This window comes from Streptomyces sp. SID5643, assembly GCF_009872555.1.
GTDB classification, from domain to species: Bacteria; Actinomycetota; Actinomycetes; order Streptomycetales; family Streptomycetaceae; genus Streptomyces; species Streptomyces iakyrus.
The window spans coordinates 1-56,417 of record NZ_WWIC01000002.1; the positions used below are offsets into that span (position 1 = coordinate 1).

Here is a 56,417-nt window from a genome sequence, read left to right on the forward strand (position 1 = left end):
AGGTCATCGAGGAGATCGTCGACGACGGCGAGTACCTGGAGGTCCACGAGCGCTGGGCGCGCAACATCATCTGCGCGCTCGCCCGGCTCGGCGGGCAGGTGGTGGGCGTCGTCGCCAACCAGCCCCGGGTGCTCGCCGGTGTCCTGGACATCGAGGCCAGCGAGAAGGCCGCCCGCTTCGTGCAGATGTGCGACGCCTTCAGCATCCCGATCGTCACCCTCCTGGACGTCCCCGGGTTCCTGCCCGGCGTCGACCAGGAGCACGGCGGCATCATCCGCCACGGCGCCAAACTGCTGTACGCGTACTGCAACGCCACGGTGCCGCGGATCTCCCTGATCCTGCGCAAGGCCTACGGCGGCGCCTACATCGTCATGGACAGCCAGTCCATCGGCGCCGACCTCACCTACGCCTGGCCCACCAACGAGATCGCGGTCATGGGCGCGGAGGGTGCGGCCAACGTCATCTTCCGCCGCCGGATCGCCGAGGCCGAGGACCCCGAGGCCATGCGGGCCGAGCTGGTCAAGGAGTACAAGGCGGAACTGATGCACCCCTACTACGCGGCCGAGCGGGGCCTGGTCGACGACGTCATCGACCCGGCCGACACCCGCGAGGTCCTCATCCGCTCACTGGCGATGCTGCGCACCAAGCACGCCGACCACCCCGCCCGCAAGCACGGCAACCCCCCTCAGTGACGGCACGGCCGCCCCACAGCGACGGAGGTCCCATGCTCACTCCCCCGCCCCCCATCCGCATCGAGAAGGGCCAAGCCACGGACGAGGAACTGGCCGCCCTCGCAGCCCTGCTGCTCAGCCGTGCCGCCCGGGCCGGCGTCGACGCGCAGGCGTCCACCCCCGGCACCACCTCCTGGCGCCCCCACCCCTTCCACGCCCCGCACAGCTGGCAGACGCCCTGAGCGGTGACGCGCCGAAGCGCCGGACCGGCCCTCTCCCCCCGAGGGGCCCGGTCCGGCGCTTCGGCGCACCCGGCTCCCGCCGGGACACAGGCGCCCCCGTTCATCCGGTTGGCCATCCGCGCGCCCGGCATGGCGGAACTCCGCGGAACCGCTACACGGAGGGAAAACAGGTCGAGCAACCCACCCGGACGACAAAAGCGCAGGTCAGGGCCTCTTGCCCGCAGGTTCGAGGATCGCGACGCACTCCACGTGCGACGTCATCGGAAACAGATCGAACGCCCGAAGCGTCCGCACCCGGTACCCCCCGTCCCGGAAATACCCCAAGTCCCGCGCCAGCGCAGCCGGATCGCACGCCACGTACGCGATCCGCCGCGCGCCCAGCGAGGCCAGGTGGTGGACCGTCTTCCGGCCCGCCCCCGCCCGCGGGGGGTCCAGGACGATCAGGTCGACCTCCGAGATGCCCGTGCGCGGCAGCACGCTCTCGACCTTGCCCTGCTCGATCCGTACGCGCTCGAAGTCCGCGAGGTTGTGCCGTGCGTCCTCCACGGCGCGCTTGCCCGACTCGATGCCGAGGACCGCGCCCTGGTCGCCGACGCGGTCGGCGAGGGCGCCGGCGAAGAGGCCGACGCCGCAGTAGAGGTCGAGGGCCATGTCGCCCTTGCGCGGGAGCAGGCCCTGCATCACGGCCGTGACCAGCGTGTCGGCAGCCTTCGGGTGGACCTGCCAGAAGCCGCCGTTGCCGACGCGGTGCGTGCGGCCGTCGGCGCGTTCGCGGACGAAGGGGCGGCCGTGGACGCGGTGCACGCCGCCGGATCGCTCGTCCACGCGCAGGACGGAGACCGGGCGGTCGAGTTCGACCAGCGGCAGGCGCGCGCCCGGCTTCGGGGTGAGGATCACCTGGCGGTCCTGGGAGCCCGTCGCCGCGATCGCCTCGACGGAGTCCATGCCCGTCCAGACCCGCTTCTCGATGCCCAGCTCGCTGACGCCTTCCGCGGCGATCATGCAGTGGTCGATGGGCTCGACCTCGTGCGAGCGGTGCCGGCGCAGGCCCGCCCGGCCGTCGGCGGTGACGGCGTACTGGACGCGGGTGCGCCACGCCGGGACCTGGCCGGCCGGCACCTTGTCGCCCTCGGCGGGCAGCACCGTGCCGTCCCAGCCCGCCTCCTCCGGGGTGAGCCCGGCGAGGTGCTGGAGCTGTTCGGCGATGACGTCGGCCTTCAGGCGCCGCTGCGCGCCGGGCTTGGCGTGCTGCCAGTCGCAGCCGCCGCAACGGCCGGGGCCGGCGAACGGGCAGGGCTCGTCGATGCGGTCCTTCGAGGCGTCCAGCACCGTCACCGCGTCGGCGCGCAGGAACCGCGCGCCCTCCTCGCCCTCCGTCACCCGCGCCACGACCCGCTCACCGGGCAGTGCGTGCCGGACGAACAGCACCTGGCCCTCGGACGTGCGGGCGATGCAGTGACCGCCGTGGGCGACGGGGCCGACCTCGACCTCGTACTCCTCCCCCACCAGCGACTTCCTCGGTTCTGCCTGCATGGCGGGGTGACTCCATAACGCGTGAGGGGAAGGGCCGAACGGAAGCGGCCGGACAACAGCCCACCAGTCTACGTGGCTGCCGCCCGGCCGCTTCACACGAGCCGTCGCCCCGGGAAATCGTCAGGACTTGGGCTCGGAGGACTCCTTCGACCGCACCTGCGCGGGACCCCGGCGCACCGAGCCCGGCGCGTTCCAGTCCTGCTGCCTGCGGGCCCGCCGCTTGGCCGCCTCGGACGACTGGAGCTGGTAGGGCACGGACGTCACCATGATGCCGGGCGTGAACAGCAGCCGGCCCTTCAGCCGCAGGGCGCTCTGGTTGTGCAGCAGGTGCTCGTACCAGTGGCCGACGACGTACTCGGGGATGATCACGGACACCGCGTCGCGCGGCGACTCCTTGCGCAGGCTCTTGACGTACTCGATGATCGGCCGCGTGATCTCGCGGTAGGGAGAGTCCAGGACCTTCAGCGGTACGTCGATGCCGCGCCGCTCCCACTCCTCGCGCAGGGCCTTGGTCTCCGCCGGGTCGACGTTGACGCTGAGGGCCTCCAGCGTGTCCGAGCGCATCAGCTTGGCGTAGGCCAGGGCGCGCAGCGCGGGGCGGTGGATCTTGGAGATCAGCACGACCGAGTGGACGCGGGAGGGCCGGACGCTGTCGTCGCTCGGGCCCTCGGGGGCGGCGATCTCGGCGGCGACCCGGTCGTAGTGCTTACGGATGGCGGTCATCGTCGCGTAGAAGATCACCATGCCGAGCAGGGCGACCCAGGCGCCGTGCGTGAACTTGGTGACGAGGACGACGACCAGCACGAGGCCGGTGAAGAACGCGCCGAACGTGTTGATCGCGCGGGAACGGATCATGTGGCGGCGCTTGGCCTGGTCCTTCTCGGTGGCCAGGTGGCGGTTCCAGTGCCGGACCATGCCGGTCTGGCTGAGCGTGAAGGACACGAACACACCGACGATGTACAGCTGGATCAGCCGGGTGGAGTCGGCGCCGTAGATCCCCACCAGCAAGGCGGCCGCGCCGGCGAGGAGCACGATGCCGTTGGAGAAGGCCAGCCGGTCGCCGCGGGTGTGCAGCTGGCGGGGCAGGTAGCGGTCCTGCGCGAGGATCGAGCCGAGCAGCGGGAAACCGTTGTAGGCGGTGTTCGCGGCGAGGAACAGCACCAGCGCGGTGGCGGCGGCCAGGACGATGAACAGGATGCTGTCCGCGCCGAAGACGGCCTCGGCGACCTGAGCGATCACCGGGTGCTGCACATAGTCCGGGCCGAGCGGAACACCGTTGTGGACAAGGTCCTTGGCCGGGTTCTCGGCCATGCGGACGTCGGTCGCGGCGGCCAGCGCGATGATGCCGCAGAACATGGTGACGGCCAGCAGGCCCATCATGGCGAGGGTGGTCGCGGCGTTCTTCGACTTGGGCTTGCGGAAAGCCGGGACGCCGTTGGAGATCGCCTCGACGCCGGTGAGGGCGGCGCAGCCGGAGGAGAAGGCGCGCAGCAGCAGGAAGACCAGGGCGAATCCGGCCAGCCCCTGGTGCTCGGGCTTGATGACGTAGTCCGCGGTCGGTGCCCGCATGGTGTCGTCCAGGACCAGTCCGCGGAAGGCGCCCCACGCGATCATGGTGAAGACGCCGGCGACGAAGACGTACGTCGGGATCGCGAACAGCGAGCCGGACTCCTTGACCCCGCGCAGGTTCATCAGGGTCAGCAGCACGATCACGCCGATCGCGCAGAGCACCTTGTGCTCGACGACGAACGGGATGGCGGAGCCGAGGTTCTCGATGCCGGAGGAGATCGACACGGCTACGGTGAGGACGTAGTCGACGAGCAGCGCGCTCGCGACCGTCAGGCCGGCCTTGGGGCCGAGGTTGGTGGTCGCCACCTCGTAGTCGCCGCCGCCGCTGGGGTAGGCGTGCACGTTCTGCCGGTACGACGCCACCACGGTGAACATCAGCACGACGACCGCGACGGCGATCCAGGGGCTGAAGTGGTACGCCGTCACGCCCGCGATCGACAGGACCAGCAGGACCTCGCCGGGCGCGTACGCCACGGAGGAGAGCGGGTCGGAGGCGAAGACGGGGAGTGCGATGCGCTTCGGCAGGAGCGTTTCGCCCAGCCGATCGCTGCGCAGTGCGCGCCCGATCAGGATCCGTTTGGGCACGTCGGTCAGTTTGGACACAACAGAGGATCGTAGGCGTTCGATTGCGGGGGTGCCCACCCGCCACCCCCCATCGGCGTTCCCTCTGCTCTCCGAGTGAATTCAGAGGGCTGTGCGGCTGGGGATTCCGCAGGTCACCCGTTTCCCATGCCTATATGACTGAGCCCCGTCCGTCTCCCGGCCGTTGCCGCCCCTGGAGGTCCCATGCACACGCCCGCCCAGCTGATCGGCGCCGCGGCCACCCTCGTCGCCCTCGGGATCCTGACGGTGGCGAGTGTCCGCAGCATCAGCCGCCGCAAGGACGTCTCGCCCGGGGCTCGGCCCTAGAGGATGCCCGGCCGTTCCAGCCGCGTCACCCCCGCGCTCAGTTCCTCCCGTCCGATGGCGGCGGCCCGGGTCGAGGGGATCGTGCAGGCGTAGGCGCCGGCCACCGCGCCGTGCAGGGCGCTGCGGTGGGGCGGGGTGCCGTCGAGCCAGGCGTGGAGGAACGCGGCGGCGAAGGCGTCACCCGCGCCGTTGGAGTCGACGACCGGGGCCGGGGGCGGGGCGGCGGGTACGTGGGTGAGCTCACCGTCGGCCAGCAGGTACGCCCCGTCCGCGCCTGCCGTGGCGACGACGATCCGGGCCCTGCCCCGCTCGGTGATCCGCCGCATGGTCCGCTCCGGGTCGGACAGGGCCGTGCTGGACAGGAAGACCAGGTCGGCCTGGTGGGCGAAGGGCTCGTGGTAGGGGTTGGAGCCGTCCCAGTCGTGCAGGTCGGTGGAGATCGTCACGCCGGTCTCGCGCAGGGCGGGCAGTGCCTGGGCGCACGGCTGGGTGATGACGACGTGGGCGTGCCGGCTGACGGCGGCGAGGGTGCGCACGGTGTCCTCGGGCAGCCGGTCCGTGTCGGCGGCGCGGGTGGCGTCGTAGAGGGACGACCGCCTGCCGTCGGGGCCGACGAGGTTCACCGCGCGTTTGGTGCCGAGCGGCTGCGGGACGGCCGTGAGCCCGATGCCGTGCTCCCGGTGCAGCGCGCGGACGAGGTCGCCCTCGGGGTCGTCGCCGAGCAGGTCGAGGTGGTGGGTGCGCAGGCCCAGCGCGGTCGTGCCGAGCGCCACGAAGTCGCCGCTCTGTCCCGCCCGCGTGACGATTCCGGGGCGGATCATGTGGCTGTCCGCGAACGGCACGGGCAGTTCGGGCACGTGCACGATCGTGTCAACGCCCGCGCCGCCCAGGACGAGGACGTCGATCTCATGACTCATGCCGGTCCGTTCTCTCGCACGTCGTAGGCCGCGAGGCCTGGAAGCCTCCCGGTCCGGTTCGACCGGGGCGCCCGGCCCCAGCTCCCGGTCTGCGCGTCGAAGCCGTCGAGCAGCAGTTCCAGCCCGACGGTGAAGCCGGTGTCCCAGTCGATGTCGGCAATGTAGTTGTTCGCCGCGACGGTCGGGTACTGCTCGCGCCGGTTCTCCAGGTACTCCTGAACCCCGCGCTGCTCGACTCCCTCGCGACGGGTGTCACCACGTCGTGTCTCAGGGACCACCGCAGCGGCACGGACGCGGTCAACACCGCGGCGGTGCAGGGCGCCCGGTGAGCCGGCAGGCCTCAGCCCCCCTGGCCGCAACGAGGGTCCTGGCGGGCTGCCCCGGCCTTGCCGATACGTTGGATACGGGCGATCGGCCGGGTGGGCGGGCTCCGAAGGGGATCACACCCGGCGTTCCCCGGCATGATGGTGCCTGGCGGCCCGCACAGAAGGCCGCGAAGTGCTGCCCGGCGAGCCGAGAGAGAGACATGAGCAGAACACTGACGCAGGCCGGAAGGTCTGCGGGAAGCGTGGTGTGAGGCCATGCACATCGTCATCATGGGTTGCGGAAGGGTGGGTTCCGCTCTGGCCCAGAACCTGGAGCAACAGGGGCACACGGTCGCCGTGGTCGACCAGGACCCCACTGCCTTCCGCCGGCTGGGCTCAGGGTTCGGCGGCCGCCGCGTCACGGGCGTCGGCTTCGACCAGGACACCCTGCGCGAGGCGGGCATCGAGGAGGCCGGCGCCTTCGCCGCCGTCTCCAGCGGTGACAACTCCAACATCATCGCCGCGCGCGTGGCCCGCGAGATGTTCGGCATCGAGAACGTCGCCGCCCGCATCTACGACCCCCGCCGCGCGGAGGTCTACCAGCGCCTGGGCATCCCCACCGTCGCGACCGTCCGCTGGACGGCCGACCAGATGCTGCGCCGTCTGCTCCCCTCCGGCGCGGAGCCGCTGTGGCGCGACCCCACCGGCGGGGTCCAGCTCGCCGAGGTGCACACCTCCACCGCCTGGGTCGGCCACAAGATCAGCCGCATCCAGGAGGAGACGGGCGTACGCGTGGCGTTCCTGACGCGGCTCGGCGAGGCGGTCCTGCCCACCTCGCAGACGGTGTTGCAGGAGGGCGACCTGGTGCACGTGATGATGCGCACCGACGAGGTCGACAAGGTCGAGGCGGCGTTCGCCAAGGGTCCCGAAGAGGAGGGCGGTCACTGATGAGGGTCGCCATTGCCGGAGCCGGCGCCGTCGGCCGCTCGATCGCGGGCGAACTGCTGGAGAACGGCCACGAGGTCCTGTTGATCGACAAGGCGCCGACCGCCATCTCGGTCGAGCGCGTCCCGCAGGCCGAGTGGCTGCTCGCCGACGCCTGCGAGATCACGTCCCTGGACGAGGCGGCGCTCCAGCGCTGCAACGTCGTGATCGCCGCGACCGGCGACGACAAGGTGAACCTGGTCGTCTCGCTCCTCGCCAAGACGGAGTACGGCGTCCCGCGCGTCGTCGCCCGCGTGAACAACCCCAAGAACGAGTGGTTGTTCAACGAGTCCTGGGGCGTGGACGTGGCCGTCTCCACCCCGCGTCTGATGTCGGCCCTGGTCGAGGAGGCGGTGAGCGTGGGCGACCTGGTCCGCCTGCTCCGCTTCAGCCACGGCGACGCCAACCTGGTCGAACTGACCCTGCCGGAGGAGTCGGCCCTGGCCGGCACGCAGGTCGGCGACGTCGAGTGGCCGCAGGACACGTCCCTGGTGACGATCATCCGCGGCAACCGCGTGCTGACGCCCTCGCGGGAGGACTCCCTGGAGGCCGGCGACGAGCTCCTCTTCGTGGCGGCGCAGGCCCGTGAGGAGCAGCTGGAGGACCTGCTGTCGGTGCGGCGGACAGCGGCGAGCTGAGCCGTCTCCCGAACGAGCGGAAGGGGCGTCCCGAGTGCTCGGGACGCCCCTTCCGTTTCCGTCAGCGCGGGGGGGGGCTCACTGCTCCGCGGACCGGGCGGCAGCCTGCCGCTCGCGTTCCTCGGCCGCCTTCTCCTCGGCCTCCATCTCGGCGAACACGTCGATCGGCGCGGGCGCCTTCGCGAGGAACACCCACGTCAGATACACCGCGAGCAGGAACGGCGGGATCTTCAGGGCGACCAGGACCCAGCCCAGCTGGGTGGTGTCGGCCCACCAGTACAGCGGGAAGAGGATCGCGCACTTGGCGAGCAGGATCGCTCCCCACGCGTAGCTGGCCTTCGCGTAGGCCTTCTTGCGGCCGGGGTTGCGCGTGCGCCAGGAGAGGTTCTCCTTGAAGACCGGGCCGAGGATCAGCCCGATCAGCGGCACCCCGCACAGGGTGGTGATGATGTAGGCGAGGCCCAGGCCCAGCGTGTAGAGCATGCCGGGCAGGTAGAAGTCCTTGGCGTTGCCGGTCATCATCGCGAAGACGACACCGAAGGCCACGCCGAAGACCCCGCTGAAGGCGTGCTTGACGGTGTCCTTCATCACCAGCCGGACCACGACCAGCACCAGCGACACGGCCAGCGCCGCGATCGCCGAGAGGTGCAGGTCCTTGTTGATCGTGTAGATGGTGACGAAGAGGAGGCCGGGCAGCACCGTCTCCACCATGCCCCGCACGCCGCCGAACGCCTCGAACAGGGCGGCCTCGGTCACCGCCCGGGCGTCGTCCGCAGATGTCTCTTCGGTCGGCTTGTCGAGCGACGTCACCGGCTACTCCCGTCCGAGGGGTCTCAGTTCGTACTTGGGATTGAACAGCACCCGGCGGCCCCGGCTCATCGAGATGCGGCCCGACGCGATCAGTCTGCGCCCCGGCTCTATCCCCACGATGGAGCGCCTGCCGAGCCAGACCACGTCCAGTGCGGCGGAGCCGTCGAACAGCTCGGCCTCCAGGGCCGGGACTCCCGCACGCGGCCGAAGGGTGACCGTGCGCAAGGTACCAGTAACCGTCACTATCTGGCGGTCCTGGCAGTCTCCGATCCGGATACAGCCGGCCGTCTCGCTGTCTTCGCGCAGTTCCTCGGACTCCAGGTCCTCCTGCGACGAGGAGAGCCGGTCGAGCATGCGCCGGAAACGGCCCGCCGGCTTTTCGGAACGAGGGACAGCACTCATATCTGAAGCGTACCGGGGCCTGCTGACGAAGGGCGAGGAGCCTGTTCTCCCGGCGCGACACCCCTCACTTCTCGAAGCGGTACCCCATGCCCGGCTCGGTGACGAAGTGCCTCGGGTGCGAGGGGTCCGCTTCCAGCTTCCGCCGCAACTGCGCCATGTACACGCGCAGATAGTTCGTCTCCGTCCCGTACGAGGGCCCCCACACCTCCTGGAGCAGCTGCTTCTGCCCGACCAGGCGTCCGCTGTTGCGCACGAGGACCTCCAGCAGGTGCCACTCCGTGGGGGTGAGCCGTACGTCCTTGCCGGACCGGTTGACCTTCTTCGCCGCCAGGTCGACGGTGAACTCGCCGGTGTCGACGATCACGTCGCCCGGGGCGTCGCCGGCCGGTTCGGCCCGGCGCACGGCGGCCCGCAGCCGGGCCAGCAGCTCGTCCATGCCGAAGGGCTTGGTGACGTAGTCGTCGGCGCCCGCGTCCAGCGCCTCGACCTTCTCGTCGGAGGTGTGCCGGGCGGACAGCACCAGGATCGGCACCCGGGTCCAGCCGCGCAGTCCCCTGATCACCTCGACGCCGTCCATGTCGGGCAGCCCGAGGTCGAGGACGACCACGTGGGGGTGGTGGGCGGCGGCGAGCCGCAGGGCGGTGGCACCGTCGTGGGCCGCGTCGACGTCGTACGCGCGCGCCTTCAGGTTGATCACGAGGGCGCGCACGATCTGCGGCTCGTCGTCGACCACGAGGACGCGGGTCATGAGGCCTGCCTTTCCGGTTCTGCCGCGGGACGGTGCGCCGGGCGGGCTTCCGCCGCGCGGAGGGTGAGGACCATGGTGAGCCCGCCACCGGGGGTGTCCTCGGCGTCCAGGGTGCCGCCCATGGCCTCGGCGAAGCCGCGTGCCACCGCCAGGCCCAGACCCACGCCCGCACCGCGCGGGGCGTCGCCGTGGCGCTGGAAGGGCTCGAAGATGCGCTCCTTGGCCTCGTCGGGCACGCCCGGCCCCCGGTCGACGATCCGCACCTCCACCCGGTCGGCGAGCGCGCTGCCGGCGACCAGCACGGGTGCGCCGGGCGGACTGTACGTGACGGCGTTCTCCACGAGGTTGGCGATCGCCCGCTCCAGCAGCCCGGGATCGACGGCGACCATGGGCAGCGTCTCGGGCACGTCCAGGCAGGCACTGCCCTCGGGCACGCCGCCGAGCGCCGCCGGCACCACCTCGTCGAGGTCGATCTCGCGGATCAGCGGGGTGACGGTGCCCGTCCTGAGCCGGGACATGTCGAGCAGGTTGCCGACGAGGTGGTCGAGCCGGTCGGCGCCCTCCTCGATGCCCGCCAGCAGCTCGGCCCGGTCCTCCTCGGACCACTCGACGTCCTCGGAGCGCAGGGAGGTCACCGCGGCCTTGATCCCGGCGAGGGGGGTGCGCAGATCGTGGCTGACGGCGGCCAGCAGGGCCGTACGGATGCGGTTGCCCTCGGCGAGCGTGCGGGCCCGGTCGGCCTCCTCCCGAAGCCGGCGGCGGTCCAGGACGACGGCGGCCTGGGCGGCGAAGGCGGCCAGCACCCGGCGGTCCTCGGCGGGCAGCACGCGGCCGGTGAGGGCCAGGGCCATGTGGTCGCCGACGGGCATGTCCACGTCCGCCTGATCGGGCCGGCCGACCGGACGTCCCCGGCCGACGCGGCCGGCGCAGGTCCAGGGCTCGACGTCGCTCGCTCGTTCCAGCAGGGCCGCCGACTCCATGCCGAAGGTCTCCCGGACCCGTTCCAGCAGATCCTCCAGGCCCGTCTCGCCGCGCAGCACGTTGCCGGCGAGGAAGGACAGGATCTCGGACTCGGCCCGCAGCCGGGCCGCCTGCTGCGTGCGGCGGGCGGCGAGGTCGACCACGGAGGCCACGGCCACACCGACCGCGACGAAGATCACGAGGGCGACGATGTTCTCCGGGTCCGCGACGGCCCAGCGGTGCAGGGGCGGTGTGTAGAAGTAGTTCAGCAGCAGGGAGCCCACCGCCGCCGAGGCCAGGGCGGGCAGCAGACCGCCGAGCAGGGCCGCCGCAACCGTCAGCGCCAGGAACAGCAGCATGTCGTTGGCGAGGCCGAGGTCGACGGCGTTGAGCAGTGCGGCGAGCAGCGGTGGTCCGGCGACACCGGTGATCCAGCCGCACACCCGCCGGGAGCGTCCGAGCCGCGCGCCCCGGGCGACCGGCAGCCCCCGGCCCCGGGCGACCTCGTCGTGGGTGACGATGTGCACGTCGAGGTCGGGTCCGGACTCCCGGGCGACCGTCGCTCCGACGCCGGGCCCGAAGACGTACTGCCAGGTCTTGCGGCGCGAGGAGCCGAGCACGATCTGGGTGGCGTTGACACCGCGGGCGAAGTCGAGCAGCGCGGCCGGTATGTCGTCGCCGACGACATGATGGAACGTTCCGCCCAGGTCTTCGACCAGGGTCCGCTGCAACGCCAGTTCCTCGGGCGAAGCCGAGGTCAGCCCGTCGCTGCGGGCTATGTAGACGGCCAGCACCTCGCCACCGGCGCCCTTCTCGGCCAGCCGGGCGCCCCGGCGGACGAGCGTGCGGCCCTCGGGGCCACCGGTCAGACCGACCACGATCCGCTCGCGCGAGCCCCAGATCTTCGAGACCCGGTGCTCCCTGCGGTACCGGGTGAGGCAGGCGTCGGCCCGGTCGGCCACCCACAGCAGTGCGAGCTCACGCAGGGCGGTCAGGTTGCCGGGCCGGAATTGGTTCGACAGGGCGGCGTCGATCTCCTCGGGCCGGTGGATGTTGCCGTGCGCCATCCGCCGCCGCAGCGCCTGGGGCGTCATGTCGACGAGCTCGACCTGATCGGCCCGGCGGACCACCTCGTCCGGCACGGTTTCCTGCTGCCGCACCCCGGTGATCGACTCGACGACGTCGCCGAGGGACTCCAGGTGCTGGATGTCGACGGTGGAGATCACGTCGATCCCGGCGGCGAGCAGTTCCTCCACGTCCTGCCAGCGCTCGGCGTTGCGGGAGCCGGGGATGTTGGTGTGGGCGAGATCGTCCACCAGCGCGACCTGGGGGCGGCGGGCGAGGACGGCGTCGAGGTCCATCTCGGGGAAGACGCCGCCGCGGTACGCCAGTTCCCGGCGCGGCACCTGCTCCAGGCCGTGCAACAGCACTTCGGTGCGGGGCCGTCCGTGGTGCTCGACGAAGGCCACCACACAGTCGGTGCCCCGCTCGACGCGACGGTGCGCCTCGGCCAGCATCGCGTACGTCTTGCCGACGCCCGGTGCCGCACCGAGGTGGATCCGAAGCTTGCCGCGTGCCATGGCCTCTTTGTCTTCCGGTCGTCTGCCGACTGCGCAGCGTCGACCCTACGGCCGGAAGGCGCGGCAGCCGGACGCCGGGCACCCTCCGGGGCGCACTTTGACGGAACTCTTACGCGGCCGGCCCGCCGGTGGGGCCGGGGCGCCGGGGCCCCACCCGACGCCCCGGCCGGTCAGGAGGTCAGGCGGGGTTGTCGCCGTGGGTGAGGGTCTCCCAGGCGACGAAGAGGTTGTTGCTCCCGGCGGGGCGGCTGCGCAGGGTGAGTGTCCCGGTGTTGGTCATGGCGTGTCCGAGCCGGTTGGCCAGGGCGTTGTGCCCGACTTCGGAGACCGGCCCGAGCCCGGGTTCCAGTGAGCCGCCGCATAGCCAGTCCTCGGCACCGGCGCCGAGCTGGTACCTGGCGTGGAAGCCCAGCCCGTGCCGCAGCCGGTCGCCCACGTCGGTGCCGTAGAGGTCCTGCCCCTGGATGCGGCTGGTCTCGGCGACGTGCGAGATGGCCGAGAGGCCGTAGCCGGTGTGCGTGAAGTCGCGGCAGGTCTCCTGGCTCAGTCCGTTGACGAAGGTCGTCTGCCCCTGCCAGTACTTGACGATCTTCTCCCGGGTGTTCAGGTTCTGGCTCGGCACGGTCTTCGGCAGGGCCCCGTCGGACTCCAGGTAGACGTAGGCGGCCGTGCGGGTGCGGAACTTCGCCATGGCCTTGTCGTACGACGCCTTGTCCTCCAGGAAGACGGAGATGCCGAGGGCGGCCTCCATCATCGACAGCTCCCAGTTGCCGTTGGAGTTGGAGCCGTTGATGATCTCGGGCAGGTAGACGGTGCGGAGCATCGTGGCGAAGCGGCCGGAGTTCGCCCAGTTCCCCGTGTAGGTGTGCTTGATGATCTCGGCGGCCCGGGGCCAGGAGGAGCCGGCCCAGCCGGTTTGCAGGGGCGCGTTGCTGTTGGTGTGGTCGCGGATCACGGCGGACCAGGCGTCCATCAGCTCGATGGCCTTGCGTGCGTGCCGTTCGTCGCGGGTGATGTACCAGGCGAGGGCGTGGGTGTACGCGGCGATCGCGTCCTCGCGTTCGTCGGTGCAGCCGTGGTTGGGGTTGGAGTACGAGCCGCACTCGACGACCGCCCGGGGCTTGGGCGTGCGGTTCAGGTCGGCGTACCCGCTCGCCATCATCTGGTCGAAGGCGCCCTTCCAGGGCTGGGCGCCGGCATTGACCTTGGACCGGGTGAAGTCCAACTGCCCCTTCGAGACGGTGACTCCGGGGTGGACGAAGGCGGTGGGGGCGCTGGGAGCGGCGCCGGCGGGCCGGGCGAGCACACCGGCGACGAGGGCGGCCGAGGCCGCGAGGAGAGCGGTTCTGCGCATGCGTGGGGGGCCTTCCGTTCTCGTATGTGAACGTGAAGCGCCTTTATGAACTGACGCGTTGGACGGAGACGGTAGGTACAGACCAATGCGTCGTCAAGGTTCCGCGCACGAGAAAGGGCCGTACCCCGGTGGGGTACGGCCCTGGTGACTCTGCGGGTCAGCGGACCTCGGTGATCTCCGGTCCGCGCTGGAGCTGGCCCATTCCGCCGGCGAAACGGGAGCCCTCTTCCTGCTGGACGCCCTCGGGGACCATCTGGGCGTCGTTCGGCAGCTTCAGGACGATCGGGTCGCGGGGCGCCATCGGGCCCTCTCCGCGGACCACGACCGTGTCCCGGAAGATCTGCTCCAGCAGCCCGGCGGCCTGCGGCTGCACCGCGCCCTGGCCCGAGATGACCCCGCGCAGGAACCAGCGGGGGCCGTCCACACCGACGAACCGCACGACCTGGAAGCCGCCGGTGCCGTCCGGCAGCTGGACGGGCACCTGGGCGCGCAGCTCCCAGCCCAGCGGCCCCTCGACCTCGTCGACGATGCCGCCCTGCTGGGTGATGCCGGTGCCGATCTCCTCGCGCACCTCGCCCCAGATGCCCTCGCGCTTGGGCGCGGCGAAGCCCTGGAGCTGGATGGCGCTGTCGCGCAGCACGACCGTCGCCGCCACGATCGCGTCGCCCGCGACCTCGACCCTGAGCTCCATGCCGTCGACGCCCGGCACGAACAGGCCGCCCAGGTCGACCCGGCCTTCGCTCGGGTCCCGCACCTCGGAGCTGTCCCAGGGCCCGTCGGGGCGCGGCGCCGGTTCGAGCCTCAGGCGCTCGCGCTCTTCGTCCGCATCGGTGTCGACACCGTCGACGACCTGCTCGGCCTCGCCGGCCGCGTCCTCTGCGGCATCCCTCTTCTTGCGACGTCCGAACACGTCACTGTCCTTCCCGGTCGGATACGACCGAAGCGTATCGATTCCCACCCGCCTGACCGCCGACGGCGGCCTGACCGCTTGTGCCGCTCGTCCCGTCCACCGCCGCATGGCCTCCGGTGGACCCGAAGCCCCCCTCGGCCCGCGCGGAGCCGGGAAGCTCCGCCACCTCCTGGAAGCGGACCCTCTCGACCTGCTGGACTACCAGTTGGGCAATCCGGTCGAAGCGCTCGAACCGCACGGCCTCGCGCGGGTCGAGATTCACCACGATCACCTTGATCTCCCCACGGTACCCGGCATCAACCGTCCCCGGGGCATTCACCAGGGCGACGCCGCAGCGGGCGGCCAGACCGGATCGCGGGTGCACGAAGGCCGCGTACCCGTCCGGCAGCGCCACAGACACCCCGGTGGGCAGCACGGCCCGCTCGCCCGGCTCCAGTTCGCACGCCTCGGTGGTGCGCAGATCGGCTCCGGCGTCACCGGGCTGCGCGTACGACGGAAGCGGCACGTCGGGGTCGACCCGCCGGATCAGCACGTCCAGCGGCTGCCGGCTCGCGGGGCTCGTGGGAGTCATGGGGCTTTCCGGGCTGACGGGACTGGTGGGGCTTGGGGAAGGCAGGGAGCGGTCCGTGCTCACGGGTTCACCTCGAAGGCGCGGGCGCGCCGGACCTGGTCCGGGTCGTTCATGGCGGCCTGGATCTCCTCCTGGCGGCCGTGGTCGACGAAGTGATCGACCTTCACCTCGATGAAGAGCGCGTCCGCCCGCACGGCGACGGGCCCCTCGGGGCCGCCGACGCGTCCGGTCGCGGTGGAGTAGATCTTCCGCCCGGCGACCGCCGTCACCTGCGCCTCCAGGTACAGCGTGGTACCGACGGGCACGGGCCGCACGAAGTCGGTCTCCAGCCGCCCGGTGACCGCGATCGTGCGCAGCAGCCAGTTCAGCGAACCGAGGGTCTCGTCCAGGGCGGAGGTGAGCACGCCACCGTGCGCGAGGCCCGGAGCGCCCTGGTGGGCGGGCTGGACGGTGAACTCAGCGGTGAGCGACACGCCCTCGCCGGCCCGCGCCTGGAGGTGCAGCCCGTGCGGCTGGTCGTCGCCACAGCCGAAACACGCGCCGTAGTGCGCGCCGAGGAGCTCACCGGGCGCGGGCGCGTCCGGGTGCCGCACCGGCTGCACGGCGTCGGCCGGAGGCTGAAGAGCTGCGGAAGTACGACTCACAGCCGGAGACCTTACCCGCGCGTCGGGCCCCTCCGGACACCGTGTCAAGCTTGACCTCATGCAGCTCTCCGCCGCCCCGTACGAAGAACGCCTCACCGCCCCGCGGACCTGGTGGCTGATCTCGTTCCTCGTGGGCGTCTCCATGGCCCTGATCCTGCTCCCGTTCGGCACGCTGCCGATGCTCGGCGGCCTGGCCGGGGGCACCGCGGTCGCGGCGGTCGCCGCGAGTTCGTACGGCTCGGTCCGCATCCGTGTGGTCGGCGACTCCCTGATCGCGGGAGAGGCGAAGATCCCGCTGGCGGCACTGGGCGAGGCGGAGGTGCTGGACGCGGAGGAGGCCCGCGCCTGGCGCACCTACAAGGCCGATCCGCGCGCCTTCCTCCTGCTGCGGGCGTACATCCCCACGGCCCTGCGGGTGGAGGTCACGGACCCGCAGGACCCGACTCCGTACCTGTACCTGTCGACGCGTGAGCCGGAGCGCCTGGCGGAGGCGCTGCGGACGGCGAAGCCGGCGTAGCACACCTGAGCGGGACGTCACCCGGGTGCCGGCCGGCGCCCGGTGTCAGCGCCCGTCGCCGCCGGGCCGGTCGTCGCCGCGGTGACCTTCGTGACGCCCCAGCGGGTCATGGGTGATCTCGCCCATCTCCAGGGCGTCCGCCGGACGTTCCAGACCGGGGAGCGCCTCCAGAGCCTCCCAGGGCACCTGGATCGTGCGCAGGTCCCGGCGGATCCGGCCGGCGAGCTTTCTCGTCTCTCCGCGGTTCATGACCGCGCCCACGGCGGCGCCCACCAGGAACGGCATCAGGTTCGGCATGCTGCGGACCATGCGCTTCATGATCCGCTGCCGCAGTTCTCGCTTCATGCGGCTGTTCAGCGCCGCACTGAGGGTCGACGGCTTGGACGCGTCGATGCCGCGCTCCCCCGACCACGAGTCGAGGTACGCGGTGCTGCGCTGCTTGAGGTTGCCGGGCGGCCGGACGCCATAGACCTCGTGGAGTTCGGCGATCAGCTTCAGCTCGATCACCGCGACGCCGGTGATCTCGGCGGCCAGTTCCGTCGGCATCGCCGGGGGCACGGGGAGCATCGCGGCCGCGCCGACCCCCGCTCCGACCGTCGCCGTCGCTTTGGCGGCGCCCGCCACGAGCTTGTCGGCGAGCTCCTCGGGCCCGAGGCCGGGGAATTGCCTGCGCAGCGTCGCCAGGTCCCGTACGGGCACGCGCGGGGCCAGTTCGATGATGCGGTCGGCCAGGTAGGCCAGTCCGGCCCGGGCCCGGTCGCCGCCCTTGCGGGCGCCTTCCCTGGCCCGCTGCCGGAACGCCCCCGCCCGCCGTCTCGCGACGGGTGCGGGGACGTCCACGGACGCCGGGAGGTCACTCCGGTCCGCTGCCGGTTCGAGCGAGGCCGCCCCCGTGCCGGATGAGCCTCGCTCGTCTTCACGCGCGCCGTACCGCGGGCCGTCCGTCGGCCCTTCGTCCGCTTTCCGCTTGGAGAAGCGGCGCTTCCAGGGAGGGGTCGAGCCAGTCACGGCCGACCCGCCCTCAGTCGCAGTCGCGGCAGATCGGCTGACCGTTCTTCTCCCGGGCCAGCTGGCTGCGGTGGTGCACCAGGAAGCAGCTCATGCACGTGAACTCGTCCTGCTGCTTCGGGAGCACCCGGACGGCCAGTTCCTCGTTCGAGAGGTCGGCTCCGGGCAGTTCGAGGCCTTCTGCTGCCTCGAACTCGTCGACGTCCACGGCGGAGGCCGACTTGTCGTTCCTCCGAGCCTTCAGCTCTTCGAGGCTGTCCGAGTCGACGTCGTCGTCGGTCTTGCGTGGAGTGTCGTAATCGGTTGCCATGGTCGCTCTCCCCCTCTGGGTGTCTGCGGTGTCTCCAGCGCACGTAACGCGTGAGAGGCCGGACTTGTGCCCGACCTGAGGCGGAGATTTTGCCTCACATCAAGGTCTGTTACTCAATCGACACCCAACCGGACCCCTCATGAGTGATCGGCTTGGATGGCGATGGGGACCGTACACGGTCCGAATGCTGCACGCCAAAGGCGTCTCACCGTGTACTTCCCGTGATCAAGACCCCCGAAAACCGGGATTATCCCGGCTTTCCGACTACGGGCATGATCACGGAGAGTAGATGGCCGGAAAGGCGTCCCTGTGATCGATCACACACGGTGCACGCGCGGCGAAGTATAAAAAATTCCGCGCAAAGCGAACATCCTCGTGCGCCGCCGAGTGGATCGGCGACATGATCTCAGATCGGCAGCGTGACACGCATGACGAGTCCACCCCCCTCACGCGGCTGGGCGTAGATGTGCCCGCCGTGCGCCCGGGCCACGGACCGGACGATGGACAGTCCGAGCCCCACGCCCTTGTCGCTGCCCGTCCGCTCCGTGCGCAGCCGCCGGAACGGCTCGAAGAGGTTGTCGATCTCGTACGCCGGCACCACCGGGCCCGTGTTGGCGACGACCAGGACCGCCTGGCCGTGCTGGACGTCGGTGGTCACCTCGACCCAGCCGTCCTCCGCCACGTTGTAGCGCACGGCGTTCTGCACGAGGTTGAGCGCGATCCGCTCCAGCAGCACGCCGTTGCCCTGGACGACCGCGGGCTTCTGCTCGCCGCGGATGCTCACGCCCTTGCCGGCGGCCTCCCCGCGGACCTGGTCGATGGCCTGCTCGGCGACCTCGGCGAGATCCACGGGACCCCGCTCGACGATCTGGTTGTCGCTACGGGCGAGCAGCAGCAGACCCTCCACCAGCTGCTCGCTGCGCTCGTTGGTCGCCAGCAGCGTCTTGCCGAGCTGCTGGAGTTCGGTGGGGGCGCCCGGGTCGGACAAGTGCACCTCGAGGAGCGTGCGGTTGATCGCCAGCGGCGTTCTCAGTTCGTGCGAGGCGTTGCCGACGAAGCGCTGCTGGGCGGTGAAAGCACGCTGGAGGCGCTCCAGCATGTCGTCGAAGGTGTCCGCCAGCTCTTTCAGCTCGTCGTCCGGGCCGTCCAGCTCGATCCGCCGCGAGAGGTCGGAGCCCGCCACCGCGCGGGCGGTGCGGGTGATCCGGCCCAGCGGGGACAGGACTCGGCCGGCCATGGCGTAGCCGAAGGCGAACGCGATGACCGCCAGGCCCAGCAGGGCCAGGAGCGAGCGGCTGAGGAGGTTGTCCAGGGCGTTCTGGCGCTGCTCGTTGACGCAGTGGTTCATCGCGTTGTTGAACTCGCTGGGCGAGGCCTGGTCGGGCAGGTTGCAGATGTCGCTGGTGACCTTGCCCTCGACGATCTTGAACGGCAGCTCGCTGCCCACGTTCAGGGCCTGCGCGGCCAGCAGGTAGATGATCGACAGCAGCAGGATGCCGGCGATCAGGAACATGCCACCGTAGAGGAGCGTGAGCCTTATGCGGATGGTCGGGCGCAGCCAGGGGAAGGGCGGCACGGGCCTTCTGGGATCCCAGGTGGGCTTGGGGGGCGCCTGCGGGGGCGCGGGAGTCGTTGCCACGGGTATCAGATCCGGTAGCCGGAGCCGGGGACGGTGACGATGACGGGCGGCTCGCCGAGCTTGCGGCGCAGCGTCATGACGGTCACGCGCACGACATTCGTGAACGGGTCGGTGTTCTCGTCCCAGGCCTTCTCCAGGAGCTGCTCCGCGGAGACGACGGCGCCCTCGCTGCGCATCAGCACCTCCAGGACGGCGAACTCCTTGGGCGCGAGCTGGACCTCCTTGCCGTCGCGGAAGACCTCGCGGCGGTTGGGGTCGAGCTTGATCCCGGCGCGCTCCAGGACGGGCGGCAGGGGCACGCTGGTGCGCCGGCCGAGGGCACGCACGCGCGCGATGAGCTCACTGAACGCGAACGGCTTGGGCAGGTAGTCGTCGGCGCCGATCTCCAGCCCTTCGACCCGGTCGCTGACGTCGCCGGAGGCCGTCAGCATCAGCACGCGCGTGGGCATGCCCAGTTCGACGATCTTGCGGCAGACGTCGTCGCCGTGCACGAGGGGCAGGTCGCGGTCGAGGACGACCACGTCGTAGTCGTTGACCCCGATGCGCTCCAGGGCGGCCGCGCCGTCGTACACGACGTCGACGGCCATGGCCTCCCGGCGCAGTCCGGTGGCCACCGCATCGGCGAGCAACTGCTCGTCCTCGACGACGAGTACGCGCACGTTCCTGGTCCTTCCTCATGTCCACCCGCGCAGCCCTTCACGGGGCGCACGCGGGCAGGGGTCTTCGACGGTGCCTTGGTGTGTTGCCCTCCATCCTGCCCTTTTCGGCCATAAGTCGGAGGTAAGGCGGGTGAGGGGGCGGTGACCCGAGGGGGAATACGAGATTTTCTCCCCCGGTTAGGTTTCCACGGAAGGGAGCTTGGGGAGGACGGCTTTACATCCCACGATCACGCTCTGCTGGCGCCGCACCACCATGCGGTGCGCATCAATCCGCTTTCCGCAGGGCGGGCGTGGGTGTCCGGCACCGTCGCCGCCCGGCCGAGCGGCGCTGGGCATCCACAGGCGGCGTGATCGTCCCTTCCGACCGGCACACCCCCGTGCCATCGACCCACGACCCAGGACGAGGGGGCGCAGCATGGACGCATTCACCGCAGGACTTCTGCAGCGCATAAGGGCGACCGAGTCCGATCTGTCCCGGGCTCGCGACGAGGGCGACGACTTCCTCGTCGACGTGGAGCAGGGCGAGCTCGACGACCTGCGCCGCCTCGCCGCCGAGCACGGTGTGGAGGTCGGCGCGACGAGCGTCTGATCAGGCCGCAGGAAGCGGGCCCCGGCGAATCCAGCGCCGGGGCCCGCTTCGTTGCCTCGGGGGCGCGCTCCCCGGTGCTCGACGCACCACGGGCGGGCCTGGGCGCCTTCTAGTCGTGCCAGGCTCCGAAGTCCTCCAGGAGGCGCTGAAGGGGCTCGAAGACACCGGGCGCCCCCGCCACTGCCAGATCGCCCGACGGGGGTTCTCCGGGGCGTCCACCGGTCAGCGCGCCCGCCTCCCGGGCGATCAGGTCCCCCGCCGCGAGGTCCCACGGGTGCAGACCGCGCTCGTAGTAGCCGTCGAGGCGTCCGGCGGCCACGTCGCACAGGTCGACCGCGGCCGAGCCGCCGCGCCGGATGTCGCGCAGCAGCGGGATCAGCCGCTGGGCCACATCGGCCTGGTGGGCCCGGACGTCGGCGACGTAGTTGAAGCCCGTGGAGACCAGCGCCTGGTCCAGGGGCGGCGCGGGACGGCAGGCCAGCCCACGCTCGCCGTCCCAGGCGCCGGTGGCCCAGGCTCCCCGGCCGCGCACGGCATGGAAGGTCTCGCCGCGCATCGGGGCCGCGACGACGCCCACGACGGTCTCGCCGTCCTGCTCGGCGGCAATGGAGACGGCCCAGGTGGGCAGCCCGTACAGGTAGTTCACGGTGCCGTCGAGCGGGTCGATCACCCAGCGGACGCCGCTCGTGCCCTCCGTGGCGGCACCCTCCTCGCCGAGGATCCCGTCGTCCGGGCGGCGCTCGGCGATCAGGCCCGTGATCAGCTTCTCCGCCGCGATGTCCATCTCGGTGACGATGTCGATGGGGCTGGACTTGGTAGCGGCGACCGCGAGGTCGGCCGGGCGTCCGTCCCGCAGCAGCGCCCCGGCGCGGCGGGCGGCCTCCTGGGCCAGTTCGAGCAGGTCCGTGTGCAGGGCGTCGGTCACGGGGCTCCTCACGCGTAGGTGCTGTCGGCGCCCGCGGCGGCGGGCCGGGGGGTGCGGGCCGGGCAGCAGCCGACCGGGCAGAGGTTGTGGCTCGCCCCGAGGGCGCCCAGGGCGCACGGTGTGACGTCCTGGCCGCGCTCGGCGGCGGCGCGCTCCACCACCAGCTCGCGGATCGCGGCGGCGAACCTCGGGTCCGCGCCGACGGTGGCCGAGCGCCGCACCGGCAGTCCGAGCTCCTCGGCCCGGGCCTTGGCCTCCGTGTCGAGGTCGTACAGGACCTCCATGTGGTCGGAGACGAAGCCGATGGGGGCGATGACGACGGCCGGGACGCCGGCCGCGTGCCGCTCGTCGAGGTGGTCGCAGATGTCGGGCTCCAGCCACGGGATGTGCGGGGCGCCGGAGCGGGACTGGTAGACGAGCTGCCAGGGGTGGTCGACGCCGGTGCGCTCGCGGACGGCGTCGGCGATCTGCTGCGCCACGTCCAGGTGCTGCTTCACGTAGGCGCCGCCGTCGCCGTGCTCCTCGACGGGGCCGGAGGTGTCGGCGGAGGCCGTCGGGATCGAGTGCGTCGAGAAGGCGAGGTGCGCCCCGCCCCGGACGTCCTCGGGAAGGTCGGCGAGGGACCGGAGCACCCCGTCGATCATGGGTTCCAGGAAGCCGGGGTGGTTGAAGTAGTGCCGCAGCTTGTCGACCTCGGGCAGCTCCAGGCCCTCCTCCTCCAGGGTCGCGAGCGCGTCGGCGAGGTTCTCGCGGTACTGGCGGCAGCCCGAGTAGGAGGCGTAGGCGCTGGTGGCGAGGACGAGGATGCGGCGACGGCCGTCGCGGACCATCTCGCGCAGGGTGTCCGTCAGGTACGGCGCCCAGTTGCGGTTGCCCCAGTAGACCGGGAGGTCCAGGCCGTGGTCGGCGAAGTCCTTGCGCAGGGCCTCCAGCAGGGCGCGGTTCTGGTCGTTGATCGGGCTGACCCCGCCGAACAGGAAGTAGTGCTGCCCGACTTCCTTGAGGCGTTCCTTGGGGATGCCGCGCCCGCGCGTCACGTTCTCCAGGAACGGGACCACGTCGTCCGGGCCTTCCGGGCCGCCGAACGAGAGCAGGAGCAGGGCGTCGTAGGGGCTGACATCGCGCGCGTCTGGCATGAGTCGATCCTGCCACCCTGCACTGACAGCCGGGAAACGGCGGGTGGCCCCCGCGCGGCGGCCGGATCCGGGACGGAGCCGAAGGGGTGCCGCCGGGCATTCCGGGCGTAAGCTGTGTCGACTGCGTTCGCAGCTTACTGAGCCTTCGGAGACCTCGTGCCCAGCCCCTACCGCGCCCTGTTCGCAGCACCAGGCTCCAAGGGTTTCTCCGTCGCGGGTTTCCTCGGCCGCATCCCGCTGTCGATGATGGGCATCGGCGTGGTCACGATGATCTCCCAGCTCACCGGGAGGTACGGCCTGGCGGGTGCCCTGTCGGCCACCATCGCGCTGTCCGCCGCGGTGGCCGGACCGCAGGTCTCGCGGCTGGTCGACCAGTACGGGCAGCGGCGCGTGCTGCGCCCGGCGACGCTGATCTCGCTGGCCGCGGCGGCCCTCCTGCTGTGCGCGGCGCACTACCGGTGGCCCGACTGGGTGCTGTTCGCGGCGTGCGTGGGCATCGGCTGCGTCCCGAGCGTCGGTGCGATGATCCGGGCCCGCTGGGCGGCCCTGTACCGGGGGACGCCGCAGCTGCACACCGCGTACTCCTTCGAGTCCGTGGTGGACGAGGTGTGCTTCATCTTCGGGCCGATCATCTCCATCGGCCTGTCCACGGCCTGGTTCCCGGAGGCCGGCCCGCTGCTCGCCGCCTGCTTCCTGGCGGTCGGCGTGTTCTCGCTGACCGCGCAGCGCGCCACCGAGCCCGAACCCCACCCGCGCGAGCGGCGGGGCGGCGGCACGGCGATGCGCTCGCCCGGCCTTCAGGTCCTGGTGGCCACCTTCGTGGCGACCGGGGCGATCTTCGGGGCGGTCGACGTGGTCACCGTGGCCTTCGCCGAGGAGCAGGGGCACAAGGCAGCCGCCAGTGTCGTCCTCGCGGTGTACGCGGCGGGGTCCTGTGCGGCGGGCATGGTCTACGGGCTGCTGCACTTCGCCGGGGCGCCGGAACGCCGGTGGCTGCTGGGCGTATGTGCCATGGCCGTGAGTATGATCCCCCTCCTACTGGTCGGAAACTTGCCGTTTCTGGCCGTGGCGCTGTTCGTTGCGGGTCTGTCCATCGCTCCGACGATGATCACGACCATGTCCCTCATCGAAGAGCACGTACCACGCGCGCAGCTCACCGAGGGCATGACCTGGGTGAGCACCGGGCTCGCGGCGGGTGTCGCACTCGGCTCCTCCGTGGCCGGCTGGGTGATCGACGCGGCCGGGGCGCGTGCCGGGTACGGGGTTCCGGCGGTGGCCGGGGCCGTCGCGGTCGCGGTGGGTTTCCTCGGGTTCCGCCGGCTCAAGCGACCGGCACCGGGTCGGGGAGGCTCCGTTGAGCAGCACAGCGAACGGAAAGAACGGCACGTGGCGTAACTGGGGCGGCAACGTCTCGGCCCGTCCCGCGCGGGAGGTCACCCCTGCTTCCGTCGACGAGCTGGCCGCCGCGGTGCGGCGGGCCGCCGAAGACGGTCTGAAGGTGAAGGCCGTCGGCGCCGGGCACTCCTTCACCTCCATAGCCGCGACGGACGGCATGTTGATCCGCCCTCAGCTGCTGACCGGCATACGCGATGTCGACCGCGAGAACATGACGGTCACGGTGGAGGCCGGCACCCCGCTCAAGAGGCTCAACATGGCCCTCGCCCGCGAGGGCCTGTCGCTCACGAACATGGGCGACATCATGGAGCAGACGGTCTCCGGTGCCACCAGCACCGGCACGCACGGCACGGGCCGTGACTCCGGTTCGATCGCCGCCCAGATCAAGGGCCTGGAGCTGGTCACCGCCGACGGCTCCGTCCTCACGTGCTCCGAGAAGGAGAACCCGGAGGTCTTCGCCGCCGCCCGTATCGGTCTCGGCGCCCTGGGCATCGTCACCGCGATCACCTTCGCCGTCGAGCCGGTCTTCCTGCTCACGGCCCGCGAGGAGCCGATGCCGTTCGACAAGGTCCTCTCCGACTTCGAGGAACTCTGGGCGGAGAACGAGCACTTCGAGTTCTACTGGTTCCCGCACACCGGCAGCACCAACACCAAGCGCAACAACCGCAGCGCGGGCCCGGAGAAGCCCGTGCCGCAGCTCAAGAGCTGGTTCGAGGACGAGTTCCTCTCCAACGGCGTCTTCCAGGTGGCCAACTGGGTCGGCCGCGCGGTGCCCGCCACGATCCCGGCGATCGCCCAGATCTCCAGCAAGGCCCTGTCCGCACGGACCTACACGGACATCCCTTACAAGGTCTTCACGTCCCCGCGCCGGGTGCGCTTCGTGGAGATGGAGTACGCCGTTCCGCGCGCGGCCGTCGTCGAGGCGCTGCGCGAGCTGAAGGCGATGGTCGACCGCTCCGGCCTCCGGGTCAGCTTCCCGGTCGAGGTGCGCACGGCCCCCGCCGACGACATCGCACTGTCCACCGCCTCCGGCCGGGACAGCGCGTACATCGCCGTCCACATGTTCCAGGGCACCCCCTACCAGCGGTACTTCACCGCGGCCGAGCGCATCTTCACGGCCCACGAGGGCCGCCCGCACTGGGGCAAGGTCCACACGCGGGACGCCGAGTACTTCTCCCGGGTGTATCCGCGCTTCGGCGAGTTCACGGCACTGCGGGACCGGCTCGATCCAGACCGGCTGTTCCAGAACGACTACTTGCGGAGGGTTCTGGGGGCGTAGGCGACGCAACGGGGTGGTGCGCCCGGCGTCTTCACGCCTGCCGGCGCCCGGGGTGGGATCGTCGCTCCCGCCTGAGCACGTCGGTCCGCCGCGGCTTCTCCGTGACCCCCGGTTCCGAACCCTTAGTTCCGATTCTGGTGATTACGTGAAGTTCCCCACGTTCAAGATCACAGAACGGGGGAAGGGGTGTCCAAGTCCCACCCCTTGCGAGAAGTTGGGCGGCGCGCCGATCCACGCACGTGGCCCGAATGGAGTACTGTTGCGAGCCCTGGGTCCGGTCTCCCATGTGGGTGTACAGGACCTTGAGGACCGCCGGGAGGGGGCTAGTTGCACAGGGTGATGGAGTTCGTCACTTAGCGTTGCGAATAGGTAACCGTGCCATAACGGCGATCCAGGGCCCGCGCCCGACACGCCGGGCAACTCGGCAAGGTTGTGGCAGGCTGCACCCGGGCAGGCCACACTCGACTAGCGGAAGCAGCGACGCACGTGACGTCGGCAGGCACCACCCGGGAGGTCCCCATGCCCGAACTGCGTGTCGTGGCCGTCTCGAATGACGGCACACGGCTGGTGCTGAAGGCTGCCGACGCTACGGAGTACACGCTCCCGATCGACGAACGCCTGCGCGCCGCCGTGCGCGGTGACCGTCCCCGTCTCGGGCAGATCGAGATCGAGGTCGAAAGCCACCTCCGCCCCCGCGACATCCAGGCGCGTATACGTGCCGGTGCGACCGCGGAAGAGGTCGCGCAGATGGCCGGTATCCCCGTCGACCGGGTGCGCCGCTTCGAGGGTCCCGTGCTCGCCGAGCGCGCCTTCATGGCCGAGCGCGCCCGCAAGACCCCGGTCCGCCGCCCCGGCGAGAACTCCGGTCCGCCGCTGGGCGAGGCCGTGCAGGAACGGCTGCTGCTGCGCGGGGCCGACAAGGACACCGTCCAGTGGGACTCATGGCGTCGCGACGACGGCACGTGGGAAGTCCTGCTGGTCTACCGCGTGGCGGGCGAGCCGCACTCGGCGAGCTGGACGTACGACCCGCCCCGGCGGCTCGTCCAGGCCGTGGACGACGAGGCGCGCTCCCTGATCGGCGAGTCCGACGACCTGGCCGCGCCGGAGCCCAGCTTCCCGTTCGTCCCGCGGATCGCCCGGCTGCCGCGCGACAGACCGCTGGACCGCCCCGAGCGGCCCAGCCTGCCCGCGCAGGCGTCCGAACCGGACGAGGAGATCACCGGCGAGCGGGATTCGCTGACGAGCCTGCTGGAGGCGGTGCCGAGCTTCCGCGGCGACCTCGTCGTCCCGGAACTGCCCCCGGCGGCGGAGCCCGAGGAGGAACCCGTCGTCGCGGATGTCGAGGAGGAGGAGCCCCCGGCTCCCGCCGCCTCGGCCGGATCCGCCTACGCGGACGTCCTCATGCCGCGATCGGTGGGCAGCCACCGCGACCGGCTCATCGGTGCCACCGACCGCCAGGCCGAGGCGGACGGCGTGCGCCCGGGCCGCAGAGCGGCCGTCCCGAGCTGGGACGAGATCGTGTTCGGGACGCGGCGCAAGAAGCAGGAGTAGCCGGGTCCGTCGTCGGACGACGAGGGCCGTGCCTTCCGGGCGCGGCCCTCTCCTCGTGTCAGGTCACTGCGGATCCGGCCCGACGGCGACCGGCCTGGCCGGGTCCGAGGACCACTCCGACCACGACCCCACGTACAGCTCGGCCGGAATGCCCGCGGCCGCCAGCGCCAGTACCTGGTGGGCGGCGGAGACCCCCGAACCGCAGTACACGCCGACGCGCGACCCCTCCCTCACGCCGAGTCCCTCGAAGCGCGCCCGCAGTTCCCCGGCGGGCAGGAAGCGCCCGTCTGCCCCCACGTTCTCCGAGGTGGGCGCCGACACCGCGCCCGGGATGTGCCCGGCCACCGGGTCGATCGGCTCCACCTCGCCCCGGTACCGCTCCCCCGCCCGCGCGTCCAGCAGCACACCGGACCGTGCCAGAGCCGCGGCGGCCTCCGCGTCGAGCAGCCCCGTCACCCCCGGCTCGGGCACGAAGTCGCCCTCGGCCGGAGCCGGTGCGGTCTTGTCCAACGGCCCCTCCCAGGACGGCAACCCGCCGTCGAGGACCCGCACGTCCGGGTGACCCGTCCAGCGCAGCAGCCACCACGCCCGGGCCGCCGCCCAGCCCTGGCCGCCGTCGTAGACGACCACCGGTGTGCCGGCCGACACGCCCGCCCGGCGCATCGCGGCACCGAAGTGCGCGAGGTCCGGCAGCGGATGCCGGCCACCCTCGCCCGGCGCGGAGGCCAACTCCCGGTCCAGGTCTACGTAGACGGCCCCGGGCAGGTGCCCTGTCTCGTACGCGGCCCGGCCGTCGAAGGGCGGCTCGCCGGCCGCCTTGGCCACGGTGAGCTGCCAGCGGACATCGAGCAGGACCGGCGGGTGGGCGCTGTCCAGGTCCTTCGCGAGGTCGGATGCGGAGATGATGGCGTTCATGGTCCCCATCCTCGCGCACGGGGGTGGCCGAGCCGTCCGTGTCCGGCTACTCTGCTCGGCCGGAGCGGGACGATCACACGGTGTACGGGAACAAGCACATGCTGTACAGCTGAACGACACCTGCCGACAAGCGCGCCGCGAGGGACGAGGCCCGCACATCGGGCATTCTCCCGGACACGGGACGCCCCACAGGGCTGACCCGACCAGGCTGCGGAGAGCACGGCCACCGCGAGGCCGAGAAGAGAGTGACGATGACCGACGCACGGGGGTCCGCCGGGCCGTACGGTGACCCACCCGCCCGGCACGCGCCCGGCGCGCCCTGCTGGGTGAGCCTGATGGTGCACGGACTGGACGCGACCGAGGAGTTCTACGGAGCGCTGTTCGGCTGGGAGTTCCAGCCGGGCCCCCAGCAGCTCGGGCCCTATGTGCGCGCGCTGCTCGACGGACGCGAGGTGGCCGGCCTCGGCCGGCTGCCACCGGACCGCCATCTGCCGATCGCGTGGACGCCCTACTTCGCCTCACGGAACGCGGATCTGACGGCCGAAACGGTGCGCAGCCGCGGCGGAACGATCGGCGTGGGTCCGCTGGACGCCGCCGATGCCGGCCGTCTGGCGATCTGCTCCGACCCCGCGGGCGCTGTCTTCGGCATCTGGCAGGCCTCCGCCCACCTGGGCACCGCCGTCTCGGGCGTCCCCGGTACGCCCGCCTGGAACGAGCTGCTGACCTTCGAGTCGGCGAGCGTCGCCAAGTTCTACCGGACGGTCTTCGGGTACGAGGAGGAGCCGGTGGTCTCCGCCGACTTCGACTACGTGGCCCTGCACCTCGGCGGCGCACCCGTCGCCGGCATCCACGGGGTGGGGCACGCCCTGCCCCGCGACCGCGGGCCGCACTGGGTCACGTACTTCCAGGTCGCCGATGTCGACGACGCCGTGGACCAGCTCGTCCACCTGGGCGGGCAGGTCCTCAAGCCGGTGCACGACACCGCCCACGGTCGGGTGGCGGGGGTGGCGGATCCGGAAGGCGCGCGGTTCGCGCTGCTGCAACGTCCGGACTGACGACCGCGACGGCGCCCGCGGGTCAGGCGGACGTCACCGGCAGCACGTCCGGGGACAGGGCCGCCGCACGGGAGGTGGCCGCGGTCATCCGGCGGCGGTGGTGACGGCGGCACAGCACCTCGTACCCCACCTCGTCGGCGGAGTGGGTGACGTCACCGACGACCACCTGGGCGCCCTCGACGACCATCACCCCGCCTACCGTGCGGGCGTTGTGCGTGGCGCGGGCTCCGCACCAGCACAGGGCTTCGACCTGGAGCACCTCGACCCGGTCGGCCAGTTCCACCAGCCGCTGCGAGCCGGGGAACAGCTTGGAGCGGAAGTCGGTCGTGATGCCGAAGGCGTAGACGTCCAGGCTCAGGTCGTCGACGACACGCGCGAGTTGGTCGATCTGCTCCGGCGCGAGGAACTGCGCCTCGTCGGCGATCACGTAGTCGGCGCGGCCGCCCTGCGAGAGATGGTCGACGAGATAGCCGTAGAGGTCCTGCCCGTCGCCGACCTCCACCGCGTCCGTCACCAGGCCGAGGCGCGAGGACAGTTTGCCCTCACCGGCCCGGTCGTCGCGCGAGAAGATCATGCCCTGCAGACCGCGCGCCGAGCGGTTGTGCTCGATCTGGAGAGCCAGCGTCGACTTCCCGCAGTCCATGGTTCCGCTGAAGAACACCAGCTCGGGCATGTGGAGTCGAGCACCTTTCGGCGTGGGAGGTCGGCGTGGGGCTGTGTCAGGAGCGTACTTCGAGCAGGGGGACCAGTTGCTCGGCGGGGGTCATCGAACCGTGGTTGCCGACCATGGCCGACTCCTTGGGCTCCCGCTCGGAGGCGATGAGCAGGACGTCGTCCCGGGCGGCCGCGACCACGTCACCGATCCTGGCGTACACCCGTTGGTCGATGTGCGGGCCGAACCAGCCCGCCGCGATGGCCTCGTCGCGTGAGGCCACCCAGAACTGCTCGCCGAGCACCTCGCGCCAGCAGGTGAGGACGTCGTTCGCCGCGCCGGGCACCGCGTAGACGTGGCGGGCGCGGCCTTCGCCGCCGAGCAGGGCGACTCCGGCGCTCAGCTCCCAGTCCTCGTCGAAGTCGATGCGGTGCTGCTCGTCGAACGGAACGTCGATCATGCCGTGGTCGGCGGTGACGTAGAGGGCGCTGCGCGGCGGCAGTTGCTCGGCCAGGCGCTGGACCAGGCGGTCGGCGTACATGAGCTGGCCGCGCCAGGCGTCGGAGTCGACGCCGAAGCGGTGACCGGCGCCGTCCACCTCGGCGAAGTACGTGTACACCAGGGAGCGGTCGCCCGCGGCCAGTTGCTCGGCCGCCAGGGCCATGCGGTCCTCGCCGGTCAGCCGCCCCAGGAACGTTCCGCCACTGAGCGCGACCCTGGTCAAGGGGGTGTTCTGGAAGGTCGGGGACGACACCTGTGCGGCGTGCACCCCGGCCGCGTGCGCCAGTTGGAAGACCGTCGGGTACGGCTGCCAGACGCCGGGCTGCGTCCACGGCTGCCAGCGCAGCTGGTTCATCAGCTCGCCGGTGTCCGGGTTGCGGACGGTGTAGCCGGGCAGGCCGTGCGCGCCGGGCGGCAGGCCGGTGCCGACGGAGGCGAGGGAGGTCGCCGTGGTCGCCGGGTAGCCGGCGGTGAGCGGACGCCCGGTGCCGCCGCGCGAGGTGGCGAGGAGGGACGTCATGAAGGGCGCGTCCTCGGGGTGCGCCTTCAGCTGCTCCCAGCCGAGACCGTCGATCAGGAACACGCAGTTCCGGTCGGCGGGGGTCAGCTCGGTGATCGTGGCGTTCATGTCCGGTACGCCGAGACCGGCGGCCAGCGTGGGCAGGAGGTCGGCGAGCGATCCGCTGCCGTACTCGGGGGCGGGTGCGGAGGCGACGGTCAGCGGTTCGGGGTGGGGGTCCCAGGCCGTCTCGGGCTGTGCCATCAGCGGGTCGTGTCCGCGGTTGCCTCGGAGAGGGCCTGCGCGAACGCGAGGGCCTCACGCACGGTCTCCGGTCCGTCTCCGGCCTCGCTGACGCGCAGGCTGAGGTCGTCCGCCGTCGAGTTGCCGGTGTAGCCGTGGTCCGCCTCGCAGTTGGGGTCGCCGCAGGCGGCCGGCTCCAGGTCGATGCGGGAGACGGCGCCCCAGCCGATGGTGAGGACGACCTCGCGGGGCAGGGTGCCCGGCTTGTACGACTCGGGGTTGGCGACCACGCGGCTGACCACGATCGACGAGATGCGGCCGATCTTCACGGACTCCGTCGACGTCGTGGCGTACGGCGTCGGGGAGGTGCTGTCGGCGGCCTGTTCATCGGTGTGGCTGACGATGAAGCGGTTGTCCGTGAGGACGAGCACGGTCACGTGCCGTCGCACCTCGTTCTGGTCGAACGTCGTCTCCTGGTGGACCAGGTACGACCGCATGGGCTCACCGCCCACGGCGGCCTCCACCGCCTCGGCCACGAGGGCCGGGTAGTAGCCGCTGCGCTCGATCGCCGCCCGCAGCCCCTGGGTCGTCGTACTGGTCTTGGCCATGACGCCCATCCTACGGGGGACCACTGACTGCGAGGGACAGGTCGCCTCCTGTCAGTAGGCGGGAAGGGTCCGCGGTCCGAGGTCGTCGCGGGCGGGCGGGGGCGCGAGGCGGACGGAGGCACCGAGGACGCTCAGGCCGTGCGAGGCGACGACGACCGGCTCCAGGGTGACCGCGACGACCTCGGGGTGGTCGTCGACCAGCCGGGACACCCGCAGCAGCAGCTCCTCCAGGGCCCGGGTGTCCGCGGGTGCGGAGCCGCGCCAGCCGAACAGCAGGGGGGCGGTGCGGATCGAGCGCACCAGCGAGCTCGCCTCCCGGTCGGTGACCGGGATCAGCCGGTGCGCGGTGTCCCCGAGCAGCTGCGAGGCGGCCCCGGCGAGCCCGAAGGAGAGCACCGCTCCGGCCGCGGGGTCGATGACGGCCCGTACGACGACGTCCACGCCGCGCGGCGCCATCCGCTGCACCACCGGCCGCAGCTCCTCCGGCGCGCCGAACAGCTCGGTCAACTCCGCGTACGAGCGGCGCAGTTGGTCCTCGTCGGCGAGGTCGAGGCGGACGCCGCCCAGGTCGGCGCGGTGCCTGAGGTGGGGGGCGGTGGCCTTGAGCGCCACGGGGTAGCCGAGGGTGCGGGCGGCTTCGGCGGCGGCGTCGGGGGTGGGGGCGGGCAGGGCGCGGTGGACCTGGACGCCGTAGTGGCCGAGGAGGTCGCAGGTCTCCTCGGTGCCGAGGGTGAGTCCCTGCCCGCGCGCGAGCAGGCCGTCGATGAGCGCGGCGGCGCCCTTCTCGCCGATGTCCTCGTACTCGGGCACCTTGCCGGGGTCGGCGGCGTCGCGCCGCCACTGCGCGTAGGCGACGGCTTGGCCGAGGGCGCGGACGGCACGCTCGGCGGCCGGGTAGGCGGGGATGAGGTGGGCGCCTTCGGGGGCGTCGGTGGCGGGGAGGTGGTCCCCGGCAGGCGTCGCACCGGGTGCGTTTTGAGGCCGTTCGTCCCACTTGGCGCTTGATACCCGGTGGCGGGTTGATTGCGGCGTTCCGGTTGATTGCGGCGTTTCAGCCGAACCGGTCTGCGGTGCCGTGCTCGCCGCCGCCGACAGGGCTTCCGCCAGGCCGCCGAGCTCCACGTGGACCACCAGGACCGGCTTGCCCGGGGCCGCGGCAGAGGCGGAGCGCAGGGCCTCCGCGAGGGCCGCGTCGCCGACCGAGCCCTCTCCCACCGCCGGTATGGCGGTGACGACGACGGCGTCGCACCGGTCGTCGGCGAGCGCGCGGGACAGGGCGGCGTGGAAGTCGGCCGCGGAGGCCGCTGTGGTCAGGTCCTGCGGGGGGTGCGGCCGCAGGCCCTCGGCGAGGCACGCGTCGTACGTGAGCAGGCCGAGCGACTCCGAATTGCCCAGGATGGCCACCCTGGGGCCGGGGGGCAGGGGCTGGCGGGCCAGCAGCAGGCCCGCGTCGACCAGCTCGGTGATGGTGTCGACGCGGATGACGCCGGCCTGGCGCAGCAGGGCCGAGACGGTCTCGTGCGGCAGCCGGGTCGCCCGGACGGCGTGCCCCTGGGGAGCAGCCGCGTGCCGCGCGCCCTGGACCACGACCAGCGGTTTCGCCGCGGCCGTCCGGCGGGCGAGGCGGGTGAACTTGCGGGGGTTGCCGATGGACTCCAGGTACATGAGGACGACGTCGGTGTCCGGGTCCTCGTACCAGTACTGCAGGACATCGTTGCCGGAGACGTCGGCGCGGTTGCCGGAGGAGACGAAGGTGGAGACGCCGGTCACGCCCGTGACGCCGCCGCCGCGCCGGTGCAGCCGTGACAGCAGCGCGATGCCGATGGCACCGGACTGGGCGAACAGGCCGATCCGGCCCGGGCGCGGCACCTCGGGGGCCAGGGAGGCGTTCAGCCGCACCTCCGATGAGGTGTTGATGATGCCGAAGGCGTTGGGGCCGATGATGCGCATGCCGTACGTGCGCGCGTGCCGGACGAGGGCGCGCTGGCGCTCGCGCCCCTCGGGGCCGCTCTCGGCGTACCCGGCGGAGACCACGACGAGCCCCTGCACGCCGTGTTCGCCGCACTCGGTGACGACCTCGGTGACCTGCTCGGCCGGCACGGCGACGACGGCGAGGTCGACCGGCCCGTCGATGTCCCGCACCGAGCGGTGCGCGGGCACTCCGTCGAGTTCCTTCTGCCCGTCGGGCAGGGCCTTGTTCACGGCGTACAGGCGGCCGGTGAACCCGGCGTCGCGGATGTTGCCGAGGACGCTGCGGCCCACGCCGCCCGGGGTGCGTCCGGCGCCGATGACGGCGACCGAACCGGGAGCGAGGAGCCGCTGCACGGAGCGTGCCTCGGCGCGGTGTTCGCGGGCGTACTGCACGGCGAGGGAGCGGTCGGTGGGTTCGAGGTCGAACTCCAGACGGACGACGCCGTCCTCGAAGCTGCGCTTCTGGGTGTAGCCGGCGTCCGTGAACACCTTGATCATCTTGGTGTTGGCGGGCAGCACCTCGGCGGCGAAGCGGCGGATGCCGCGCTCACGGGCGACGGCACCGATGTGTTCGAGCAGGGCGGAGGCGACCCCGCGGCCCTGGTGGGCGTCCTGCACGAGGAAGGCGACCTCGGCCTCGTCGGCGGGTGCGGACGCGGGCGTTCCGTCCGCGCCGATCCGGTCGTAGCGTACGGTGGCGATGAACTCGCCGCCGACCGTGGCCGCGAGTCCCACCCGGTCCACAAAGTCGTGGTGCGTGAAGCGGTGGACGTCCTTGGCGGACAGGCGAGGGTACGGCGCGAAGAAGCGGTAGTACTTCGACTCGTCGGAGACCTGCTCGTAGAAGCTGACCAGACGATCGGCGTCATCAACGGTGATGGGCCGGATGCGCGCGGTGCCCCCGTCGCGCAGCACCACGTCGGCTTCCCAGTGGGCGGGATACTCGTGCCGGTCCGGCGAGGTCTGCATGGGCCCCAGAGTACGGCTAGCGTCCGACAGTGGCGCGAGGCAGTCTGTGGAGGGCGTCAGCCGGGTCGAGGCCGCGACCCGACGGCACCCCTGGAGCGGAACGCGAGGACCGCTCCCGGTGAGCTTCACGATGTGGGAAACTGGTCTAGACAACCCTGAACACCGAAGGGCAGCAACACATGGCTGAGCGCCGCGTCAACGTCGGCTGGGCCGAGGGTCTCCACGCCCGCCCCGCCTCCATCTTCGTCCGAGCCGCCACGGCCGCAGGCGTCCCGGTGACGATCGCCAAGGCTGACGGCAACCCCGTCAACGCGGCCTCCATGCTGGCCGTCCTGGGCCTCGGCGCCCAGGGGGGCGAGGAGATCGTCCTCGCCTCCGACGCCGAGGGCGCGGACGCCGCCCTGGACCGGCTGGCCAAGCTGGTCTCCGAGGGTCTTGAGGAACTGCCCGAGACCGTCTGATGTCCCGTGCGCCGGTTCGGCGCGCATGGAAGGGCTCGCCCGATTCACCGGGCGGGCCCTTCGCCATTCCGGACGACAAGGAGCGGGGAATTGTGGAATTCCCTGTTTTCGGGCAGGGGAATCAGGCCCTAACGAATTGGCCGCTCTTTGTATACGGCCGCCGTGTTAATGCCGCGGGCTCGCCGTGTTTACGGGATGTTGCGAGTTCCTCACACGGTCGGCGGGCTCCCTGCCGGAGCCGAAGCGCAGGCGGTGCGCGCCGGTGGCACGCTCGGCGTGCAGCGCAGTGACCGCCCGCGCTCGCTCGCCGTCCCCGCGCGCCACCGCGTCCACGATCGCGCCGTGCTCCGTCCAGGACTCCACCGGGCTGGCCGGTGCGTCCACGGCGTACATCCACGCGATCTTGTGGCGGAGCTGGGTGAGCATCGAGGTCAGTGCGGGGCTGCCACAGGCCTGGGCGAGCGTTTCGTGGAACCAGCCGTCGAGGGAGCGCAGGTCGTCACTGCTGCCCCGGCGGGCCCGCTCCTGGCCCAGCCGGACCAGGCCGCGCAGGACCTTCAGATGCGCCTCGGTGCGGCGCTGGGCGGCGCGGGCCGCTCCGAGCGGCTCCAGGAGCATGCGCATCTCCAGCAGGTCGCCCGCCTCCTGCTCGGTGGGTTCGGCCACGCACGCGCCCGCGTGCCGGCGGGTCACCACGAAGCCCTCGGCCTCCAGGGTGCGCAGCGCCTCCCGGACGGGCACCCGCGAGACGCCGTAGCGGCGCGCGAGGAGTTCCTCGGTGAGCCGGCTGCCGCGCGCGAGGACACCCGCGACGATGTCGTCCCGGATGGCCGTGCACACCGAGTGCGCGGGAATACGCATGACCGACCTCCCCATTAATCCCCGTGAAACGCCGACGAGCGGCGCCCGTTCCGTGACTCTATTGCAATGAGCCGGAATTTCCGACGGCCATCGGGAATCCAGGGATATTTTTTGGACAGGCCACCGCCGTAAACGCCGAAAGCCCCGGCTCGGGGAGCCGGGGCTTCGGGAACGGCGCGGGGGTTCCGGTCAGAGGTTCACGCCGTGGGAGCGGAGGTAGGCGACCGGGTCGATGTCCGAGCCGTACTCGGCGCTCGTGCGGGCCTCGAAGTGCAGGTGCGGGCCGGTGACGTTGCCGGTCGCGCCGGACAGGCCGATCTGCTGGCCGGGGGTGACCTGCTGGCCGACCGAGACGCCGACGGAGGACAGGTGGCCGTACTGGGTGTACGTCCCGTCGTTCATCTTGATGACGACCTGGTTGCCGTACGAACCGCCCCAGCCGGCCTCGACGACGGTGCCCGCCCCGACCGCGTGGACGGAGGTGCCGGTGGCGGCGTGGAAGTCGACACCGGTGTGGCTGCCGGAGGACCACAGGCCGCTGCTGGCCTTGTAGCTGGTGGAGACGTACGAGCCGGAGATCGGGGCCACATAGGCGTTGAGGCGCTTGCGCTCGGCCTCGCGGGCGGCGCGCTCCTTGGCCTCGCGGGCCTTCTCGGCCGCTTCCTTGGCCCTCTCGGCCAACTCGGCGGCCCGCTTGCGCGCGGCCTCCTCGGCCTTCCGCTTGGCGGCGGCCTCCTCGGCGGCCTGCTGCTGCGCGATCGCCTGGGCGTCGATCTGCTGGGCCACGGTGTCGCCCATGGTGACGACCGGGGTGAGGCCGGTCTGCTCGGGGCTGGGCTCGGCGGCGAAGGCAGCGGGGGCCGCCACGGTGCCGATCACGCCGGTGGTGGCGAGGGCCGCGACGCCCGCCGCGCGGGCGGTGCCGCGCTGGATCCTGCTGGGACGACGGTGCTTCCCGGTGGCGCGAGTGAACGCCATGTAGTGGCTGGTCCTTTCCTTCCCTCTCGCCTACCGGGTTAGCTGACGGGTTCGGAGCAGGAAGGTCTCCTACGGACTCCCTCGCGACTCGCGCGGGCGCCCGATTCACCCCAGGGACTGCGGTGGGTCCCCGGCTCCCCTGGCTCGCGCCGTACGGGGACTCGGCGATGACTGTCCGGTGCCGCGGGTGCGGCGCACTGCCTGACGAACAGCCCGGACGACGCTAAGCGGCGCCGCTTTCAATTCCCAAACGAATCCAGGTGTTTGTAGCGCATCCCACAGGGCAGACAGGCAACTCCCATATCAATTCGGGCATAAAGGGGCCCTGGTGCCTTTGAAGACAACCAGGGCCCCTGCGCGCGTGCCGCTACTCGGCCGCGACGACGGTGACTTCGCCGATGCCCAGGGCCTCGACAGGCGCCTTGATCTGCGCCGCGTCGCCGACGAGGACGGTCACCAGACGGTCCACCGGGAAGGCGCTCACGGCCGCCGCGGTGGCCTCCACGGTGCCGGTCGCGGCGAGCTGACGGTACAGCGTGGCCTGGTAGTCGTCGGGCAGGTGCTGCTCGACCTGGTCGGCCAGCGTGCTCGCGACCGCCGCTGCCGTCTCGTACTTGAGCGGAGCCACCCCGACCAGGTTCTGCACGGCGACGTCCCGCTCGGCGTCGGTCAGTCCCCCGGCGGCGAGAGTGCGCAGCACCGTCCAGAGGTCCTCCAGAGCCGGGCCGGTGTTGGGCGTGTCGACGGAACCGCTGATGGCGAGCATCGCGGCACCCGTGCCGTCCGGCGCGGACCTGAGGACCTGGCCGAACGCCCGAACGCCGTAGGTGTAGCCCTTCTCCTCGCGCAGGACGCGGTCCAGGCGGGAGGTGAGGGTGCCGCCGAGGCAGTACGTGCCGAGCACCTGCGCGGGCCACACGCGGTCGTGCCGGTCCGGGCCGACCCGGCCGATCAGCAGCTGCGTCTGGACGGCGCCGGGGCGGTCCACGATGACGACCCGGCCGGTGTCGTCGGCGGTCACCGGCGGCACCGGACGCGGCTCGGCCGAGGAGCCCGTCCAGGCCCCCAGGGTGTCGCCGAGCAGGGCGTCGAGGTCGATACCGGTGAGGTCGCCGACGACGACGGCGGTGGCCGTCGCGGGGCGGACGTGCTTCTCGTAGAAGGCGCGAACGGCCGCGGAGTCGATCGCGGCGACCGTCTCCTCGGTGCCCTGCCGGGGCCGCGACATGCGCGCGTCCGACGGGAACAGCTCCTTGGAGAGCTCCTTGGCGGCACGGCGGGAGGGGTTGGCCAGTTCGTGCGGGATCTCGTCGAGGCGGTTGGTGACCAGCCGCTCGACCTCGCTGTCGGCGAACGCGGGCGCCCTCAGCGCGTCGGCGATCAGGTTCAGCCCCTTGGCGAGACGGGAGGCCGGCACCTCCAGGCTGAGCCGGACGCCGGGGTGGTCGGCATGCGCGTCGAGGGTGGCGCCGGCACGCTCCAGCTCGGCGGCGAACTCCTCGGCGGAGTGCTTGTCGGTGCCTTCGGAGAACGCCCGGGCCATGATCGTGGCCACACCGTCGAGACCGGCCGGCTCCGCCTCCAGGGGGGCGTCCAGCAGCACCTCCACGGCGACGACCTGCTGGCCGGGGCGGTGGCAGCGCAGCACCGTCAGACCGTTGTCGAGCGTGCCGCGCTCGGGGGCGGGGAAGGCCCACGGCTTGGCGTCGCCCGACTGGGGCCGGGGGTGGAAGTCCATCGTGGCGAGCTCGGTCACCGGGCCGCCTCCTCGTTCTCGTCCTGGTCGGCGGGGGCTTCGGGGGCGGTCGGCTCGTACACGAGCACCGCGCGGTTGTCGGGCCGCAGGCGGGCCTTGGCGACCTCCTGGACCTCCTCCGCCGTGATCTCCAGCACACGCTGGACGGCGGTCAGGGCGAGCTGCGGGTCGCCGAACAGCACGGCGTACCGGCACAGTTCGTCGGCGCGGCCGGCGACCGTGCCGAGCCGGTCCAGCCACTCGCGCTCCAGCTGGGCCTGGGCGCGCTCCATCTCCTCGGCCGTGGGGCCCTCCTCGGCGAACCGGGCGAGCTCCTCGTCGATGGCGGTCTCGATGGCCGGCACCTCCACGTCACCGGACGTCTTCACGTCCAGCCACCCCAGGGAGGGCGCCCCGGCGAGCCGCAGCAGGCCGAAGCCGGCCGCCACGGCCGTACGGTCGCGCCGCACCAGCCGGTTGTAGAGGCGGGAGGACTCGCCGCCGCCGAGGACGGTGAGGGCGAGGTCGGCCGCGTCGCACGCGCGCGTGCCGTCGTGCGGCAGCCGGTAGGCGGCCATCAGGGCGCGCGCCGGGACCTCCTCCTCGACGACCTCGCGCAGCTGCTCGCCGATGGTCTCCGGCAGCGAGCCGTCGCGCGGGGCGGGCTTGCCGTCGTGACCGGGGATGGAGCCGAAGTACTTCTCGACCCAGGCGAGGGTCTGCTCCGGGTCGATGTCGCCGACCACGGAGAGCACGGCGTTGTTCGGCGCGTAGTAGGTGCGGAAGAACGCCCGCGCGTCCTCCAGGGTCGCCGCGTCCAGGTCGGCCATGGAGCCGATCGGGGTGTGGTGGTAGGGGTGGCCCTCCGGGTAGGCGAGTGCGGTCAGCTTCTCGAAGGCGGTTCCGTAGGGGACGTTGTCGTAGCGCTGGCGGCGCTCGTTCTTGACGACGTCCCGCTGGTTCTCCATCGACTCGTCGTCGAGCGCGGTCAGCAGCGAGCCCATGCGGTCGGCCTCCAGCCAGAGCGCGAGCTCCAGCTCGTGGGCCGGCATGGTCTCGAAGTAGTTGGTCCGCTCGAAGCTGGTCGTGCCGTTCAGCGAGCCGCCCGCGCCCTGGACGAGCTCGAAGTGGCCGTTGCCCTTGACCTGAGCGGAACCCTGGAACATCAGGTGCTCGAAAAGGTGAGCCAGGCCGGTGCGTCCCTTGACTTCGTGGCGCGAGCCGACGTCGTACCAGAGGCACACCGCCGCGACCGGGGTCAGGTGGTCCTCGGAGAGCACCACGCGCAGGCCGTTGGCCAGGCGGTGCTCGGTCGCTGTCAGGCCCCCGGAGCCTGCCTGGGCTGTGGCCGTGTGACCCATGGGCATGTACGTCCCTTCGATCGCGGAGCGGTCTTCCCGACCGCGGATTCCTGCCGGTCCTGCCACTGTATGCAAGCGTGCGATGCCCTGGTGAAGTTCCCGGGCGGCGTACGCCGAGAGCGAGCACGGGCCGCCGTTCCCGCGGGGCTCCGGACGGCCCGGCAGGCGTCGCAGACAGGGTCCTGGTCCCGCTTGTCAGTGCGGCGGTCCACAATGGTCGGCGTCAGATCCGGATCGCAGCAGCATGAGCGAGCCGCAGGGGCGACCGGTGACGAGTGGGCGAACGCGCGCAGGACCCGAAGGGCCGGGCACGATCGACGTCTCCTCACCGGCAGGAACGCCCCGTAGGCGAGCGACCAGTAACAGGAGGAGCCGGCAGCGATGGCCCGCCGCAGCACGAAGACGCCGCCCGACGACTCGTACGAGGAGCGGATCCTCGACATCGACGTCGTCGACGAGATGCAGGGCTCCTTCCTCGAGTACGCGTACTCGGTCATCTACTCCCGCGCCCTGCCCGACGCACGCGACGGTCTCAAGCCCGTGCACCGACGGATCGTCTACCAGATGAGCGAGATGGGCCTGCGCCCCGAGCGCGGGTACGTCAAGTGCGCCCGTGTCGTCGGCGAGGTGATGGGCAAGCTGCACCCGCACGGCGACGCGTCGATCTACGACGCCCTCGTCCGCATGGCCCAGCCCTTCTCGATGCGGGTCCCCCTGGTCGACGGCCACGGCAACTTCGGCTCGCTGGGCAACTACGACCCGCCGGCGGCCATGCGGTACACCGAGTGCCGGATGGCCGAGGCGACGAGCCTGATGACGGAGTCGATCGACGAGGACACGGTCGACTTCAACCCCAACTACGACGGCCAGGAGCAGGAGCCGGTGGCCCTGCCCGCCGCCTTCCCGAACCTCCTGGTCAACGGCGCCTCGGGCATCGCGGTCGGCATGGCGACGAACATGGCGCCGCACAACCTGCGCGAGGTCATCGCGGCCGCCCGCCACCTGATCAGGTATCCGAACGCCGATCTCGACGCCCTGATGAAGCACGTCCCGGGCCCCGACCTGCCCACCGGCGGCCGCATCGTCGGCCTGTCCGGCATCCGGGACGCCTACGAGTCCGGCCGCGGCACGTTCAAGATCCGGGCGACGGTTTCGGTGGAGCCCGTGACGGCCCGCCGCAAGGGCCTCGTGGTCACGGAGCTGCCCTTCACGGTCGGCCCCGAGAAGGTCATCGCCAAGATCAAGGACCTGGTCGGTTCGAAGAAGCTCCAGGGCATCGCCGACGTCAAGGACCTGACCGACCGCGAGCACGGCCTGCGCCTGGTCATCGAGATCAAGAACGGCTTCGTGCCGGAAGCGGTCCTGGAGCAGCTCTACAAGCTGACGCCGATGGAGGAGTCCTTCGGCATCAACAACGTGGCCCTGGTCGACGGCCAGCCGCTCACCCTGGGTCTGAAGGAACTCCTGGAGGTCTACCTCGACCACCGCTTCAACGTCGTCCGGCGGCGTTCGGAGTTCCGCCGCGGCAAGAAGCGCGACCGGCTGCACCTGGTCGAGGGCCTGCTGACGGCCCTGCTGGACATCGACGAGGTCATCCGCCTGATCCGCTCCAGCGAGAACTCCGCGCAGGCCAAGCAGCGCCTGATGGAGCAGTTCTCGCTGAGCGAGGTGCAGACGCAGTACATCCTCGACACACCGCTGCGCCGTCTGACCAAGTTCGACCGCATCGAGCTGGAGTCCGAGAAGGACCGGCTCAACACGGAGATCGAGGAGCTGACCCGGATCCTCGACTCGGACGCGGAGCTGCGCAAGCTGGTCTCCTCCGAACTGGCCACCGTCGCCAAGAAGTTCGGCACCGACCGGCGTACGGTCCTGCTGGAGTCGGGCGGTGCCCCGGTCTCCGCGGTGCCGCTCCAGGTGGCCGACGACCCGTGCCGGGTACTGCTGTCCTCGACGGGCCTGCTGGCCCGTACGGCGAACGGCGAGCCGTTCGCGGAGGACGCCGGTGCCCAGCGCGTGAAGCACGACGTGATCGTCTCGGCGGTGCCGGCCACCGCCCGCGGTGAGGTGGGCGTGGTCACCTCGGCGGGCAGGCTGCTGCGGCTGAACGTGATCGACCTCCCCCAGCTTCCCGAGTCGCTGACGGCACCCAACCTCGCGGGGGGCGCGCCGCTGGCGGAGTTCGTCTCCCTGGAGGACGACGAGACGGTGGTCTGCCTGACCACGCTCGACGAGTCGTCGCCGGGCCTGGCGCTCGGCACGGCACAGGGCGTCGTCAAGCGCGTGGTGCCGGACTATCCGGCCAACAAGGAGGAGCTGGAGGTGATCACCCTCAAGGAGGGTGACCGGATCGTCGGCGCGGTCGAGCTGCGCACCGGGGAGGAGGACCTGGTCTTCGTCACCGACGACGCGCAGTTGCTGCGCTTCCAGGCGTCCCAGGTCCGCGCGCAGGGCCGCCCGGCCGGCGGGGTGGCCGGCATCAAGCTCGCCGAGGGCGCGAAGGTCATCTCCTTCACGGCGGTGGACCCGGCGGTGGACGCCGTGGTCTTCACCGTCGCAGGCTCGCGGGGCACGCTGGACGACTCCGTCCAGACGACGGCCAAGCTGACCCCGTTCGACCAGTACCCGCGCAAGGGCCGCGCCACGGGCGGCGTCCGCTGCCAGCGGTTCCTGAAGGGCGAGGACTGTCTGTCCCTGGCCTGGGCCGGCCCCGCTCCCGCGCTCGCCGCGCAGAAGAACGGCACCCCGGCCGACCTCCCGGACATCGACCCGCGCCGCGACGGCTCGGGAGTGTCCCTGGCGAAGACCGTGGCGGTGGTGGCCGGGCCGGTCTAGGCCGGGTCCGCGAGACCCGCCTCGGGGTCGCGCACGTACCGCAGGACGCCCCACATGCCGTGCTCGTCGGCGTGTGGGGCCTCGCTCCTGCACGCCTCCAGTTCCTTGCCGAGGGCGGGGGCGTCGATCCCGGAGCCGATGAGGACCAGCTGGGTGAGGCGTTCGCCGCCGCCCGGCCAGGGTTCGGGGTAGAAGCGCAGGAACCGCCCGACGGCGTGGACGGCGTAACGGTTGCGGACGTCGTGCGGCCCGAAGTCGACGTAGCCCTTGATCCGGTACAGCCCCTCGGACCTGCTGTCGAGGAAGGTCATCAGCCGGCGGGGGTCGAGGGGCTCCCGGGAGACGAACGACAGGCTGTCGTACGCGGCGTGCAGGTGGCCGTCGTGGGCGTCGTCGTCCCGGCCGTGCTCGTGCAGGTCGTCGAAGGAGAGCTGCCCGATGCGCTCCTCGCTCGGACGGCAGTCGAAGAGGAACTCGGGGTCGATCCGGCCGTAGGTGGCAGGGACGACGGCGGCGCGATCGACGAGGGACCGGACCAGCCCGAGGACGCGTTCGCCGTCCGCCGCGCGGTCGAGCTTGTTGACGACGACGAGGTCGGCCAGCGAAAGATGCCGGTCGATCTCGGGATGCCGGGCACGGGTGTCGTCGAACTCGACGGCGTCGACGACCTCCACGAGCCCGCCGTACACGACCCCGGGATGCTCGCTGGCCAGCAGCATCCGCACGAGTTCCTGCGGCTCGGCGAGGCCGCTGGCCTCGATGACGATGACGTCGATGCCGAGGGAGGGCTCCGCGAGCCGCTCCAGGTACTGGTCCAGTTCGCTCGCGTCGACGGCACAGCACAGGCAGCCGTTGCCGAGGGAGACCGTCGAGTCGCCCAGTGCTCCCGCGACGGCCATCGCGTCGATCTCGATCGCCCCGAAGTCGTTGACGATGGCACCGATACGGCTGCCGCCGCTGCGGTGCAGGAGGTGGTTGAGCAGGGTGGTCTTCCCCGAGCCGAGGAATCCGGCCAGGACGACGACCGGGATCTGCTGCGGTTTGGGGCTCGGCTGACTCACCGTGCGACCTTTCTCGCGCCGACGCGTGCACCGGCTCGCGTTCCCGGCACAGGTGGGTAGTGGGGATGCCGCCCCAGGATACGAGCCGAGAGATCAACACCGCAGTGAACGACCGTCAGGGACACTCGCGGAGCAGACGTCGGGCAGGGCGCGGTCTGCCCGACCCTCGCTTCCGTCTGTGCGCCTCCTCTTCGCCTTCCCGCCGGTCGGAGCCGCTCGGTTGCCTGGGAGGCCTCGAGCGCCAACCGCCTGCGCCGGACCGGCTCACACCAGCGGGCTCCGCACTGGGTTTGCTGAGCAAGGCGACGGCCGATGAGGCCGGCCGAGGCGCTCCCGCGACGGCACGTCACTCCCCCGAACGCATCACACCGCTGGGCGGTAACGAACCCATAAACCGGCGCGTTCCCCCAGGTGCCCACAAGGTTGACTTCCGCGCACCCCGTCGACCAGACCGGTCATCCCCATCAGCGCTCCACGCCGCCGGCTTGTCGAGGGCTGAGGGCCCGCATGGCCATATCGCACCGCCTCGTACAGAGGTCACGGAAGACCTCGTGGAGGGAACACGACATGAAGAGCGACCGCACCGAGGAGAAGCATGAGCAGGCCCCGGCCCTGGACATCCGCATCGGCGGGTTCCGTATGACGGTCCAACGCATGCCGGTGCGGCTGCTGACGGTCCTGATGACATGCGGCGGATCCGCGTTGACGGCATGGCTCACAACGCGGTGAACGGAGGGCAGCTCCGCACGCATCACGCCCGAGGACGGTCGCCTTCCGTCGGCGCCTGGTATCGCCAAGCCCTCCGCCCGGGGCCCCTCCCTCAGGCCGGCACGGGCACCGGCGCCTCCGGCCCCACGTACCGGGCCACCGGCCTGATGATCTTCGTGTCCTCCGCCTGCTCCAGGATGTTGGCGCTCCATCCCACCGACCGGCCGACTGCGAAGGTCGGTGTGAACATCTCGCGAGGCAGCCCGCAGAGTTCCATGACCACGCCCGCGTAGTACTCGACGTTGGTGTGCAGTTCCCGCCCGGGCTTCAGCTCCGCCAGGATCGCCTCGATGTGACGCTCGACCTCGACGGCGAAGTCCACCCGCGGACCGCCGAACCCCCGGGCGACCTCGCGCAGCATCCGGGACCGCGGGTCCTCCGTGCGGTAGATCGCGTGTCCGAACCCCATGATGCGCTCACCGGCGAGCACCCGCTGACGTACCCAGGGATCGATACGGTCGGGGCTGCCGATCGCGTCCAGGGTGTCCAGAGCCCGGCTCGGTGCACCCCCGTGCAACGGACCCGACAGCGCCGCCACCGCCCCGGCCAGGCATGCCGCCACATCTGCGCCCGTCGAGGCGATGACCCGGGCCGTGAAGGTGGATGCATTGAATCCGTGATCAATGGTTGAGATCAAGTATTGCTCGATCGCCCGCGCGTACCGCTCGCCCGGCACCGAACCGGTCAGCATGTACAGGTAGTTCGCCGCGTAGGTCAGGTCCTCGCGTGGCTCCACCGGTTCCCTCCCCATGCCCAGCCGGTGCAGCGCAGTGAGCAGCGTCGGTACGGCCGCGGCCGCCTCGATCGTGTCCGTCCGGCGCCGGTCGGCGTCGATGTCGTACACGGGGCGGAATCCCTTGGCCGCACCCAGCAGCGACAGCGCGGTCCGCATCCCGGCCAGCGGCCCGGAGCGCCCGCCGGCCGCGGCGATGGCCGGCAGGGCCGCCCGCACCTCGTCGGGCAGGCGCCGCAACGCCGCGGTCTCGGCCGCGAAGGCCGCACTCCGTTCGGCGTCCGGCAGTTCGCCGTGCACGAGCAGGTGCCAGACGTCCTCGAAGCCACGGGTCCGGGCGAGGTCGACGGCGGAGTACTGGCGGTAGTGGTAGAAGCCCTCCAGACCGCGCACATCACCGATCCGGGTGTCGGTGACGACGACACCGGCAAGCCCTCGGGGTGCTTCGACAAGAGTGGCTGCTGACCTGTTCACGGACATGACTTCCTCCCTGGACTTGACTCGACTGTCCATGGTTGACTAAACGTCTGTCAATATTGATTGAATCAATACATGAGTCAATGGTTCGCCGGACGGATACGGTGACCCCCATGCGCGATCAAGAGCCCGCCCCCCAGGGCACGGAACGGCGGTTGAGCACCAAGGAGGCCGCCGAGCTGCTCGGCGTGAAGCCGGAGACCGTGTACGCGTACGTGAGTCGCGGCCAGCTCAGCAGCCGGCGGGTGAGCGGCGGCCGGGGCAGCACCTTCGACGCCGGGGAGGTCGAGGCACTCGCCCGGCGCAACAGGCGGGAGAGCGTCGGCGGTTCCGGCTCCGGCGGCGAGCTCTCCGTCCGCACCCGCATCACGCTCATCGAGAGCGACCGCTACTTCTTCCGCGGTGTCGACGCGGTCGACCTGGCCACACGGCACACCTACGAGGAGGTCGCCGAGTGGCTGTGGACGGGCCGGATGCTCCCGGGCAGCTCGTTCACCGCGCCGTCCGCTTCCGTCGCCGTCGCCCGCCGCGCCGTCGACGCCCTGCCCGAACACGCGGCTCCCGCCGACCTGCTGAGGGTCGCGACGATCGCCGCCGCGACTGCCGATCCTCTGCGGTTCGACCTCTCCGAAGGTGCCGTACTCGGCACCGCGCGCAGCCTCATCCCCACGCTCGTGGCCGCTCTGCCCCCGGCGGGCCACCGGCGCCGCGACGAGGGCCCCCTGGCCCACCGCCTGTGGTCCCGGCTGTCGGTGCACAAGGACCCCGACGAGGCCTCCCTGCGCGCCCTGGACACCGCCCTCGCGCTCCTCGTCGACCACGACCTGGCCGCCTCCACCCTCGCGGTGCGCGTCGCCGCGTCCGCCCGGGCCCACGCCTACGCCGCGGTCTCCGCCGGGCTCGGCGTGATCGAGGGCCCGCTGCACGGCGCGGCCAGCGGGCTCGCCCACCGGCTGCTGCAGGACGTGCTCGACCAGGGCGACGCGGCACCCGTGATCGCGGACGAACTGCGTGCCGGCCGCCGCATCCCGGGCCTGGGACACCGGCTCTACCCCGGCGAGGACCCACGCGCGCGTGCCCTGTTCGCCCTCCTGGAGCAGATCCCGCGCGCGGAGCCCGCTCTCCTCGCGGCCCGCGACATCGTCGAGACGACCGCCCGGCACGCTCCCCTGCACGCCAACGTGGACCTGGCCCTGGCCGTGCTCACCGCGTCCTGCGGCATGGCCCCGAGCGCAGGCGAGACGATCTTCGCCGTGGCCCGGACGGCGGGCTGGATCGCCCACGCGCTGGAGGAGTACGGCGAGCGCCCGCTGCGGATGCGCCCGAGCGGTCTCTACGCAGGTCCGAAACCGCCGCAGCCACTGCCGGAGTAGCGCCGGCCGGGCCCGGGAGTCGCCGCGGTCGAAGTCAGGTTAGGCTCACCTCTGTGAGTACGTGCTCAAGCGTCTCCCGGGACTTCGCCGAGCCCGTTTCGGGAACCGCGGCCACCGCGAGGACCTGGCTGTTGCTGGAACAGCCCGGGCCGTGGGGTGCCAAGGCGCTCACCTCGAGCCACCTGGACCCCGCTCTGGGGCGTGCCCTGGAGGCGGCCGCCAAGGACACGGGCGTACGGATCGCGCTCATCCGCCGCCCCGGGCGCCACGCGGACCGCCGCATGCCCGCGGCGCGCCGGGTGTACGCCGCGCACGTCGTCCCCGGCAACGTATGGCTGCACAGCACCTCGACCCCGGACCCGGGAGAGCTGCTCGGCCTCGACTTCGCCGCACTCGGCAGGGGCGATCACCGTTCGTTCGGTTCGCTGCTCGGCGGACGGCCCCACGACGGTGACCCGCTCGCCCTCGTCTGCACCAACGGCAAGCGGGACCGCTGCTGCGCCCTCCTGGGCCGGCCGCTCGCGGCCGAGCTGGCGACCTCCGGGGTCGAGGGCGTCTGGGAGGTCACTCATCTGGGTGGTCACCGCTTCTCCCCCACGGTGCTCGTGCTGCCGTACGGATACGCGTACGGCCGGGCCGAGGCCCATTCCCTCAAGGAGGTGCTGCACGGCGCCCGCGAGGGGCGGATCGTCGTGGAGGGGTGCCGGGGCAGCTCGGCCTGGGAGCGGCCCGGTCAGGCTGCCGAGCTCGCCGTGCGCACCAGGGCCGGCGAATACGGCGCTCAGGCTCTGAGTGTCGTCCGGACGTCCGGCGCGGCCCCGCGCTGGGAGGTGACCGTCGCCCACGCCGACGGACGCCACTGGCAGGTCGACGTGGCTCAAGGTGCGGCCCTGCCGGCCCGCCCCGAGAGCTGCGGGGCGTCCGTCCTCGGTACTCCCGCGCGCATGGACGTGGTGGCGGTGCGCGAGGTGAGGATGACAACCTCACTGGCCAGCTGACCGTGCGGCTCGCCTCGGGTGCACGGGGATACCGCCTCCGTACACATTGATCGGGAGATCCACGCCACACCCGTCTGGGGCCGGCGGCCGGCCGCACGTACGGTCTTCGGTATGAGCCCCACGCCCCCAGCGCGCCGCCTGCGCCTCGGCCTGCCCCGACGGGTGTTCTCGCAGGTGCTGCTGATGCAGGTGGCGATCGCCGCGGGAGTCGCGGTGCTCGCGACCGGATTGTTCCTCGCCCCCCTCAGCAACCAGCTCGACGACCAGGCCATGCGCCGCGCCCTCGCGATCGCGCAGACGACCGCGCAGCTGCCGGACCTGGCGGAGGACCTGCGGGACACGCCGCCCTCGCCGCACGGCTCGGTGCAGCGGGAGGCGGAGCGGATCCGCAAGGCCACCCAGGCCGAGTACGTCGTGGTGATGGACTGGCGCGGCGTGCGCTGGTCGCACACGGACCCGAAGCAGATCGGCGGCATCGTCTCGACCGACCCCGGCCAGGCCCTGGCCGGCAAGGAGGTCATGGAGATCGACAGCGGCACCCTGGGCCGCTCCGCCCGGGGCAAGGTGCCCCTGCGCGACAGCGACGGCACCGTCGTCGGCGCGGTCTCGGTCGGCATCGCCTACGACAGCGTCCGGGCCCGGCTGATCCACGCGATCCCGGGGCTGCTCGCGTATGCCGGCGGTGCCCTGGCCGTGGGTGCGCTGGCGGCGTGGCTCATCTCCCGGCGGGTCCACCGGCAGACCAGGGACCTGGCCTTCTCCGACATCGCGGCGCTCCTGTCGGAACGCGAGGCGATGCTGCACGGCATTCGCGAGGGGGTCGTCGCCCTGGACCGCACCGGCCGCATCCGTCTCGTGAACGACGAGGCGCAGCGCCTGCTGGGGATCGGGGAAGCGGTGGTGGGCCGTTCACCCGACGAGGCGCTCGGCGCGGGCCGTACGGCCGATGTGCTGGCCGGGCGCGTCACCGGCACGGATCTGCTCACCGTGCGCGGCCAGCGGGTGCTGGTCGCCAACCGCATGCCCACCGACGACGGCGGCGCCGTGGCCACCCTGCGCGACCGCACCGAGCTGGAGCAGCTGGGCCGCGAACTGGACTCCACCCGCGGTCTGATCGACGCCCTGCGCGCCCAGGACCACGAGCACGCCAACCGCATGCACACGCTGCTGGGGCTGCTCGAACTGGAGATGTACGACGACGCCGTCGAGTTCGTCGGCGAGGTCGTCGGTGACCATCGGGCCACCGCGGAGCAGGTCACCGAGCGGATCGAGGACCCACTGCTCGCCGCCCTGCTGGTCGGCAAGGCGACCGTCGCGGCCGAGCGGGGCGTCGCCCTGGGGGTGTCGGACCGGACCCGGCTGCCCGACCGGCTGATCGACCCGCAGGGGCTGGTCACCGTCGTGGGGAACCTGGTGGACAACGCCCTCGACGCCGTCGCCGGCAAGCCGCACGCGCGCGTGGAGGTCGAACTGCGCGCCGAGGGGCGTACGGCGATCCTCAGGGTGCGCGACACGGGTCCGGGAATCCCGCCGGAGCACCGTGAGTTGATCTTCACCACGGGATGGTCCACGAAGGAGCCGCCGGCTCACCGCGAGCGGGGCATCGGACTGTCCCTGGTGCGCAGGCTGGCGGAGCGGCAGGGTGGCAGCGCTACGGTCGGCGAGGCGCACGGCGGAGGCGCGGAGTTCACCGTCGTCCTGCCCGAGGCGCTGGCCGGACCGGGTCCCGAACCGGCCGTTTCGACCGTGCCGTCCGCACCGCAGACCGCCGAGGAGGGGTCGTGATGATCGAAGTCCTGGTCGTGGACGACGACGTGAGAGTCGCGCGGGTCAACGCCGCGTACGTCGAGAAGGTGCCCGGCTTCCATGTCGCCGGAGAGGCCCACAGCGCCGCTGAGGCCCTGCACCGGCTGGAGACGCTGCCCCGGCTGGACCTGGTGCTCCTGGACCACTACCTGCCGGACGCGACCGGCCTCGCGGTCGTCCAGGAGATGCGGCGCCGCGGCGACCAGACCGACGTGATCATGGTGACGGCGGCCCGGGACGTCTCCACCGTGCAGGCGGCGATGCGGCACGGCGCATTGCAGTACCTGGTGAAGCCGTTCGCCTTCGCCGGTCTGCGCGCCAAGCTGGAGGCCTACGCGGAACTGCGCCGCACCCTCGACGGCGGCGGAGAGGCGGAACAGGCCGAGGTGGACCGCATCTTCGGGGCCCTGTCGGCGTCGTCGGAGCCCGATCTGCCCAAGGGCCACTCCCCCACCACGGCGGAGCTGGTCCGCCAGTCACTGATCCATGCGGACGGACCCCTGTCCGCCCAGGAGATCGCCGAGCGGACCGGAGTGAGCCGCCAGACCGCCCAGCGCTACCTGAAGCTCCTGGAACGCACCGGACGGGCCAGGCTGACCCTCAAGTACGGCGACGCCGGCCGCCCGGAACACCGCTATGTGTGGGCGACCCGCGGCTGAGACGACAACCCACGGCGTCTCCCCGAACCGGCGATGGCTTCGCCCCGACCGTGGCGTCGACGGCACCGCCGCTACGCCGCTCCCGCACCCGTCAGCGACCGCACCTCTGTCTCCGCGTGCTTGACCTCGTCCGGTACCTCCGCCGAGGTGACCGTGCCGAGCCAGCCCGCGAGGAAGCCGAGGGGGATCGAGACCAGCCCCGGGTTCTGCAAGGGGAAGTACTGGAAGTCGATGCTCGGGAACAGCGCGTCGGGGCCTCCCGAAACCACCGGTGACAGCACCACGAGCACCACCGCCGGGACCAGACCGCCGTAGACCGCCCACACGGCACCCCGTGTGGTGAAGCCGCGCCAGAACAGCGAGTAGAGCAGCACCGGCAGGTTCGCCGACGCGGCGACCGCGAATGCCAGGCCCACCAGGAACGCCACGTTGAGATCCCGCGCCAGCAGACCGAGCGCGATCGCCACCGCACCGACGCCGACGGCCGCGATACGGGCCACCGTCACCTCGCTGCGCGGCTTCCCGCCCCGGCGCCGCAGGGACGCGTACAGGTCGTGGGCCACGGAGGCCGAGGACGCGAGCGTGATGCCGGCGACCACGGCGAGGATCGTGGCGAAGGCGACCGCGGCGACGATGGCGAAGAGGACCGTCCCGCCGGTGGATCCCGCCCCACCGCCCAGATCGAGCGCCAGCAGCGGAACCGCGGTGTTCCCGGCCGCGTTCGAAGCGCGCACCGTGTCCGGCCCCAGGACGGCGGCCGCACCGAATCCGAGCACGATCGTCATCAGGTAGAAGCCGCCGATGAGCCCGACGGCCCAGACGACCGAGCGGCGCGCGGCCCGCGCGGTGGGCACGGTGTAGAAGCGGGACAGGATGTGCGGCAGCCCTGCCGTGCCGAGCACCAGAGCCAGCCCCAGACTGATGAAGTCGAAGCGGGCGGTCCAGTCCCCGCCGTACTTCAGCCCCGGCGCAAGAAACGCCGCGCCGTGCCCACTGCGCTCGGCTGCCGTGAGCAACAGCCGGTTCAGGTCGCCGTGGAAGCGCATCAGGACCAGCACTGTCAGCGCGATGGTGCCGCCGAGCAGCAGAACGGCCTTGACGATCTGGATCCACGTGGTAGCGCGCATCCCTCCCAGCGACACGTAGATCACCATGAGCGCGCCCACACCGATGACGGTCCAAGCACGCGCCGCGTCGCTCGTGCCCCCGAGCAGCAGCGCCACCAGGCTGCCCGCTCCGACCATCTGCGCCACCAGATAGAGAACGGACACCGTGACCGAGGAGGTTCCCGCCGCGATCCGGACCGGCCGTTCCCTCATCCTGGCCGCCACGACGTCGGCGAGCGTGAACCGTCCGCAGTTGCGGACCAGTTCGGCGACCAGGAACAGCACCACCAGCCAGGCCACGAGGAAGCCCACGACATACAGCAGTCCGTCATAGCCGAACAGCGCGATGAGCCCCGTGACTCCGAGGAAGGAAGCGGCCGACATGTAGTCACCGGCGATGGCAAAACCATTCTCCATGGGGGAGAAGAGCCGTCCGCCCGCGTAGAACTCCTCCGCCGAGCCACGCCGACTGCGGCTGACCCAGGTGGTGATCCCCAGCGTGACGGCGACGAACGCGCTGAAGAGCAGCAGCGCAAGCGTCTGGTGTTCTTCGGTCACGACGCACCGCCGCTCACGCCACGGGTCAGTTCCTGTGTGTCCCACCGCAGTTCGAGGGCAGCTCGGTCCCTGCGCAGCCGTGCGTGCCGCGCGTAGGCCCAGGTGAGAAGGAAGGTGGACAGGAACTGCCCGAGCCCCGCCACCATCGCGGCGTTCACCGCTCCCGCCACGGGCCGCGCCATCAACTCCGGTGCCGTCGTGGCGGTCACGACGTAGCCCACGTACCAGGCGAAGAACGCCACGGACGCCGGCACCACGAACGTCCGGTACCGCCGCCGCACCTCCTGGAAGGCCGCACTGCGCTGCACTTCCAGGTACACGTCGGTCGCCGGGGCCGCCGTGTCGCCCTCCGTCCGCGCCGACGGGACCACCGGCTGGGTCTGGGCCCCGTCGTCGGACGACTCGCCCCAGCCGGTGGCGAGGGCGTCGTACCAGGGATCGTCATACCTGAGCTGTCCGGCCTCCTCGGCCGGGACCGGATCCCGACCGTCGAGAGGCTCGACCCGGCTCTCTCGGCCGGCCCCGCCGCCACCGGGACGGCCCTTGCTTGGCTGCATGCCCAAGGATGGACAGAACGGGAAGATCCCCGACTCTTCTTCCCTTCACACTTCACCCCATCAGGTGACTGACCCGCAGGTGGGCCGCACGGTCCCTGTCCGTAGGCGTAACACACCGCCCGCGCGCGGTCCTTGACCCGGACCTGGTGAGAGTTTGCCGACGTGGGTCTTCACGGTCGCCGTGGAGACGTACAGCCTCCGGGCGATCGGCGGGTTGCTGAGCCCCTCGCGGATGAGTCTTCCAGCCGTACCTGGGCCGGGCCCGTGGCCGTCGGCGAAGGCACCCCACCACAACACGCCCAGGACCAGGCCCCGCACCTACCAGGCAAGTACGCCCCGGAGGGTCGAGAGTCCCTCGCGGCTGAGCGCCTTCCGGGAGGGCCACCGGGTCCAGGCGTTCCCCTTCACGCGCACTCCCTCCCCACGGGCCGCGCCGCGCCGTCACCGTACGCCCCGCTCAACCAGGCACCGGGGCGCAGGGACTTCGCGCGCCGGGCCAGGATTCCGGCATGGACGAGCAGGGCGCCGTCTCGGGACGGCCGGGGCGGTACCCAGGTCTCAGACAGGCCGGACCGCTGCCGACCGGGGCGTGCCCCCCGGCCCCACCCGGCAACAGCCCGGCGCTCCGGCTACGCGTCGATCCGCGACCGGTCCAGCGTCGCCGCCGAGTTGGAGATGAACTCCTTGCGCGGCGCCACGTCGTTGCCCATGAGCAGGTCGAAGACCTGCTCGGCCGCCTCCAGATCGGAGAGGTTGATCCGGCGCAGGGTGCGGTGGCGCGGGTCCATCGTCGTCTCGGCCAGCTGGTCGGCGTCCATCTCACCGAGGCCCTTGTAGCGCTGGATCGAGTCCTTGTAGCGGATGCCCTTGCTCTGGAACTCCATGAGCGTGTCACGCAGTTCGCGGTCCGAGTACGTGTAGACGTACTTGTCCTGCCCCTTCTTCGGCTGGACGATCTCGATGCGGTGCAGCGGCGGCACCGCCGCGAAGACCCGGCCGGCCTCGACCATGGGCCGCATGTAGCGGTGGAACAGCGTCAGCAGCAGGGTGCGGATGTGCGAGCCGTCGACATCGGCGTCGGTCATCATGATGATCTTGCCGTAGCGGGCCGTGTCGATGTCGAAGGTGCGGCCCGAGCCGGCTCCTATGACCTGGATGATCGCACCGCACTCGGCGTTCTTCAGCATGTCCGTCACGGACGACTTCTGCACGTTGAGGATCTTGCCGCGGATCGGCAGCAGCGCCTGGAACTCGGAATTCCGGGCGAGCTTCGCCGTGCCGAGCGCGGAGTCTCCCTCAACGATGAACAGCTCGCTGCGGTCGACGTCGTCACTGCGGCAGTCGGCCAGCTTGGCAGGCAGCGAGGAGGACTCCAGGGCCGTCTTGCGGCGCTGCGCGTCCTTGTGCTGCCGGGCGGCGATACGCGTGCGCGCCGCGGCGACGGCCTTCTCCAGCACGACCCGGGCCTGCTGGGCGGCATCCCGCTTGGTGGACGTCAGGAACGCCTTGAGTTCCTTCGTGACCACGTTGTTCACGATGCGCCGGGCGGCCGAGGTCCCGAGGACCTCCTTGGTCTGGCCTTCGAACTGCGGCTCGGCGAGACGCACGGTGACGACCGCGGTCAGACCCTCCAGGGCGTCGTCCTTGACGATGTCGTCCTCGGCGACGCGCAGGAGCTTCTTGGCGCGCAGCACCTCGTTCATCGTCTTGGCCACGGCCTGCTCGAAGCCGGCGACGTGGGTGCCGCCCTTGGGTGTGGCGATGATGTTGACGAAGGACCGGAGTGTCGTGTCGTAGCCCGTCCCCCAGCGCAGCGCGACGTCGACGCCGAGTTCGCGGGTGACCTCGGTGGGCGTCATCTGGCCGTGGTCGTCCAGGACGGGGACGGTCTCCTTGAAGGTGCCCTGCCCGGAGAAGCGGAGGACGTCGCAGACCGGCTTGTCGCTGGCGAGGTACTCGCAGAACTCGCTGATTCCGCCGTCGAAGCGGAAGGACTCCTCGCCCTTGCTGCCGCCCTCGCCGAGCCCGTACTCGTCACGCACGACGATGGTCAGGCCGGGCACCAGGAAGGCGGTCTGGCGGGCGCGCTGGTGCAGCGTCTCCAGGTTGAGCTTGGCGTCCTTGAGGAAGATCTGGCGATCGGCCCAGTACCGCACGCGCGTGCCGGTGCGGTTCTTGGGGATCTTCTTCGCCTTGCGCAGGCCGCTCCTGGCCTCGAACTTGGCCTCGGAGCCGTTCCCGGCGAAGGCGCCGGGAACACCGCGCCGGAAGCTGATCGCGTGGGTGTGCCCACCGCGGTCCACCTCGACGTCCAGCCGGGCGGACAGGGCGTTCACCACGGAGGCGCCGACGCCGTGCAGACCGCCGGAGGCGGCGTAGGAGCCGCCGCCGAACTTGCCGCCGGCGTGCAGCTTGGTCATGACGACCTCGACACCGGAGAGGCCGGTCTTGGGCTCGACGTCGATCGGGATGCCCCGGCCGTTGTCCCGGACCTCGACGGAGCCGTCGTCCTGGAGGATCACCTCGATGTGGTCGCAGTACCCACCCAGTGCCTCGTCGACGGAGTTGTCGATGATCTCCCAGACGCAGTGCATCAAGCCACGGCTGTCGGTCGACCCGATGTACATACCCGGGCGCTTGCGCACGGCCTCGAGCCCCTCGAGGACGAGCAGGTGCCGCGCGGTGTAGTTGGAACCGTCCCGGTCGGCTCCTGCCAGCAGAGCTGTGGACGGCACGGACGTCTCGGCGGTCACGCGGTTCGCTCCTCGCTGAATTTCAGATGGGGCCCTCGTGGGTAAGGGCGCGGCTTCGGTCACCGGTGAGAGGGTACCGAGGCCTGGTAGAGCCGTTGTAACGCCACCCTCGTCGGAAACTCACCCTAGTCCACACTCGCATGGGTGTTCGATCCCTCGATGGAGTGAAGTACACATCACGTTCCCTTCCAGGCATGAACCATTTAGGCTCCGGGCACGTCCTCATGAACAACCGGCAACCCAGCCGGGAGGACCGACCACCGATACAACGCGAAGCCCCGTAAGACACATAGACACGCAATACGGCACATTCGCCGCCAACCGGCAGCAGACAGCCGCCTCGCAAAGATTCTTTCGAGGAAAAGCCACGAGCGGGAACGTTTTGGGGCTGGTTGGATGTTGACCCTGGTACGACAGCTCGTCGAGCTAGAGAAGAGGCGACGTGACTACTGTTCTGACCCCTGCGAGCCAGTTGACGGCCGCTGATCGCTGCGACCGCTGCGGCGCCCAGGCGTACCTGCGCGTCGTCCTGCTCAGCGGTGGAGAACTGCTCTTCTGCGCCCACCACGGGCGCAAGTTCGAGCCGGAACTCAAGAAGATCGCCGCTGAGATACAGGACGAGACGGAGCGGCTCACGTCCGTTCCCGCGAACGCCTCCGAAGAAGAGCGCTGACACCTCGCGTCCGACGACGAGCCAGCCCGGCACAGGCCGGTGAACGGGCGGCTGCCTCTGATCACCAGAGGCAGCCGCCCGTCCTCGTCCCCCGGACCGGCCCGGACTCCGCCGGACGCCTCACACACCGTCCGAGGCTCGTGTCCAGCCGAGCGCCCGCATGAGGTGGGACACCCGCATGTACACACCGGGGTTGCCGGCGCGGCCACAGCCGATCCCCCAGGACACGAGCCCGATCAGCCGCCCCTGGGCCACCAGCGGCCCCCCGCTGTCGCCCTGGCAGGCGTCCCGGCCCCCCTCGGCCTCTCCGGCGCACAGCATGCTCGTGGCGTCGTAGGTGCCGTCCACACCGCCGGGATACGCCTCCTCGCACAGGGCATCGGAAAGCACACGCACGCGTGCCGCCCGCAGACCGTCCGGGTACTCGCCCGTGCCCGAGGTGTCGCCCCATCCGTACACCGTCGCGGCCTCACCGGCCGCGTACGCGGGGTCACCG

At 71.5% G+C, this 56,417-nt stretch carries 53 protein-coding genes and 1 riboswitch (1 of these 54 running past the window's edge); of the genes, 19 read left to right on the plus strand and 34 right to left on the minus strand.

Features of this window, described 5'->3' with window-relative positions:
- Nucleotides 1-692, plus strand: a 692-nt coding sequence (locus tag GTY56_RS00250; RefSeq protein WP_272923328.1) for an acyl-CoA carboxylase subunit beta, incomplete at its 5' end; no start/stop codon positions are given.
- 32 nt (nt 693-724) lie between these two features.
- Nucleotides 725-913 (plus strand): acyl-CoA carboxylase epsilon subunit, encoded by a 189-nt coding sequence (locus GTY56_RS00255; protein ID WP_030234973.1) that lies wholly within the window; start codon nt 725-727, stop codon nt 911-913.
- A gap of 204 nt (nt 914-1,117) precedes the next feature.
- Here GTY56_RS00255 and GTY56_RS00260 read toward each other — a convergent pair whose 3' ends face one another.
- Together GTY56_RS00260 and GTY56_RS00265 are read right to left on the minus strand one after the other, a co-directional pair.
- Nucleotides 1,118-2,446, minus strand: coding sequence for a class I SAM-dependent RNA methyltransferase (locus tag GTY56_RS00260; protein WP_161361295.1), 1,329 nt, complete (start codon nt 2,444-2,446; stop codon nt 1,118-1,120).
- 120 nt (nt 2,447-2,566) lie between these two features.
- Entirely contained in the window at nt 2,567-4,618 is a 2,052-nt protein-coding gene (locus GTY56_RS00265) for an amino acid permease (RefSeq protein ID WP_161361297.1), read from the minus strand.
- A 183-nt stretch (nt 4,619-4,801) separates the two neighbouring features.
- Between GTY56_RS00265 and GTY56_RS41040 the strand changes: the two genes are divergently transcribed.
- Nucleotides 4,802-4,924, plus strand: a complete 123-nt coding sequence (locus GTY56_RS41040) for a hypothetical protein (RefSeq protein ID WP_258199080.1) — start codon at nt 4,802-4,804, stop codon at nt 4,922-4,924.
- Here the strand turns inward: GTY56_RS41040 and GTY56_RS00270 are convergent.
- Both GTY56_RS00270 and GTY56_RS00275 read right to left on the minus strand, forming a co-directional pair.
- Nucleotides 4,921-5,841 (minus strand): PfkB family carbohydrate kinase, encoded by a 921-nt coding sequence (locus tag GTY56_RS00270; RefSeq protein ID WP_161361299.1) that lies wholly within the window; start codon nt 5,839-5,841, stop codon nt 4,921-4,923. The two genes, GTY56_RS41040 and GTY56_RS00270, sit on opposite strands and share 4 nt — an antisense overlap.
- A complete protein-coding gene (locus tag GTY56_RS00275; protein ID WP_161361301.1) occupies nt 5,838-6,119 on the minus strand; it encodes a hypothetical protein in 282 nt (93 codons plus the stop codon). The genes GTY56_RS00270 and GTY56_RS00275 overlap by 4 nt, the downstream gene beginning before the upstream one ends.
- A 303-nt stretch (nt 6,120-6,422) precedes the next feature.
- On the opposite strand from GTY56_RS00275, the gene GTY56_RS00280 reads away from it, so the two are divergent.
- Together GTY56_RS00280 and GTY56_RS00285 are read left to right on the plus strand one after the other, a co-directional pair.
- Nucleotides 6,423-7,094, plus strand: a complete 672-nt coding sequence (locus GTY56_RS00280) for a potassium channel family protein (protein WP_033308364.1) — start codon at nt 6,423-6,425, stop codon at nt 7,092-7,094.
- Complete coding sequence (locus tag GTY56_RS00285; protein ID WP_107459969.1) at nt 7,094-7,768, plus strand: potassium channel family protein; 675 nt, start codon at nt 7,094-7,096, stop codon at nt 7,766-7,768. The genes GTY56_RS00280 and GTY56_RS00285 overlap by 1 nt, the downstream gene beginning before the upstream one ends.
- A 78-nt stretch (nt 7,769-7,846) precedes the next feature.
- Here the strand turns inward: GTY56_RS00285 and GTY56_RS00290 are convergent, their stop codons facing one another.
- From GTY56_RS00290 to GTY56_RS00325, 8 genes are all read right to left on the minus strand, one after another.
- Nucleotides 7,847-8,578, minus strand: a complete 732-nt coding sequence (locus GTY56_RS00290) for a DUF3159 domain-containing protein (protein WP_161361303.1) — start codon at nt 8,576-8,578, stop codon at nt 7,847-7,849.
- A 3-nt stretch (nt 8,579-8,581) separates the two neighbouring features.
- A complete protein-coding gene (locus GTY56_RS00295) occupies nt 8,582-8,980 on the minus strand; it encodes an OB-fold nucleic acid binding domain-containing protein (RefSeq protein ID WP_161361305.1) in 399 nt (132 codons plus the stop codon).
- A gap of 64 nt (nt 8,981-9,044) precedes the next feature.
- Nucleotides 9,045-9,728: a response regulator gene (locus GTY56_RS00300; protein ID WP_161361307.1), complete on the minus strand. Its 684-nt coding sequence runs from the start codon at nt 9,726-9,728 to the stop codon at nt 9,045-9,047.
- A complete protein-coding gene (locus tag GTY56_RS00305; protein WP_161361309.1) occupies nt 9,725-12,268 on the minus strand; it encodes a sensor histidine kinase in 2,544 nt (847 codons plus the stop codon). The genes GTY56_RS00300 and GTY56_RS00305 overlap by 4 nt, the downstream gene beginning before the upstream one ends.
- Nucleotides 12,269-12,446: 178 nt before the next feature.
- Nucleotides 12,447-13,622, minus strand: coding sequence for an alginate lyase family protein (locus GTY56_RS00310; RefSeq protein WP_161361311.1), 1,176 nt, complete (start codon nt 13,620-13,622; stop codon nt 12,447-12,449).
- A 157-nt stretch (nt 13,623-13,779) separates the two neighbouring features.
- Nucleotides 13,780-14,532: a DUF3710 domain-containing protein gene (locus GTY56_RS00315; RefSeq protein ID WP_107459963.1), complete on the minus strand. Its 753-nt coding sequence runs from the start codon at nt 14,530-14,532 to the stop codon at nt 13,780-13,782.
- Nucleotide 14,533: 1 nt separating this feature from the next.
- Nucleotides 14,534-15,103, minus strand: coding sequence for a dUTP diphosphatase (gene dut / locus GTY56_RS00320; protein WP_161361313.1), 570 nt, complete (start codon nt 15,101-15,103; stop codon nt 14,534-14,536).
- Nucleotides 15,104-15,162: 59 nt separating this feature from the next.
- A complete protein-coding gene (locus GTY56_RS00325; RefSeq protein WP_161361315.1) occupies nt 15,163-15,747 on the minus strand; it encodes a hotdog domain-containing protein in 585 nt (194 codons plus the stop codon).
- Nucleotides 15,748-15,805: 58 nt separating this feature from the next.
- On the opposite strand from GTY56_RS00325, the gene GTY56_RS00330 reads away from it, so the two are divergent.
- Complete coding sequence (locus GTY56_RS00330; protein ID WP_161361317.1) at nt 15,806-16,264, plus strand: DUF3093 domain-containing protein; 459 nt, start codon at nt 15,806-15,808, stop codon at nt 16,262-16,264.
- Between the two features lie 45 nt (nt 16,265-16,309).
- Here GTY56_RS00330 and GTY56_RS00335 read toward each other — a convergent pair whose 3' ends face one another.
- The 4 genes from GTY56_RS00335 to GTY56_RS00350 form a co-directional block, all read right to left on the minus strand.
- Nucleotides 16,310-17,272 (minus strand): hypothetical protein, encoded by a 963-nt coding sequence (locus GTY56_RS00335; RefSeq protein WP_161361319.1) that lies wholly within the window; start codon nt 17,270-17,272, stop codon nt 16,310-16,312.
- Between the two features lie 13 nt (nt 17,273-17,285).
- The gene (locus GTY56_RS00340) at nt 17,286-17,582 is read right to left on the minus strand and encodes a DUF4193 domain-containing protein (RefSeq protein WP_003993510.1); all 297 of its coding nucleotides are present in this window, start codon (nt 17,580-17,582) and stop codon (nt 17,286-17,288) included.
- A 406-nt stretch (nt 17,583-17,988) separates the two neighbouring features.
- Nucleotides 17,989-19,221, minus strand: coding sequence for an ATP-binding protein (locus GTY56_RS00345; protein ID WP_161361320.1), 1,233 nt, complete (start codon nt 19,219-19,221; stop codon nt 17,989-17,991).
- Nucleotides 19,222-19,226: 5 nt separating this feature from the next.
- The gene (locus tag GTY56_RS00350; protein ID WP_003993508.1) at nt 19,227-19,880 is read right to left on the minus strand and encodes a response regulator transcription factor; all 654 of its coding nucleotides are present in this window, start codon (nt 19,878-19,880) and stop codon (nt 19,227-19,229) included.
- A 415-nt stretch (nt 19,881-20,295) separates the two neighbouring features.
- Between GTY56_RS00350 and GTY56_RS39740 the strand changes: the two genes are divergently transcribed.
- A complete protein-coding gene (locus GTY56_RS39740; RefSeq protein WP_167345885.1) occupies nt 20,296-20,469 on the plus strand; it encodes a hypothetical protein in 174 nt (57 codons plus the stop codon).
- A gap of 109 nt (nt 20,470-20,578) precedes the next feature.
- Here the strand turns inward: GTY56_RS39740 and GTY56_RS00355 are convergent, their stop codons facing one another.
- Nucleotides 20,579-21,394, minus strand: coding sequence for an inositol monophosphatase family protein (locus tag GTY56_RS00355; RefSeq protein WP_161361322.1), 816 nt, complete (start codon nt 21,392-21,394; stop codon nt 20,579-20,581).
- Nucleotides 21,395-21,402: 8 nt separating this feature from the next.
- Nucleotides 21,403-22,530: a ferrochelatase gene (locus GTY56_RS00360; RefSeq protein WP_161361324.1), complete on the minus strand. Its 1,128-nt coding sequence runs from the start codon at nt 22,528-22,530 to the stop codon at nt 21,403-21,405.
- 156 nt (nt 22,531-22,686) lie between these two features.
- Here GTY56_RS00360 and GTY56_RS00365 point away from each other — a divergent pair, with 156 nt between their 5' ends.
- From GTY56_RS00365 to sepH, 3 genes are all read left to right on the plus strand, one after another.
- Nucleotides 22,687-23,925 (plus strand): MFS transporter, encoded by a 1,239-nt coding sequence (locus GTY56_RS00365; protein ID WP_161361325.1) that lies wholly within the window; start codon nt 22,687-22,689, stop codon nt 23,923-23,925.
- Nucleotides 23,885-25,204, plus strand: coding sequence for an FAD-linked oxidoreductase, L-gulonolactone oxidase family (locus GTY56_RS00370; RefSeq protein WP_161361328.1), 1,320 nt, complete (start codon nt 23,885-23,887; stop codon nt 25,202-25,204). Before GTY56_RS00365 ends, GTY56_RS00370 begins: the two co-directional genes overlap by 41 nt.
- A 519-nt stretch (nt 25,205-25,723) precedes the next feature.
- Nucleotides 25,724-26,755 (plus strand): septation protein SepH, encoded by a 1,032-nt coding sequence (sepH, locus tag GTY56_RS00375; protein ID WP_161361330.1) that lies wholly within the window; start codon nt 25,724-25,726, stop codon nt 26,753-26,755.
- Between the two features lie 63 nt (nt 26,756-26,818).
- Here sepH and GTY56_RS00380 read toward each other — a convergent pair whose 3' ends face one another.
- Nucleotides 26,819-27,670: a sulfurtransferase gene (locus GTY56_RS00380; RefSeq protein ID WP_161361332.1), complete on the minus strand. Its 852-nt coding sequence runs from the start codon at nt 27,668-27,670 to the stop codon at nt 26,819-26,821.
- Nucleotides 27,671-27,921: 251 nt separating this feature from the next.
- Between GTY56_RS00380 and GTY56_RS00385 the strand changes: the two genes are divergently transcribed.
- Complete coding sequence (locus GTY56_RS00385; protein ID WP_161361334.1) at nt 27,922-28,725, plus strand: VOC family protein; 804 nt, start codon at nt 27,922-27,924, stop codon at nt 28,723-28,725.
- Between the two features lie 22 nt (nt 28,726-28,747).
- Here GTY56_RS00385 and GTY56_RS00390 read toward each other — a convergent pair whose 3' ends face one another.
- Genes GTY56_RS00390 through GTY56_RS00405 form a run of 4 tightly spaced genes read right to left on the minus strand, consistent with a single transcriptional unit; the run spans nt 28,748 to nt 34,168 of the window.
- Nucleotides 28,748-29,398, minus strand: coding sequence for a thymidine kinase (locus GTY56_RS00390; RefSeq protein ID WP_161361336.1), 651 nt, complete (start codon nt 29,396-29,398; stop codon nt 28,748-28,750).
- Between the two features lie 46 nt (nt 29,399-29,444).
- Nucleotides 29,445-30,641, minus strand: coding sequence for an alkaline phosphatase family protein (locus GTY56_RS00395; RefSeq protein WP_161361338.1), 1,197 nt, complete (start codon nt 30,639-30,641; stop codon nt 29,445-29,447).
- Nucleotides 30,641-31,228: a DUF5998 family protein gene (locus GTY56_RS00400; RefSeq protein WP_181361612.1), complete on the minus strand. Its 588-nt coding sequence runs from the start codon at nt 31,226-31,228 to the stop codon at nt 30,641-30,643. The genes GTY56_RS00395 and GTY56_RS00400 overlap by 1 nt, the downstream gene beginning before the upstream one ends.
- 51 nt (nt 31,229-31,279) lie before the next feature.
- Nucleotides 31,280-34,168, minus strand: coding sequence for a bifunctional acetate--CoA ligase family protein/GNAT family N-acetyltransferase (locus tag GTY56_RS00405; protein WP_161361339.1), 2,889 nt, complete (start codon nt 34,166-34,168; stop codon nt 31,280-31,282).
- Between the two features lie 179 nt (nt 34,169-34,347).
- On the opposite strand from GTY56_RS00405, the gene GTY56_RS00410 reads away from it, so the two are divergent.
- Entirely contained in the window at nt 34,348-34,629 is a 282-nt protein-coding gene (locus tag GTY56_RS00410) for an HPr family phosphocarrier protein (RefSeq protein WP_003993478.1), read from the plus strand.
- A 165-nt stretch (nt 34,630-34,794) separates the two neighbouring features.
- Here GTY56_RS00410 and GTY56_RS00415 read toward each other — a convergent pair whose 3' ends face one another.
- The 4 genes from GTY56_RS00415 to GTY56_RS00430 form a co-directional block, all read right to left on the minus strand.
- Nucleotides 34,795-35,490, minus strand: coding sequence for a GntR family transcriptional regulator (locus GTY56_RS00415; RefSeq protein WP_161361341.1), 696 nt, complete (start codon nt 35,488-35,490; stop codon nt 34,795-34,797).
- Nucleotides 35,491-35,679: 189 nt separating this feature from the next.
- Nucleotides 35,680-36,468: a M23 family metallopeptidase gene (locus GTY56_RS00420; RefSeq protein WP_161361344.1), complete on the minus strand. Its 789-nt coding sequence runs from the start codon at nt 36,466-36,468 to the stop codon at nt 35,680-35,682.
- A 12-nt stretch (nt 36,469-36,480) separates the two neighbouring features.
- A riboswitch (cyclic di-AMP (ydaO/yuaA leader) is annotated at nt 36,481-36,645 on the minus strand.
- A gap of 190 nt (nt 36,646-36,835) precedes the next feature.
- Nucleotides 36,836-38,224, minus strand: coding sequence for an insulinase family protein (locus GTY56_RS00425; RefSeq protein ID WP_161361346.1), 1,389 nt, complete (start codon nt 38,222-38,224; stop codon nt 36,836-36,838).
- A complete protein-coding gene (locus GTY56_RS00430; RefSeq protein WP_161361467.1) occupies nt 38,221-39,564 on the minus strand; it encodes a M16 family metallopeptidase in 1,344 nt (447 codons plus the stop codon). Before GTY56_RS00430 ends, GTY56_RS00425 begins: the two co-directional genes overlap by 4 nt.
- 381 nt (nt 39,565-39,945) lie before the next feature.
- Between GTY56_RS00430 and GTY56_RS00435 the strand changes: the two genes are divergently transcribed.
- Nucleotides 39,946-42,399: a DNA gyrase/topoisomerase IV subunit A gene (locus tag GTY56_RS00435; protein WP_161361348.1), complete on the plus strand. Its 2,454-nt coding sequence runs from the start codon at nt 39,946-39,948 to the stop codon at nt 42,397-42,399.
- Here the strand turns inward: GTY56_RS00435 and GTY56_RS00440 are convergent.
- Entirely contained in the window at nt 42,396-43,460 is a 1,065-nt protein-coding gene (locus tag GTY56_RS00440) for a GTP-binding protein (RefSeq protein ID WP_161361350.1), read from the minus strand. The genes GTY56_RS00435 and GTY56_RS00440 overlap by 4 nt on opposite strands.
- A 567-nt stretch (nt 43,461-44,027) precedes the next feature.
- Here GTY56_RS00440 and GTY56_RS00445 point away from each other — a divergent pair.
- Nucleotides 44,028-44,189 carry a hypothetical protein gene (locus GTY56_RS00445; protein WP_161361352.1) on the plus strand — a complete coding sequence of 54 codons (162 nt, stop codon included), beginning with the start codon at nt 44,028-44,030 and terminating at the stop codon, nt 44,187-44,189.
- 91 nt (nt 44,190-44,280) lie between these two features.
- Here the strand turns inward: GTY56_RS00445 and GTY56_RS00450 are convergent, their stop codons facing one another.
- Nucleotides 44,281-45,441, minus strand: a complete 1,161-nt coding sequence (locus tag GTY56_RS00450) for a citrate synthase (RefSeq protein WP_161361353.1) — start codon at nt 45,439-45,441, stop codon at nt 44,281-44,283.
- A gap of 110 nt (nt 45,442-45,551) precedes the next feature.
- On the opposite strand from GTY56_RS00450, the gene GTY56_RS00455 reads away from it, so the two are divergent.
- From GTY56_RS00455 to GTY56_RS00470, 4 genes are all read left to right on the plus strand, one after another.
- Nucleotides 45,552-46,811, plus strand: a complete 1,260-nt coding sequence (locus GTY56_RS00455) for a citrate synthase (protein ID WP_161361355.1) — start codon at nt 45,552-45,554, stop codon at nt 46,809-46,811.
- 53 nt (nt 46,812-46,864) lie between these two features.
- Nucleotides 46,865-47,809 (plus strand): sucrase ferredoxin, encoded by a 945-nt coding sequence (locus GTY56_RS00460; protein WP_161361357.1) that lies wholly within the window; start codon nt 46,865-46,867, stop codon nt 47,807-47,809.
- Nucleotides 47,810-47,920: 111 nt separating this feature from the next.
- Nucleotides 47,921-49,594 (plus strand): sensor histidine kinase, encoded by a 1,674-nt coding sequence (locus GTY56_RS00465; RefSeq protein ID WP_161361359.1) that lies wholly within the window; start codon nt 47,921-47,923, stop codon nt 49,592-49,594.
- Nucleotides 49,594-50,274, plus strand: a complete 681-nt coding sequence (locus GTY56_RS00470; RefSeq protein ID WP_161361469.1) for a response regulator — start codon at nt 49,594-49,596, stop codon at nt 50,272-50,274. Before GTY56_RS00465 ends, GTY56_RS00470 begins: the two co-directional genes overlap by 1 nt.
- 71 nt (nt 50,275-50,345) lie before the next feature.
- Here GTY56_RS00470 and GTY56_RS00475 read toward each other — a convergent pair whose 3' ends face one another.
- The 4 genes from GTY56_RS00475 to GTY56_RS00485 all read right to left on the minus strand — a co-directional run bounded on the left by GTY56_RS00475 (nt 50,346) and on the right by GTY56_RS00485 (nt 55,248).
- On the minus strand, nt 50,346-51,938 hold the full coding sequence (locus GTY56_RS00475) for a monocarboxylic acid transporter (RefSeq protein WP_161361361.1): 1,593 nt from the start codon (nt 51,936-51,938) through the stop codon (nt 50,346-50,348).
- Entirely contained in the window at nt 51,935-52,495 is a 561-nt protein-coding gene (locus GTY56_RS00480; RefSeq protein WP_161361363.1) for a DUF485 domain-containing protein, read from the minus strand. Before GTY56_RS00480 ends, GTY56_RS00475 begins: the two co-directional genes overlap by 4 nt.
- A 60-nt stretch (nt 52,496-52,555) precedes the next feature.
- Nucleotides 52,556-52,813, minus strand: a complete 258-nt coding sequence (locus tag GTY56_RS41470) for a LuxR C-terminal-related transcriptional regulator (protein WP_524540062.1) — start codon at nt 52,811-52,813, stop codon at nt 52,556-52,558.
- 311 nt (nt 52,814-53,124) lie between these two features.
- Nucleotides 53,125-55,248, minus strand: a complete 2,124-nt coding sequence (locus GTY56_RS00485; RefSeq protein ID WP_161361364.1) for a DNA gyrase subunit B — start codon at nt 55,246-55,248, stop codon at nt 53,125-53,127.
- Nucleotides 55,249-55,690: 442 nt separating this feature from the next.
- Here GTY56_RS00485 and GTY56_RS00490 point away from each other — a divergent pair, with 442 nt between their 5' ends.
- Nucleotides 55,691-55,921 (plus strand): DUF7455 domain-containing protein, encoded by a 231-nt coding sequence (locus GTY56_RS00490; RefSeq protein WP_033308327.1) that lies wholly within the window; start codon nt 55,691-55,693, stop codon nt 55,919-55,921.
- Nucleotides 55,922-56,041: 120 nt separating this feature from the next.
- On the opposite strand, the gene GTY56_RS00495 is transcribed toward GTY56_RS00490, so the two are convergent.
- Nucleotides 56,042-56,417: the 3' end of a S1 family serine peptidase gene (locus GTY56_RS00495; RefSeq protein ID WP_161361366.1), read on the minus strand. It continues 473 nt past the right edge of the window; 376 of the gene's 849 nt are visible here — the last part of the coding sequence; its start codon lies beyond the right edge, outside the window; its stop codon occupies nt 56,042-56,044.

Excerpts from the sequence above, each read along its gene's own strand:
- GTY56_RS00420 (WP_161361344.1), bottom strand. The coding sequence starts at position 36,468 with ATGGCGTTCACTCGCGCCACCGGGAAGCACCGTCGTCCCAGCAGGATC.
- GTY56_RS00330 (WP_161361317.1), top strand. The coding sequence starts at position 15,806 with ATGCAGCTCTCCGCCGCCCCGTACGAAGAACGCCTCACCGCCCCGCGG.
- GTY56_RS00385 (WP_161361334.1), top strand. The coding sequence starts at position 27,922 with ATGACCGACGCACGGGGGTCCGCCGGGCCGTACGGTGACCCACCCGCC.
- GTY56_RS00340 (WP_003993510.1), bottom strand. The coding sequence starts at position 17,582 with ATGGCAACCGATTACGACACTCCACGCAAGACCGACGACGACGTCGAC.
- GTY56_RS00465 (WP_161361359.1), top strand. The coding sequence starts at position 47,921 with ATGAGCCCCACGCCCCCAGCGCGCCGCCTGCGCCTCGGCCTGCCCCGA.
- GTY56_RS00400 (WP_181361612.1), bottom strand. The coding sequence starts at position 31,228 with ATGGCCAAGACCAGTACGACGACCCAGGGGCTGCGGGCGGCGATCGAG.
- GTY56_RS00435 (WP_161361348.1), top strand. The coding sequence starts at position 39,946 with ATGGCCCGCCGCAGCACGAAGACGCCGCCCGACGACTCGTACGAGGAG.
- GTY56_RS00390 (WP_161361336.1), bottom strand. The coding sequence starts at position 29,398 with ATGCCCGAGCTGGTGTTCTTCAGCGGAACCATGGACTGCGGGAAGTCG.
- GTY56_RS00255 (WP_030234973.1), top strand. The coding sequence starts at position 725 with ATGCTCACTCCCCCGCCCCCCATCCGCATCGAGAAGGGCCAAGCCACG.
- GTY56_RS00395 (WP_161361338.1), bottom strand. The coding sequence starts at position 30,641 with ATGGCACAGCCCGAGACGGCCTGGGACCCCCACCCCGAACCGCTGACC.
- GTY56_RS00300 (WP_161361307.1), bottom strand. The coding sequence starts at position 9,728 with ATGACCCGCGTCCTCGTGGTCGACGACGAGCCGCAGATCGTGCGCGCC.
- GTY56_RS00430 (WP_161361467.1), bottom strand. The coding sequence starts at position 39,564 with ATGGGTCACACGGCCACAGCCCAGGCAGGCTCCGGGGGCCTGACAGCG.
- GTY56_RS41040 (WP_258199080.1), top strand. The coding sequence starts at position 4,802 with ATGCACACGCCCGCCCAGCTGATCGGCGCCGCGGCCACCCTCGTCGCC.
- dut (WP_161361313.1), bottom strand. The coding sequence starts at position 15,103 with ATGACTCCCACGAGCCCCGCGAGCCGGCAGCCGCTGGACGTGCTGATC.
- GTY56_RS00285 (WP_107459969.1), top strand. The coding sequence starts at position 7,094 with ATGAGGGTCGCCATTGCCGGAGCCGGCGCCGTCGGCCGCTCGATCGCG.
- GTY56_RS00405 (WP_161361339.1), bottom strand. The coding sequence starts at position 34,168 with ATGCAGACCTCGCCGGACCGGCACGAGTATCCCGCCCACTGGGAAGCC.
- GTY56_RS00280 (WP_033308364.1), top strand. The coding sequence starts at position 6,423 with ATGCACATCGTCATCATGGGTTGCGGAAGGGTGGGTTCCGCTCTGGCC.
- GTY56_RS00450 (WP_161361353.1), bottom strand. The coding sequence starts at position 45,441 with ATGTCCGTGAACAGGTCAGCAGCCACTCTTGTCGAAGCACCCCGAGGG.
- GTY56_RS00480 (WP_161361363.1), bottom strand. The coding sequence starts at position 52,495 with ATGCAGCCAAGCAAGGGCCGTCCCGGTGGCGGCGGGGCCGGCCGAGAG.
- GTY56_RS00470 (WP_161361469.1), top strand. The coding sequence starts at position 49,594 with ATGATCGAAGTCCTGGTCGTGGACGACGACGTGAGAGTCGCGCGGGTC.
- GTY56_RS00445 (WP_161361352.1), top strand. The coding sequence starts at position 44,028 with ATGAAGAGCGACCGCACCGAGGAGAAGCATGAGCAGGCCCCGGCCCTG.
- GTY56_RS00260 (WP_161361295.1), bottom strand. The coding sequence starts at position 2,446 with ATGCAGGCAGAACCGAGGAAGTCGCTGGTGGGGGAGGAGTACGAGGTC.
- GTY56_RS39740 (WP_167345885.1), top strand. The coding sequence starts at position 20,296 with ATGGACGCATTCACCGCAGGACTTCTGCAGCGCATAAGGGCGACCGAG.
- GTY56_RS00380 (WP_161361332.1), bottom strand. The coding sequence starts at position 27,670 with ATGAACGCCATCATCTCCGCATCCGACCTCGCGAAGGACCTGGACAGC.
- GTY56_RS00415 (WP_161361341.1), bottom strand. The coding sequence starts at position 35,490 with ATGCGTATTCCCGCGCACTCGGTGTGCACGGCCATCCGGGACGACATC.
- GTY56_RS00270 (WP_161361299.1), bottom strand. The coding sequence starts at position 5,841 with ATGAGTCATGAGATCGACGTCCTCGTCCTGGGCGGCGCGGGCGTTGAC.
- GTY56_RS00360 (WP_161361324.1), bottom strand. The coding sequence starts at position 22,530 with ATGCCAGACGCGCGCGATGTCAGCCCCTACGACGCCCTGCTCCTGCTC.
- sepH (WP_161361330.1), top strand. The coding sequence starts at position 25,724 with ATGCCCGAACTGCGTGTCGTGGCCGTCTCGAATGACGGCACACGGCTG.
- GTY56_RS00295 (WP_161361305.1), bottom strand. The coding sequence starts at position 8,980 with ATGAGTGCTGTCCCTCGTTCCGAAAAGCCGGCGGGCCGTTTCCGGCGC.
- GTY56_RS00410 (WP_003993478.1), top strand. The coding sequence starts at position 34,348 with ATGGCTGAGCGCCGCGTCAACGTCGGCTGGGCCGAGGGTCTCCACGCC.
- GTY56_RS00455 (WP_161361355.1), top strand. The coding sequence starts at position 45,552 with ATGCGCGATCAAGAGCCCGCCCCCCAGGGCACGGAACGGCGGTTGAGC.
- GTY56_RS00310 (WP_161361311.1), bottom strand. The coding sequence starts at position 13,622 with ATGCGCAGAACCGCTCTCCTCGCGGCCTCGGCCGCCCTCGTCGCCGGT.
- GTY56_RS00305 (WP_161361309.1), bottom strand. The coding sequence starts at position 12,268 with ATGGCACGCGGCAAGCTTCGGATCCACCTCGGTGCGGCACCGGGCGTC.